Annotated in this window: 50 protein-coding genes (2 of these 50 cut by a window edge); 13 read left to right on the forward strand and 37 right to left on the reverse strand. The window is 71.2% G+C overall.

Annotation, left to right across the window (positions count from 1 at the left end):
* From KBX46_RS17315 to KBX46_RS17375, 13 genes are all read right to left on the reverse strand, one after another.
* Positions 1-1,073, reverse strand: partial view of an NAD(P)/FAD-dependent oxidoreductase gene (locus KBX46_RS17315; RefSeq protein WP_088946248.1) — the 5' portion only. It extends 259 nt beyond the left edge of the window; 1,073 of the gene's 1,332 nt are visible here — the first part of the coding sequence; it begins with the start codon at positions 1,071-1,073; its stop codon lies off the left edge, out of view.
* 102 nt (positions 1,074-1,175) lie between these two features.
* A complete protein-coding gene (locus tag KBX46_RS17320; RefSeq protein WP_374223639.1) occupies positions 1,176-1,736 on the reverse strand; it encodes a hypothetical protein in 561 nt (186 codons plus the stop codon).
* Between the two features lie 55 nt (positions 1,737-1,791).
* Entirely contained in the window at positions 1,792-3,234 is a 1,443-nt protein-coding gene (locus KBX46_RS17325; protein WP_210793235.1) for a DUF58 domain-containing protein, read from the reverse strand.
* Complete coding sequence (locus KBX46_RS17330; RefSeq protein WP_088946245.1) at positions 3,234-4,241, reverse strand: MoxR family ATPase; 1,008 nt, start codon at positions 4,239-4,241, stop codon at positions 3,234-3,236. Before KBX46_RS17330 ends, KBX46_RS17325 begins: the two co-directional genes overlap by 1 nt.
* Positions 4,241-4,825 carry a hypothetical protein gene (locus KBX46_RS17335; protein WP_210793236.1) on the reverse strand — a complete coding sequence of 195 codons (585 nt, stop codon included), beginning with the start codon at positions 4,823-4,825 and terminating at the stop codon, positions 4,241-4,243. Before KBX46_RS17335 ends, KBX46_RS17330 begins: the two co-directional genes overlap by 1 nt.
* Positions 4,826-4,882: 57 nt before the next feature.
* On the reverse strand, positions 4,883-5,668 hold the full coding sequence (locus tag KBX46_RS17340) for a DUF4129 domain-containing protein (RefSeq protein WP_088946243.1): 786 nt from the start codon (positions 5,666-5,668) through the stop codon (positions 4,883-4,885).
* Between the two features lie 19 nt (positions 5,669-5,687).
* A complete protein-coding gene (locus KBX46_RS17345; RefSeq protein ID WP_305798153.1) occupies positions 5,688-6,428 on the reverse strand; it encodes a uracil-DNA glycosylase in 741 nt (246 codons plus the stop codon).
* Positions 6,421-7,107 carry a dienelactone hydrolase family protein gene (locus KBX46_RS17350; protein ID WP_099850582.1) on the reverse strand — a complete coding sequence of 229 codons (687 nt, stop codon included), beginning with the start codon at positions 7,105-7,107 and terminating at the stop codon, positions 6,421-6,423. The genes KBX46_RS17345 and KBX46_RS17350 overlap by 8 nt, the downstream gene beginning before the upstream one ends.
* Before the next feature lie 199 nt (positions 7,108-7,306).
* Entirely contained in the window at positions 7,307-8,005 is a 699-nt protein-coding gene (locus KBX46_RS17355) for a hypothetical protein (RefSeq protein WP_308159560.1), read from the reverse strand.
* 130 nt (positions 8,006-8,135) lie between these two features.
* Positions 8,136-9,155 carry a hypothetical protein gene (locus KBX46_RS17360; RefSeq protein WP_210793237.1) on the reverse strand — a complete coding sequence of 340 codons (1,020 nt, stop codon included), beginning with the start codon at positions 9,153-9,155 and terminating at the stop codon, positions 8,136-8,138.
* Positions 9,152-9,484, reverse strand: a complete 333-nt coding sequence (locus KBX46_RS17365; protein ID WP_074316865.1) for a PadR family transcriptional regulator — start codon at positions 9,482-9,484, stop codon at positions 9,152-9,154. The genes KBX46_RS17360 and KBX46_RS17365 overlap by 4 nt, the downstream gene beginning before the upstream one ends.
* Before the next feature lie 160 nt (positions 9,485-9,644).
* Positions 9,645-10,577 (reverse strand): Ppx/GppA phosphatase family protein, encoded by a 933-nt coding sequence (locus KBX46_RS17370; RefSeq protein WP_210793288.1) that lies wholly within the window; start codon positions 10,575-10,577, stop codon positions 9,645-9,647.
* 22 nt (positions 10,578-10,599) lie between these two features.
* Entirely contained in the window at positions 10,600-11,640 is a 1,041-nt protein-coding gene (locus KBX46_RS17375) for a helix-turn-helix transcriptional regulator (protein WP_210793238.1), read from the reverse strand.
* A 119-nt stretch (positions 11,641-11,759) separates the two neighbouring features.
* On the opposite strand from KBX46_RS17375, the gene KBX46_RS17380 reads away from it, so the two are divergent.
* On the forward strand, positions 11,760-12,629 hold the full coding sequence (locus KBX46_RS17380) for a PHB depolymerase family esterase (protein WP_247667673.1): 870 nt from the start codon (positions 11,760-11,762) through the stop codon (positions 12,627-12,629).
* A gap of 1 nt (position 12,630) precedes the next feature.
* Here the strand turns inward: KBX46_RS17380 and KBX46_RS17385 are convergent, their stop codons facing one another.
* Genes KBX46_RS17385 through eno form a run of 4 tightly spaced genes read right to left on the reverse strand, consistent with a single transcriptional unit; the run spans position 12,631 to position 15,704 of the window.
* Positions 12,631-13,167, reverse strand: a complete 537-nt coding sequence (locus KBX46_RS17385) for an amino-acid N-acetyltransferase (protein ID WP_088946236.1) — start codon at positions 13,165-13,167, stop codon at positions 12,631-12,633.
* A complete protein-coding gene (locus KBX46_RS17390) occupies positions 13,164-13,721 on the reverse strand; it encodes a DUF501 domain-containing protein (protein ID WP_088946235.1) in 558 nt (185 codons plus the stop codon). The genes KBX46_RS17385 and KBX46_RS17390 overlap by 4 nt, the downstream gene beginning before the upstream one ends.
* A 28-nt stretch (positions 13,722-13,749) precedes the next feature.
* Positions 13,750-14,388, reverse strand: coding sequence for a septum formation initiator family protein (locus tag KBX46_RS17395; protein WP_210793239.1), 639 nt, complete (start codon positions 14,386-14,388; stop codon positions 13,750-13,752).
* A 32-nt stretch (positions 14,389-14,420) separates the two neighbouring features.
* Positions 14,421-15,704, reverse strand: coding sequence for a phosphopyruvate hydratase (gene eno / locus KBX46_RS17400; protein ID WP_210793240.1), 1,284 nt, complete (start codon positions 15,702-15,704; stop codon positions 14,421-14,423).
* A 213-nt stretch (positions 15,705-15,917) separates the two neighbouring features.
* On the opposite strand from eno, the gene KBX46_RS17405 reads away from it, so the two are divergent.
* A complete protein-coding gene (locus KBX46_RS17405; protein WP_210793241.1) occupies positions 15,918-16,610 on the forward strand; it encodes a hypothetical protein in 693 nt (230 codons plus the stop codon).
* A gap of 135 nt (positions 16,611-16,745) precedes the next feature.
* On the opposite strand, the gene KBX46_RS17410 is transcribed toward KBX46_RS17405, so the two are convergent.
* The 4 genes from KBX46_RS17410 to mfd all read right to left on the reverse strand — a co-directional run bounded on the left by KBX46_RS17410 (position 16,746) and on the right by mfd (position 24,077).
* Positions 16,746-18,365: a DUF885 domain-containing protein gene (locus tag KBX46_RS17410; protein WP_210793242.1), complete on the reverse strand. Its 1,620-nt coding sequence runs from the start codon at positions 18,363-18,365 to the stop codon at positions 16,746-16,748.
* 147 nt (positions 18,366-18,512) lie between these two features.
* Entirely contained in the window at positions 18,513-19,490 is a 978-nt protein-coding gene (locus tag KBX46_RS17415) for a nucleoside triphosphate pyrophosphohydrolase (protein ID WP_210793243.1), read from the reverse strand.
* Positions 19,491-19,492: 2 nt separating this feature from the next.
* Positions 19,493-20,341: a hypothetical protein gene (locus KBX46_RS17420; RefSeq protein ID WP_210793244.1), complete on the reverse strand. Its 849-nt coding sequence runs from the start codon at positions 20,339-20,341 to the stop codon at positions 19,493-19,495.
* A 76-nt stretch (positions 20,342-20,417) separates the two neighbouring features.
* Positions 20,418-24,077 (reverse strand): transcription-repair coupling factor, encoded by a 3,660-nt coding sequence (mfd, locus tag KBX46_RS17425; RefSeq protein WP_210793245.1) that lies wholly within the window; start codon positions 24,075-24,077, stop codon positions 20,418-20,420.
* Positions 24,078-24,430: 353 nt separating this feature from the next.
* On the opposite strand from mfd, the gene KBX46_RS17430 reads away from it, so the two are divergent.
* A complete protein-coding gene (locus KBX46_RS17430; RefSeq protein ID WP_210793246.1) occupies positions 24,431-25,345 on the forward strand; it encodes a cyclase family protein in 915 nt (304 codons plus the stop codon).
* Between the two features lie 54 nt (positions 25,346-25,399).
* Here the strand turns inward: KBX46_RS17430 and KBX46_RS17435 are convergent, their stop codons facing one another.
* Entirely contained in the window at positions 25,400-26,440 is a 1,041-nt protein-coding gene (locus KBX46_RS17435) for a S66 peptidase family protein (protein ID WP_210793247.1), read from the reverse strand.
* Between the two features lie 71 nt (positions 26,441-26,511).
* Here KBX46_RS17435 and KBX46_RS17440 point away from each other — a divergent pair, with 71 nt between their 5' ends.
* Together KBX46_RS17440 and ppc are read left to right on the forward strand one after the other, a co-directional pair.
* Entirely contained in the window at positions 26,512-27,564 is a 1,053-nt protein-coding gene (locus KBX46_RS17440; RefSeq protein ID WP_210793248.1) for a hypothetical protein, read from the forward strand.
* Between the two features lie 129 nt (positions 27,565-27,693).
* Positions 27,694-30,480 (forward strand): phosphoenolpyruvate carboxylase, encoded by a 2,787-nt coding sequence (ppc, locus tag KBX46_RS17445; RefSeq protein WP_088946225.1) that lies wholly within the window; start codon positions 27,694-27,696, stop codon positions 30,478-30,480.
* 138 nt (positions 30,481-30,618) lie between these two features.
* Here ppc and KBX46_RS17450 read toward each other — a convergent pair whose 3' ends face one another.
* Positions 30,619-31,446 (reverse strand): hypothetical protein, encoded by an 828-nt coding sequence (locus tag KBX46_RS17450; RefSeq protein WP_210793249.1) that lies wholly within the window; start codon positions 31,444-31,446, stop codon positions 30,619-30,621.
* Positions 31,447-31,500: 54 nt separating this feature from the next.
* On the opposite strand from KBX46_RS17450, the gene KBX46_RS17455 reads away from it, so the two are divergent.
* The gene (locus tag KBX46_RS17455; RefSeq protein ID WP_210793250.1) at positions 31,501-32,661 is read left to right on the forward strand and encodes a DNA recombination protein RmuC; all 1,161 of its coding nucleotides are present in this window, start codon (positions 31,501-31,503) and stop codon (positions 32,659-32,661) included.
* A 132-nt stretch (positions 32,662-32,793) separates the two neighbouring features.
* Here the strand turns inward: KBX46_RS17455 and KBX46_RS17460 are convergent, their stop codons facing one another.
* Positions 32,794-33,237, reverse strand: coding sequence for a hypothetical protein (locus tag KBX46_RS17460; protein ID WP_210793251.1), 444 nt, complete (start codon positions 33,235-33,237; stop codon positions 32,794-32,796).
* Between the two features lie 40 nt (positions 33,238-33,277).
* On the reverse strand, positions 33,278-34,264 hold the full coding sequence (locus tag KBX46_RS17465; RefSeq protein ID WP_088946220.1) for a 4-hydroxy-3-methylbut-2-enyl diphosphate reductase: 987 nt from the start codon (positions 34,262-34,264) through the stop codon (positions 33,278-33,280).
* A 143-nt stretch (positions 34,265-34,407) separates the two neighbouring features.
* Here KBX46_RS17465 and xseA point away from each other — a divergent pair, with 143 nt between their 5' ends.
* The gene (gene xseA / locus KBX46_RS17470; protein WP_210793252.1) at positions 34,408-35,622 is read left to right on the forward strand and encodes an exodeoxyribonuclease VII large subunit; all 1,215 of its coding nucleotides are present in this window, start codon (positions 34,408-34,410) and stop codon (positions 35,620-35,622) included.
* Between the two features lie 152 nt (positions 35,623-35,774).
* On the opposite strand, the gene KBX46_RS17475 is transcribed toward xseA, so the two are convergent.
* Together KBX46_RS17475 and KBX46_RS17480 are read right to left on the reverse strand one after the other, a co-directional pair.
* Positions 35,775-36,110 (reverse strand): hypothetical protein, encoded by a 336-nt coding sequence (locus KBX46_RS17475; RefSeq protein ID WP_210793253.1) that lies wholly within the window; start codon positions 36,108-36,110, stop codon positions 35,775-35,777.
* Between the two features lie 17 nt (positions 36,111-36,127).
* A complete protein-coding gene (locus KBX46_RS17480; RefSeq protein ID WP_210793254.1) occupies positions 36,128-43,531 on the reverse strand; it encodes a DNRLRE domain-containing protein in 7,404 nt (2,467 codons plus the stop codon).
* Positions 43,532-44,165: 634 nt separating this feature from the next.
* On the opposite strand from KBX46_RS17480, the gene KBX46_RS17485 reads away from it, so the two are divergent.
* Positions 44,166-44,387, forward strand: a complete 222-nt coding sequence (locus KBX46_RS17485) for an exodeoxyribonuclease VII small subunit (RefSeq protein ID WP_141907898.1) — start codon at positions 44,166-44,168, stop codon at positions 44,385-44,387.
* A 40-nt stretch (positions 44,388-44,427) separates the two neighbouring features.
* Here KBX46_RS17485 and KBX46_RS17490 read toward each other — a convergent pair whose 3' ends face one another.
* The gene (locus tag KBX46_RS17490; RefSeq protein ID WP_099850542.1) at positions 44,428-45,279 is read right to left on the reverse strand and encodes a hypothetical protein; all 852 of its coding nucleotides are present in this window, start codon (positions 45,277-45,279) and stop codon (positions 44,428-44,430) included.
* A gap of 208 nt (positions 45,280-45,487) precedes the next feature.
* The gene (locus tag KBX46_RS17495; protein WP_210793255.1) at positions 45,488-46,135 is read right to left on the reverse strand and encodes a DUF4245 domain-containing protein; all 648 of its coding nucleotides are present in this window, start codon (positions 46,133-46,135) and stop codon (positions 45,488-45,490) included.
* Between the two features lie 159 nt (positions 46,136-46,294).
* Here KBX46_RS17495 and glpX point away from each other — a divergent pair, with 159 nt between their 5' ends.
* On the forward strand, positions 46,295-47,326 hold the full coding sequence (gene glpX / locus KBX46_RS17500) for a class II fructose-bisphosphatase (RefSeq protein WP_088946216.1): 1,032 nt from the start codon (positions 46,295-46,297) through the stop codon (positions 47,324-47,326).
* Positions 47,327-47,328: 2 nt separating this feature from the next.
* The gene (locus KBX46_RS17505) at positions 47,329-48,294 is read left to right on the forward strand and encodes a DMT family transporter (protein WP_370453069.1); all 966 of its coding nucleotides are present in this window, start codon (positions 47,329-47,331) and stop codon (positions 48,292-48,294) included.
* A 62-nt stretch (positions 48,295-48,356) separates the two neighbouring features.
* On the opposite strand, the gene KBX46_RS17510 is transcribed toward KBX46_RS17505, so the two are convergent.
* The 6 genes from KBX46_RS17510 to KBX46_RS17535 form a co-directional block, all read right to left on the reverse strand.
* Complete coding sequence (locus KBX46_RS17510) at positions 48,357-49,325, reverse strand: NAD(P)/FAD-dependent oxidoreductase (RefSeq protein WP_210793290.1); 969 nt, start codon at positions 49,323-49,325, stop codon at positions 48,357-48,359.
* Between the two features lie 105 nt (positions 49,326-49,430).
* Positions 49,431-50,084, reverse strand: a complete 654-nt coding sequence (locus KBX46_RS17515; RefSeq protein ID WP_099850536.1) for a rhomboid family intramembrane serine protease — start codon at positions 50,082-50,084, stop codon at positions 49,431-49,433.
* Positions 50,085-50,198: 114 nt separating this feature from the next.
* Positions 50,199-50,879 (reverse strand): lytic transglycosylase domain-containing protein, encoded by a 681-nt coding sequence (locus tag KBX46_RS17520; RefSeq protein ID WP_088946212.1) that lies wholly within the window; start codon positions 50,877-50,879, stop codon positions 50,199-50,201.
* Positions 50,880-51,153: 274 nt separating this feature from the next.
* Positions 51,154-52,569, reverse strand: a complete 1,416-nt coding sequence (locus KBX46_RS17525) for a PhoH family protein (protein WP_088946211.1) — start codon at positions 52,567-52,569, stop codon at positions 51,154-51,156.
* Between the two features lie 412 nt (positions 52,570-52,981).
* Positions 52,982-53,317: a hypothetical protein gene (locus tag KBX46_RS17530; RefSeq protein WP_088946210.1), complete on the reverse strand. Its 336-nt coding sequence runs from the start codon at positions 53,315-53,317 to the stop codon at positions 52,982-52,984.
* Between the two features lie 31 nt (positions 53,318-53,348).
* The gene (locus tag KBX46_RS17535; protein WP_088951461.1) at positions 53,349-53,693 is read right to left on the reverse strand and encodes a hypothetical protein; all 345 of its coding nucleotides are present in this window, start codon (positions 53,691-53,693) and stop codon (positions 53,349-53,351) included.
* 264 nt (positions 53,694-53,957) lie between these two features.
* Between KBX46_RS17535 and KBX46_RS17540 the strand changes: the two genes are divergently transcribed.
* The 3 genes from KBX46_RS17540 to otsB all read left to right on the forward strand — a co-directional run bounded on the left by KBX46_RS17540 (position 53,958) and on the right by otsB (position 55,809).
* Positions 53,958-54,401 (forward strand): XRE family transcriptional regulator, encoded by a 444-nt coding sequence (locus KBX46_RS17540; RefSeq protein ID WP_210793256.1) that lies wholly within the window; start codon positions 53,958-53,960, stop codon positions 54,399-54,401.
* A gap of 162 nt (positions 54,402-54,563) precedes the next feature.
* A complete protein-coding gene (locus KBX46_RS17545) occupies positions 54,564-54,917 on the forward strand; it encodes a hypothetical protein (protein WP_088946208.1) in 354 nt (117 codons plus the stop codon).
* 67 nt (positions 54,918-54,984) lie between these two features.
* Positions 54,985-55,809, forward strand: a complete 825-nt coding sequence (gene otsB / locus KBX46_RS17550) for a trehalose-phosphatase (protein WP_210793257.1) — start codon at positions 54,985-54,987, stop codon at positions 55,807-55,809.
* A gap of 35 nt (positions 55,810-55,844) precedes the next feature.
* Here otsB and KBX46_RS17555 read toward each other — a convergent pair whose 3' ends face one another.
* The gene (locus KBX46_RS17555; RefSeq protein ID WP_088946206.1) at positions 55,845-56,615 is read right to left on the reverse strand and encodes an isoprenyl transferase; all 771 of its coding nucleotides are present in this window, start codon (positions 56,613-56,615) and stop codon (positions 55,845-55,847) included.
* Between the two features lie 31 nt (positions 56,616-56,646).
* Positions 56,647-57,671: the 3' portion of an NAD(P)/FAD-dependent oxidoreductase gene (locus tag KBX46_RS17560; protein WP_210793258.1), read on the reverse strand. The gene runs 118 nt beyond the window's last position; 1,025 of the gene's 1,143 nt are visible here — the last part of the coding sequence; its start codon lies off the right edge, out of view — the gene reads right to left on this strand; it ends in the stop codon at positions 56,647-56,649.

Raw genomic sequence — 57,671 nt, forward strand, 5'->3', positions numbered from 1 at the left:
ACGTGCTTGTGCTTGTAGTTGACCGGCTCGCGGCCCCGGATCACGGCCGTGATGTTGTCGGCCATCCGAGCGGCTTGGCGCACCGCGTGCTGGGCGCTCGGCGAGCAGAAGTTGCCCGGCTCCTTGGTGAGGTCCGGCACGGCGGCGCAGTCACCGGCGCTCCACGCGCCCTCGACCACCTGGTCGCCGTCGACCACCTGAAGAGTGGGCAGGCAGGTGATCCGCCGACGGTCGTCGCGCGGGAAGTCGGTCGAGTCCAGCATCGGCGACGGCTTCACGCCGGCCGTCCACACGATCGTGTCGGACCGGAAGCTGTCACCGTCGGAGAGCTTGACCACCCCGTCGACGCAGGACTCGAGCCGGGTGTCCAGCCGGATGTCCATGTTCCGCTTCATCAACTGCTGGACGGTGTAGGCGCCCATGTCCCGGTCGACCTCGGGCAGCACCCGCTGGGTGGCCTCGACCAGCACCCAGCGAACCTCGTCCTGCTTGAGCTCCGGGTAGTAACGCAGGGCGTCGCGAGCCATGTCCTCCATCTCGGCGAGCGCCTCGATGCCGGCGTACCCACCGCCCACGAAGGTGAAGGTCAGCGCCGCACGACGGACGTCCGGATCCGGCGTGGCCGCAGCCACGTCGAGCCGGTCCAGTACGTGGTTGCGCAGGTAGATCGCCTCGCCGATGGTCTTGAATCCGATGCCCTGCTCGTGCAGGCCGGGGATCGGCAGAGTGCGGGAGACCGAACCCGGCGCCACGATCACGTGGTCGTAGGTGATCTCCCGGGCCGGGCCGCTGATCGGCTGCACGGTAGCCACCTTGCGGCCGTGCTCGATCCGCGTGACAGTGCCGGCCACCATCTTGCAGCGACGCAACTCCCGCCGCAGGGGCACCACGGAGTGCCGCGGGGAGATGTTGCCCGCCGCCGCCTCCGGCAGGAACGGCTGGTAGGTCATGTGCGGCTGGGGATCCACCACCATGACCTCAGCCTCACGGGAGCTGAGCTTCTTCGACAGGCGCAGCGCCGCGTACAGACCGACGTGCCCGGCACCCACCACAAGGATCCGCTTCGGATTCACGTTGTCTATCTTTCCCCGGCCGGCTCAGGTAATCCCGCTCGCGGCCCCCATCTGTGACGGAGCACAACCCATGTGACCTGGGTAACCCTCAGGTCGCAACGGTCACCGCCGTCGCAACAGCCAGCCCAGCAACGCTGCCGTACCCACCGCCAGCAGCAGGCCAAGCACCGTGACCCACTGGTATCCGGCCTCCCCACCGGTGTCCCCGGCCTGCAACAACAGCACCCCCAGCACGGCGGTGCCCAGCAGGACGGCCGCCGTCCGCAACAACCAACGGGTGATCATCTCCGGGTCCACCACCGCGTCGTAGGGCAACAGCGCGGCCAGCGCGCAGAGGGTGTGCGCCAGATAGAGCAGGGCCGCGAGGGCGAGAAGACGCCAGAGGGCGACCGGGCGGCCGTACCCGTCGGTGGCGACCAACCAGCCGCCAATCGTGACCAACGCCGTGAACGTCGCCCAGACCCGGCGCGGGCCGAAAGCCGGCAACAGGGCGGCAACAGTCAGGAACAGGATCGGCCGACCGGACAACACCTCAGCGGGGAAGGCGAGGACGAACCCGGCAAGCACGGTGACGAAGATCGCGGCCCGAACCAGCAGTGGAGCGGCGCTGATCCGGCTGACCGCATTCTGAAAGGACCGGACCCGCCCGGCGACACCGTCGATCATCTGCGCCTCCGCTCGCTCGCGACCGCGGGGCTCGCAAGCTCACTCCTCGCGCTCACCGGCCACCCACCCTTGGGGCCGTCGCCAGCCGGGCCACGTCCCGCAGCACCTGGTCCAGGCTGCCGGCGCCGGCCCAGCGCACCACGGGGACGCCGTGCTCCCGGAGCTGCCCGATCATGATCTCCCGGTCCAGACGCCACAGCCGGTACGCCACCTCGGCCCAGCCCCGGTCCTTCGGTGACGACAGGTCGGTCGGCAACGTGTCGACAGCCACCACGAACCGGCCGGCCCGGGTCAGCCGGGCGAGCATCTGCGCCGACCGTTCGTCCAGCAGCGGAGTGAGCACCACCACCAACGCGTCCGAGGAGAGCAGTTGCGGGCCGAACACCTGGTCGTACGGCTCATGGGAGGACGACGTCGCGCGTACGTCGAGCAACCACTCCAGGACGGTCAGGTACTGCCGTCGCCCGGCCGCCGGTCGCAGCCGACGGGCTGACGGGCCGTACTCCAGCAGGGAGACCCGGTCGCCACGGTGCAGGTAGTGCTCGGCGATCGCGGCGGTGGCCCGGACGGTGGTGTCCAGCACCGAGGCGGCGCCGTCCACGCCACCGGAACGGCCGGCCTCGGCGAGCACGTCGAGCAGCACCACCACCTCCGCGTCACGGTCGGAGAGGGTGGCCGCCACGTGCAACTGCCGGGCCCGCAACGACACCCGCCAGTCGATACGGCGCAGCCGGTCCCCGGGACCGAATCTGCGTACGCCCGCCAGCTCGCCACCCTCACCGGGCCGCCGTGAGTGGTGCGCCCCGACCAGGCCGGCGGCGCGGGGCATCGCCTCCACCGCCTCGAACGGTTCGGTACGCGGGTACACCCGCACGCGGACCGGCTCGATGATCACCGCGCGGGAGACCAGCAGCCCGCCCGCCGTCGCGACCCGGGCACCGGCCGGGCCGACCGGATGCCGGCCCCACCGCAGCGCACGGCCGACCAGTTCCAGGTCCACCGCCGACCCGGTGGGCACCGACGTCACGAACGGCCGATCGGCGGCGGAACGACTCACGCCGCTGGCCGGACCCTGGCTGCTGGTCGGCGTCGTCGCTGCGGGTGGCACGTCGGCGGCGGCTCCGTCCCGGGCGAAACCGGCCCGGAAGATCCGCAGCCACGGCGACACGCGGGTACGCAGCACGACCAGGTCGTAGTCGACGGTGTCCGGGTTGCCGACGCTCACCGCCGCCGTCACGTCGCCACCCTCGACCAGCGGCCCGTCGTCGCCCGGGGTGATCCACACCTGCGGCAGCGCCGTGGGGCGTCGGCGCAGCGCGTACGCGGTGCCCAGCGCGAACGGGGCAGCCAGCACGATCAGGTCGACCCGCCCCAGCAGCACCCCCGCCACCAGCAGCAGGCCGGCGAGCAGGACCGCCCGGCCGAGCGCCGGGGTGGGTGCCCAGCCGGCAGCCGGTTCCGGCTCGGTGGATCTCGGCACGGTCGGTCCGGTCATCAGTTCCGGGGCCCGCCGGCGGCGTAGCTGGGCAGGGCGCCGCTGGCCGGGGCGGGGGTCGCTTCCAGCACCTCGCCGACCACGAACGCCGGGTCGACCCGGCGCAACCACATCTCCGGGCGCAGGGTGATCCGGTGGGCCAGGGCAGGTGCCGCGACATCCTTGACGTCCTCCGGCACCACGTAGTCGCGTCCGCCGAACACCGCGCGCACCCGGGCCAGCAGCAGCAGCGCCAACGATCCGCGAGGCGAGGCGCCGACCAGCACCGACGGGTGCTCCCGGGTCGCCGCGGTGAGGGACACGATGTAGTGGCCGATGGAGTCCTCCACCACCACGTCCTCCAGGGCGGCCTGCATGGCCCGCAGCGTTGCCGCGTCGACGACCGCCTTGATGTCCGCCTCCTCGCGGCGACGGCTCATCCGACGGCGCAGCACCTCCCACTCCTCTTCGTGCTGCGGGTACCCGAAGGAGACCCGCAGCAGGAACCGGTCGAGCTGGGCCTCGGGCAGCGGGTACGTGCCCTCGTACTCGATCGGGTTCGCAGTGGCCAGCACGTGGAACGGTTCGTCCAGCTTGTAGGTCACACCCTCCACCGAGACCTGCTTCTCCTGCATCGCCTCCAGCAGCGCCGACTGCGTCTTCGGCGGCGTCCGGTTGATCTCGTCGGCGAGGAGCAGGTTGGTGAAGACCGGGCCGGCCCGGAAGGTGAAGTCCCCGTTGCGCTGGTCGTACAGGAACGAGCCGGTGACGTCGGCGGGCAGCAGGTCGGGGGTGAACTGCAACCGGCGGAAGTCCAACCCGAGCGCCTGGGCGAACGAGCGCGCGGTCAGCGTCTTACCCAGCCCCGGCAGGTCTTCCAGGAGCACGTGCCCGCCCGCGAGGATGCCGGCGAGGACCAGCTCCAACGCGTCCCGCTTACCGACCACGACGGTGCCGACCGCGTCCAGGACCGCCCGAGCCAGATGGCCGACCTCGGCGGGGGCAATGGTCCGGTCCACGTCGTTCATCAGATCTTCTCCAGTTCGGCGACGATCACCGCGAGGTCGCGCGGCGACGGGGTGCGGCGAGGCGGGGTCTCCAGGAACATCCAGAGCCGGTCGCCCAGCAGGGCGCGGGCGCGGGCCGGATCCGACTCGCGGGTGACGCCGTGCTTCAGGCGCATCCGCTCGTCGGCCAGTTCACCGATGCGGGGCAGGACCACCCCGCTGAAACGTTCGGGTCGGGTGTTGGACCAGTCCAACGGCCATTCCCAGCGATTGATCGCGCTGCGCAGCGCGTCCCGGGCACCCCAGTTGTAACTGCCGTCCTCCTCACCCGACACGTTCCGGGAACCGGCTGGCGGCGGGGGTGGCGGCGCGAGCAGGGCGGTGACCCGGCGGACGGCCAGCACGGCCAGCACCCCGGCGATCAGCACGGGCAGCGAGACCTGGAGGCCGACAGCGCGCAGGCCGACGAGCAGCACCGCGACCACCGCGGCGGCCCACGCGAGCGAGCGCAGCACCGGGCGGATCCGGGAACGGCGCGCCTGGGGGCCCGCCGGCGCCGCCTCCTCCTCGAACGCGAGCAGGTCGTCGATGCTGGTGCTACTCATGCGCTGCACCTCTGGTTCGCGACTGCGGGGCTCGCAGACCCGGCTCACTCCTCGCGCTCACGGGGTCACCACCGCGGTGAGTTCGCCGCGCAGTCGGCGCAGCGCGGCGCGCGCCTGGTCGCGGGTGCGTTCGTCGACCGGGCGGGTCGCGTACCGGGCCTCCCGGTAGACGTGTGCGAACTCGTTCAGCACATCGGTGCTGACGATCGCCGGCACGCCGGCCGCCGGGTCACCGTGCAGCAGCCGGCTGACCAGGTCGGTGGGGGTGTCCCCGGCGAGCCGTGGCACACCGGCCGCAGCGGCGGTCTCCTCCAGGCGTACCCAGCAGGCGATCACCGCCACCCGGGGGTCGGTGTCCCGGTCGTCGAGTTCCACCAGGCCGGCGTCGAGGGCCGCGACCACCTCCCGGGCGGTGCCCTCGGCGCTACGCCGGGCCCGCTGCGTGGGCAGATTCCGGGTGGTGCGGCGCAGCGCACCCCGGATCAGGATCCAGGTCAGGTAACCGAGGGCGGCGAAGATGGCCAGCCCGAGCAGGACCATCGCCACGGTGGCGATCCACTGCGGTATGTGCGCCTGGGTGGCCTCACCGGCGTCGCGCGGCTCGACCGGAATCGACGGCGGCGGCTCGGCGGTCGGGTACTCGGGCACCCAGGGGACGTTCTCCGCGGCTGGCGGGATCCGACTGGCCCCGATCGACGAGTTGGCGGACGCCAGCGCCGCACCGACGAGCAACGCGGCGACCGCGCCGACCGGCCACCACCGGCGAAGCAACCCGAGGGCCGGGCGCAACACCCCCTGCTCGGCGGCAGGGGACGGCGTGGGCGGGCGTGTTCCGTCTGTCATCGCCACCGCCCCACGCGTCTCAGTCCACCCCGGCCAGCTGTTTAGCCTGGCCGAAGACATCGTCCAGCATCTCTGGTGTCAGCCGCCCGGTGAAGGTGTTCTGCTGGCTGACGTGGTAGCAGCCCAACAGGTCCGGCGCGTCCGTGCCGGACCAGTGTGCCCCATGACCGAACGCCGGTCGCGGGCTGGGCGGGCGCAGCCCGTACACCTGACGGAGCACCGGCCACCACGCGGCCCAGGCGAACGCGCCGAGCGCGACCACGACGCGCAGCGTGGGCCGGATGAGCGTGATCTCCCGGTGCAGCCAGGGTGCGCAGGTGTCCCGCTCCTGCGGCGTCGGCTTGTTGTCCGGCGGCGCACATCGGACGGCCGAGAAGATCCGGATGTCCCGCAGGGCGAGCCCGTCGTCGGCGGCGACGCTGGTCGGCTGGTTGGCCAGCCCGGCCCGGTGCAGCGCGGCGAACAGCACGTCGCCGGACCGGTCACCGGTGAAGATCCGGCCGGTGCGGTTGCCGCCGTGCGCGGCGGGTGCCAGCCCGAGGATGGCGATCCGCGCATCGGCGGTGCCGAAACCCGGCACCGGCCGGCCCCAGTATTCCTGGTCGCGGAAGGCGGCCCGGCGGGTGCGGGCCACCTCCTCCCGCCACCGGACCAGCCGTGGGCAGGCAAAACAGTCGCTGACACCCGCGTCGAGGTCCGCCAGGTCGGTCGCCCGGGCTGCGCGGGCGACCACCTCCTCGGGGGTACGCGACTCAGCCAAGCTTGGCCCGGAAGAGTTCCAGGGTGCGAGCCCAGGCGCTGGACGCGGCGCGCTGGTCGAACGCCTCCGGCCGGTCGTCGTTGAAGAAGGCGTGCGAGGTGCCCGGGTAGTCGTAGAGGTGGCAGTCACCGCCGGCCTCCTCGATGGCCCGACGGGCGGTCTGTACGCCCTCGGCGGCCGAGGTGCCGTCCTCTTCGGAGCAGTGGATGACCGCGGCCTTGCCGGCATAGTCGGCCCAGTCGGGGCGCATCGACTCCCACGGCAGCACGGGATAGAAGCCGGCGGTCGCGACGATCCGCTCGGAGATGGTGGCTGACCAGAGGGCGAGGCTGCCACCGGCGCAGAAGCCCACGGCACCGACCTTACCGGTCACCTCCGGACGCCCCGCGAGATAGTCGGCCGCACCGGCGATGTCCTTCGCCGCCTCGTCCATCCGCATCGCCATCAGCAGCCGCTGCGCCTCGTCCGGCTCGCTGGTCGTCTCACCGTGGTAGAAGTCGGGCGCGAGGGCGACGAAACCAGCCTCGGCGAACCGGTCCGCCACCGACCGGATGTGCGGGACGAGGCCCCACCACTCCTGGATGACGATGACGGCGGGGCTGGCCATGCCGCTGGCGGGTATCGCGAGATACCCCTCGCTCATGCCCCCGTTGCTGCGGTAGCTCACCATTTCGCCCATGGGCCGTCCTCCTAGCGGTCAGTCATCGTTGGCTGGTCGCCCAGTGGTCCTACGTGCCGGTAGCCTGCCACGCCACGCGGCCGTCCGGAAGACGCCGGAACAGTGGCATTCACCTCCTGTTCGCCGGCCGGTGACTGCGGGTACGCCGACGGCGGCGGGGTCTGCTCCCGCCGCCGTCGATGCTGGCCTGGCGCGCCGGTCAGGCCTTCTTGGTCAGACAGAGCACGTAGCCCGACTTTCCCGGCTCGACGCTGGAGAAGATGTAGCCCTCTTCGTCGTTCTGGAAGAACGAGTCGCAGGCGGTGCCGGCCTTGGCCTGCGCCTCGCTCTGGTCGTTCACCCGACCAACCACGGTGTACGCCGCGTCGGTCGAGGTGCACTCGACGACCTTGGCGCCGTCGACCTTCTCCTGCCCGGTCCCCGTGATCTCCGGCAGCTCGGCGATGCAGTCGCCGGCCTTGGCGTCGGCGGTCTCGTCCTTGTTGAAGTAGCCGCCGATCGCCGACGCGAGGCCGAACTTCAGGCCGGCGACGACGACGATCGCGAGGATCGCGCCGACGATGCCCAGAGCCTTCTTCGTACCGGACTTCTTCGCCTCCGGCTCGGCCGTCGCCGTGGAGGTCGCGGGCGGCACGGCCGCGTCCGACGTGGCCGCCTGTGGGTCGGCCGCCTCCGGCTTGGCCGCCTGCGGGTCCGCCGCCTCCGGCTTGGCCACCTGCGGGTCCGCCGCCTCCGGCTTGGCGGTCTGTGGGTCGGCCGTTCCCGGCTTCGCCGCCAGCGGCTCGGCCGCATCCGACGTGGCCGCCTGCGGCTGGGCCGGCGTCGGCTGCGGCGCCTCGACGGCCGGCTGGGGTGCTGCGGCGTCGGGCGCGGAGGGCGGTGCGACCTGGTCTGGCACGGGGGGTCCTTCCGAGGGGTTGATGAGCAGACGACACCGTAACGATCATTGATTTCCGGTGCCGTCCCGCTCGCCTCGTCCGTTCAGTTATTTCCCAGCTTCAGCAGCATGATCCAGTTCACACCGCGACTCAGCTCGTCGGAGTCGGAGTCGGTGCGTCGCTCGGCGTCACGGTGCTGCCGGCCGTGGGCTGGCCGGTGGGCGTCCCGGTCGCCGTCGGCGTTCCGGTCGGACCGGGTGTGCTGCTCGGGTCCGGCGTGGTGGTGGGCGGCGTGGGAGCGAGGGGCGCACCCGGGGCCCGGGGGCCGAACGGCGCCTGCTCCGGGCAGTACGGGTACGGCCGCAGCAGCGGGTTGCCGTACTCGTCGATGCGGCCACCGCAGTCCGGGTAGCCCAGCCGGATCGGATTGCCGTTCTGGTCGAAGAGCCGGGCGTTCTCCACCAGCCGGCCCTCGCTGTCGTAGACGAAGACGTCCCGGATCTGGCCGTACTGGCTGTCGACCGAGGTCTGGTCGTAGTAGTAGTCACGGCCGAGCCGGTCCTCGGTGTTGACCAGTGCGGCCAACGCGAAGACCACCAGCACCGCGCTGCCCACCTGCACCGCCGAACGTGGCCAGCGGGTCAGCCGGGCGGACTGGCGGCCAATCCAGATGGAGGCGAGCACGAAGCCGACCAGCATGATCAGGCCGGCGAGCAGCTCTCCACCGAACCGGGGCAACAGGTTGTAATAGTTGCCGCCGGTGGAGATGACCGTGACCAGCATCGCCGCCAGGTAGCCACGCAGCACCCACCAGCCCGGGCGCAACAACCGGAGGAAGTCGCTCGCCGTGTCGTACCCCAGGGGTGGGCCCAGTCGGGTGTCGACAGTGCGCAGGCGGCTGCGGACCCCGACCAGCGCGGCGGCGACCCGCTGGTCGAGATTCCGCCCACCTCCCCCGGCGGCGGCGCCGGCCGCGGCGCGCAGCTCGGCAGCGTACGTCTCGGGCTCGCCCAGCCGCTCGACGAGAGTGCCCTCGGCCTCGGCCGCGACCTCGGTGAGGTGGTCGGCGAGATCCTCGGTCAGCTCGTCGCGTTGGGTGCTTGGCAGGTCGGCCAGAGCGGCCCGGACCCGCGCCACGTAGTCGGTGATCTCCTGCTCCGTGACGGTCATGCCGCCATCCCCCGATCGTCGAGCAGACTGTCCATGGTGGTGGCGAACGAGCGCCAGAGCTTGCCGGAGCGGGTCAACTGGTCACGCCCCGCGGCGTTGAGTGAGTAGTACTTGCGGTGCGGCCCGGATTCGCTCGGCACGACGTACGTGGTGAGCAGGCCGGCGGCGAAGAGGCGGCGCAGCGTCCCGTAGACCGAGGCGTCGCCGACCTCCTCCAGGCCGGCCTCGCGCAACCGGCGCAGAATGTCGTAACCGTAGCCGTCCTCCTCTCGGAGCACGGCCAGGACGGCCAGATCAAGCACGCCCTTCAGCAACTGTGTGGTGTCCACGCATTGCACACTAGTGCGCAATGCGCAGTAGCGTCAACGATTCCGCCCCGACACGCAGGCGAGGGGGCGCGGCCCTACCGAAACCTTGATCGACTGGACTTCCTGGAAATCGGGGTATCCGCCCTGCTGGGACACCGCGACTTTCAGGGAACCGAGTCGATCAAATGGCCAGGCTCCAGGCGATGCCGTCGAGGATGTCGTGCTCGGAGGCGACCACCGACGGCATCCCGGCCCGCTCCATGATCACGCGAAGCACCAGCGCGCCGGCGCCGATCACGTCGGCCCGGCCCGGGTGCATCACCGGGTTCGCCAACCGCTGCTCACGGGTCTGACTCAGCAGGTCCGCGGTCACCTGGGCGACCGCCTCGTACGACACCCGGGCGTGGTGGATGCGCTCCGGGTCGTACTCCCGCAGGCCCTGCGCGAGGGCGACCACTGTGGTGACCGACCCGGCGAGACCGACCAGGGTTGCCGCCTCGCGTCCGGGCACCACGGCGAGCGCCCGGTCGACGGCGGCCGCGATGTCGGCCTGCGCGGCGGCGACCTGCTCGGACGTCGGCGGGTCACCGGGCAGGTGCCGCTCGGTCATCCGGACGCAGCCGATGTCCACCGAGATGGCCGCGCGCACGCCGGCGGCCCGGTCACCGACCACGAACTCGGTGGAGCCTCCGCCGATGTCGACGACCAGGAACGGCGCCTTCGCGTCGGCCGGGAGCCCGCGCACCGCGCCGGTGAACGACAGTCGGGCCTCCTCGTCGCCGGTGACCACCTCGGGCGCGACGCCGAGGGTGCGCTGCACCATCTCGGTGAAGTCGGCGGCGTTGGCGGCGTCGCGGGAGGCGGAGGTGGCACACATGCGGACCCGCTCGGCGCCAAACTTCTCGATGTCGGCGGCGTACGACGCGAGCGCCACCCGGGTCCGTTCGATCGCCTCCGGTGCCAGCCGACCGGTGCGGTCCACACCCTGGCCGAGCCGGACGATCTCCATCCGGCGGGTCAGGTCGACCAGCGGCGCCTGCGGCCCGGCCGACTCCCCGGGCAGGTCGGCGACCAGCAGTCGGATCGAGTTGGTCCCGCAGTCGATGGCCGCCACTCGCGTCGTCACGGCAGCAACCTTACGGCAGGGCGGGCGGCCACCCGGCTGCCTGGGCGGCCGACGGACCCGCCTCGGACGAGTCGCCCGGCAGCCCTCGCAGCAGGTTCGCGCCGAGCGCCGTCAGGTGGTGTCGCACGGACCCGCCCTCCCGCTCGCTGGCCACCAGGCCGGTGGCCCGCAGCGCGGTGGCGTGCTCCGAGGCCGAGGAGAGGCTGATCCCGACGGCCCGGGACAGCACCGTGGTGGTCATCCCGCCGTCGGCCGCGAGTTGGCGCAGGACCAGCGCCCGGGTGGCGCCGAGCAACCGGCCGAGGGGATCGCCCTCGGCGGTGGCCGCGCGCGGAGGCATCAGCGCCGGGTAGACGAGCAGGATCGGGCGATCCGGCTCGACCAGCACCCGGGGCCGGGGGCCGGCCAGCGGGGAGGGCAGCAGGATGAGCCCGTGGCCGGTGCCGGGCAGTTCGCCGTCCCACCACGTCCGCACCTCCAGCACCGGCTCCCGCCACCGGATGGCCGGGTGCAGGCCCGCGAAGAGGCTGGCAAGGCCGTGCTGCGCCAGCCGTTGACTGGCGCAGGTCACCTGCTGGCGGTACGCGGACACCAGATCGGGCCAGTGCGGCGCGAGGACGGCGTCGAACCAGGTGCGGACGGCCCCGCCGAACAGGTCGAGCATCTCCGGGTCGGCTGCGGCGAACCGCCGCCGCAGCGGGGTGGCGGCCACGTCCGCGTACGCCGCGCCGACCTCGGCGCGTACCCGTCGTGCCGGGGTCGCCTGAATCGCCTCCAGACCGGCGGCGACCGACTCCACACCGGCGAAGGGGGTGACGAAGTCCGGCAGGCGCCCCCGTGCCGGCAGCAGGTGCCGCAGAACCGCGGTGGCGGCCTGGGCGGCTCCTGTGCTCTCCAGCGCTGCCGCCCGCTCGGCCAGCATCGGCGCCATCGCCGCCACTGTCGGATCCCGCAGCCACTGGCCGGCCAGCAGCGCGGTGCCAACCGGGTGCAGCCGGGCACCGAACCGCACCCGGCAGAGATCCGCCGGCCCGAGATGGAGGCGAAGCATGGGAAACAGCCTGCCGTCCTTCGCCCAGGACCGAAAGGGTTGATCCACAATCCGACGCCCTCCAGGGTGGACGGCGGGGTCGACGGGGGGTGGCCGGCGTGCGGCGGACGGTGGCAGTGTTGACGGGGCTCTGCCTCATGGTCGTGGCCGCGGCTTGTGGTGAGCGGGGGCAACCCTCGTCGGCCCCGACCGCCGCTCCCTCCGCGTCGAACGAACGCCCGGCGGCGGGCGACCACGAGCTCACCCTGACGCACAACGGAGTCGAGCGCACCTACCTGCTGCACGCACCGCCCGGCTACGACCCGGGCAGGCCGTCCGCGCTGGTCATCGCGCTGCACTTCTATCCCGGGACCGGCTCTGCGATGAGGGAGCTGGCGGGCCTGGAGGCCAAGGCTGACAAGGACAACGTGCTGGTCGCGTACCCCGACGGCGTGGGCGGAGGCTTCAACGCGCTGGTCTGCTGCGGCAGCCAGGACGACGTCGGGTTCCTCAGCGCTCTCACCGGTCACCTGGTGCAGACCTGGCACGCGGACCCCAACCAGGTCTTCCTCACCGGCATCTCCAACGGCGGCGACATGAGCTTCCGGGCGGCGGTGGAGAGCACCGGCACGTACGCCGCGATCGGGGTGGTCAGCGGCGGTTACAGCGGGAAGCTGACCACGGCCGACAGCTACGTGCCGAAGAGCCCCGTCTCCGTGATCACCTTCATCGGCGGCCAGGACCGGTACGCGTCGACCTTCCAGACCGGCATGCAGACCTGGCAGCAGCGGCTCTCCTGCCGGCCGAGCCCGAAGGCGGCCGGGGTGCCGGGTGTGACGCACACGGTGGCGAGCTGCGCGGACGGCAGCGAGGTCAGCGTCTGGACCCTGCCCGAGATGGGCCACAGTTGGCCGGGGGCGACAGCCGGTCAGCTCGCCGCGTCCTCCGCCGGGCTGTCGGCCACCGACCTGATGTGGGAGTTCTTCGCGACGCACCCCCGTAAGGCCTGACCTACAGGCGCAGCAGCATCCGGGTGTTGCCCAGCGTGTTCGGCTTGACCCGCTCCAGGTCCAGGAACTGCGCGACACCCTCGTCGTACGAGCGCAGCAACTGCTCGTACACCTGGCGGGGCACCGGTGCGCCGTCGATCTCCTGGAAGCCGAACGCGCCGAAGAACCGCGTCTCGAAGGTGAGCGCGAAGATCCGGGCCACGCCCAGCTCCCGGGCCGCGTCGATCAGCTCCCCCACCAGCCGGTGCCCGATCCGCTGGCCCCGGCAGGACGGGTCCACAGCGACCGTGCGGATCTCGGCCAGGTCCTCCCACATCACGTGCAGCGCGCCGCAGCCCACCACGACGCCGTCGTCGGCGCGGACCGCCACCCGGAACTCCTGCACGTCCTCATAGAGGGTGACGGTGGCCTTGCTCAGCAGCCGACGGTCGTCGGTGTAGGTGTCCACCAGCCGCCGGATGCCCCGTACGTCCCCGGTGCGGGCCCGCCGCACCACGATCTGACTCTCGGACGCCGAGGACTCGGCCGGCGCGTTCATTCGCCCGCCGGGACGTCCACGCACGGACCGGCCGACCACCACGGCTCGACCAGCGCCAACGTCTCGTCGCCGAACGGGTTCACGCCCGGGCCGGCGCCCAGGGCGTGCCCCAGGTGCACGTGCAGGCACTTCACCCGGCCCGGCATCCCGCCGGCCGAGATTCCGGCGATCTCCGGCACCTCACCGACCGCCTCCCGGCGGGCGAGGTAGTCCTCGTGCGCGGCACGGTAGTGCGCGGCCAGCTCTGGGTCCGTCGTCAGCCGGTCCGCCATCTCCTTCATCAGCCCCGCCGACTCCAGCCGGCTGCACGCCGCGGTGGCCCGGGGGCAGGTCAGGTAGAAGAGCGTCGGAAACGGGGTGCCGTCGGCGAGGCGGGGGGTCGTCTCCACCACGTCCGGGAGGCCGCACGGGCATCGGTGGGCGACCGCCCGGGTGCCCCGGGGCGTCCGGCCGAGCTGCGCGGCCACCGCGGCCAGGTCGGCCTCCGTGGCCGGCTCCCGCTGCGGCAGAGGTACGGAATCCGCCGCCGGCTCCGACGGTGGTACGACAGTCACGGTCTCTCCTGGTGCGTCGATCGGTGGATCACTTGCCCGGCTGCTGGCTGTCGGCTGCCTGCACGCTCGACCAGAGCGTGTCGTACCAGGTCGACGGCCCCGCCGGGGCGCCCGAACCGGCCGACTTCCCGGCGTCCCGGGCGGCGCCCTCCGGGTCGTGCAGCACCACCATCATCTTCTCGCCCGGCTCGCCCATGAAGAACCGCTCCCGAGCCTGCGTCTTGATGTACGCCGGGTCGTTCCAGTTGGCAGCCTCGGCCTCGAGTTTGGCGATCTCCGCCGCCTGCACCGCCTGGGCCGCCTCAATCCGCTCAATGTCGGCCTGCTGGTCCAGGTAGACCCGGACCGGGTACGTGTAGGCCAGCGCGAGCGCGATCAGGACCGCGAACAGCACTGTGGCCCGGCCGGTGAAGCGACGGGGGTGGGGCGCGGCGAGCCGCTTCACGCCTGCGCCGGCGGCGGTACGCCGAGCGGCGGCCGGACGATTCGCCGAGCGAACGCCCTCGGCGCCCCGGGCAGCACCCGGCGCCCGACCAGCGGCGCGGGGGTCGGCGCGTACGCCGGCCTCCCGGACCGATCCCCGCGTGGCGCGGCCACCACCCGGCCGACCGGACTGACCCGGTCGGCGGGCGGGACGCTGACCACCCGGTGTGCGGCGCTGCTGCATCGTCACACCCCTCCCCCGAGGCTTCGCGCGTCTCAGGCCGAACGGTAGCGCGGGAACGCGCCGGCGCCGGCGTAGCGCGCCGCGTCGGCCAGCTCCTCCTCGATCCGGAGCAGCTGGTTGTACTTCGCGACGCGGTCCGAGCGGGCCGGCGCGCCGGTCTTGATCTGGCCGCAGCCGGTGGCAACCGCCAGGTCGGCGATGGTGGTGTCCTCGGTCTCGCCGGAACGGTGGCTCATCATGCACTTGAAGCCGGCCCGGTGGGCCAGGTCCACCGCGTCCAGCGTCTCGGTCAGCGAGCCGATCTGGTTGACCTTGACCAGGACCGCGTTCGCCGACTTCTCCGCGATGCCGCGCGCGATGCGCTGCGGGTTGGTCACGAACAGGTCGTCGCCGACGATCTGCACCCGGTCGCCGAGCGAGGCGGTCAGCGTCTGCCAGCCGCTCCAGTCGTCCTCGGCCAGCGGGTCCTCGATCGACACGATCGGGTAGTCACCGGCCAGCTTGGTGTAGTAGTTGCTCATCTCCTCGGCGGACTTCGCGGAACCCTCGAAGGTGTAGGTGCCGTTGTCGAAGAACTCCGTGGCTGCCACGTCGAGCGCGAACACGATGTCGGTGCCCAGCCGGTAACCGGCCTTCTCGACCGCCTCGGCGATCAGGTCCAGGGCCGCCGCGTTGGTCGGCAGGTTCGGGGCGAAGCCGCCCTCGTCGCCGAGCCCGGTGGACAGGCCCTTCTTCTTCAGCACCGACTTGAGGGCGTGGTAGACCTCCGCGCCGGAGCGCAGCGCCTCACGGAAGGTGGGGGCGCCGATCGGGGCGACCATGAATTCCTGGATGTCGACGTTCGAGTCGGCGTGCGCGCCACCGTTGAGGATGTTCATCATCGGCACCGGCAGGAGGTGCGCGTTCGGGCCGCCCAGGTAACGGAAGAGGCTCAGCTCGGCGCTGCCGGCAGCGGCCTTCGCCACCGCGAGGGAAACCCCGAGGATGGCGTTCGCGCCCAGCTCCGACTTGCTGTCGGTGCCGTCGATGTCGAGCATCTTCTGGTCGATGAGCCGCTGCTCGCTGGCCTCGTACCCGATGATCTGGTCGACGATCTTGTCCTCGACGTTGGAGACCGCCTTCTCCACGCCCTTGCCCTGGTAGCGGTCGGCGTCACCGTCGCGCAGCTCGATCGCCTCGAAGGCGCCGGTGGAGGCGCCGGAGGGCACGGCCGCGCGGGCCACCGTGCCGTCGTCCAGGCCGACCTCGACCTCGACCGTCGGGTTGCCCCGCGAGTCGAGAATCTCCCGGGCGACGATTCCCTCGATGGTTGCCACTGAGTCGCTCCTCGTTGTTGTGATCCGGTCCGTGGGTGGGCCGCGACGGTGCGGCTGAGGCAGGTGTTGAACGCAGCGTATCGGGCGGCGCGAACGGGCACGGCGTCGCCCGCGCACCCGAGTCGGCCCGCACTGACGGACATTCCCGGATTTCCGGGCGTCAACCGGCAACGGGTTTGCGCTGCGCGGACCGGATCCACCAGGCTGGTCGCCATGCCCGCCGCCTCGACCACCCTCCGCATGCTCGCCGTGTCGGTCATCGCGTCGCTCACGGTCACCGGCTGTCAGACATTCGAGGACGCCGGAGTCGCCATGAGTCGCTCGGAACTCGTCAACGACCTCGCCGCCCGCCTCGACCGCGCGCTGGAGTTGACCTACTCGGCCGACTACCAGTTGCCCGGCGGCCAGAGCGCCGCGATCGTGCAGGCGCAGGACCCGGCCCGCTCCGCGTACACCTACCCCGGAGGGCGACTCACCGTCACCCCCGAGGCCGTCACCCGGTGTACGACGACCGGCACCCGCCCGCAGTGCACGCTCGTCGCCCCGCCCACCCCGGGTGGCAAACCCACAGTGACCCTCTTCGGTGAGGCCAACCAGCAGGGTCTGGTCACGCCGCCGGTGGTGATCGGGCTGCTGACCTCCGCCGCGCTCGACCCGCAGGCGGTCATCAAGCAGAGCGACACCACCGTCGCCGGGCACCACGCCGCCTGCGTCGAGGTGCAGGGCTCGTCCGGCGACTTCACCGCCTGCGTGACCACCGAGGGCGTGCTGGGCAGCTTCACCGGACCGGTCGACGGCAAGCCGATGGAACTGGCGCTGAGCCGCTACTCCGAGACCGTGGACAAGGACGCGTTCGACCCACCGGCCGGCGCCGGCGTCGTGGACCGCCGCCCAGGCGGATCGTGACCGCGGTGCGCAGCTCTCAAGATCCGCACAAGTTCGGGGAAGTTGCTGCCTGCGGAGCGCTGGAGGCAGCAACATCCGAGAAGTTGCGCCGATCTTGAGGCGGGACGCGGTGACCGGTGCGGGGGCCGGTGTTGCTCAGACCCCGAGCAGGGTGCGCAGGTGGCGCGGGGGCGGGCAGTCGTGGGCGAGCATCGCGTCGTGCCAGTCGCGCACCGACACGCCGTCCGGGCGGGCGGCGGCGATCTCGGCCATCTCGCTGTACCCGACGAAGTAGGTGGAGAGCTGGGTGGAGGTGAGCAACGACCGGCGCCACTTGCCGGCCGCCTCGCCCTCCTCCTGGAAGCCGCGCCCGGTCATCAACGCCATCGCCTCGGCCTCGGGCAGGTCGTCGGCGTGCACCAACTGGTCGAGCAGGGCGTTGATGGTCATCCGGAGCTGCATCTTGAGCTGCTGCAACCGCACCGGCAGACCGCCGTAGCCGAGGCCGGTCATCAGCTCCTCGGTGTAGACCGCCCAGCCCTCGATGAACGGGCCGGACTCGGCCAGCGCCCGGACCCGGGTGCCACCGACGTAGCGGCGGGCGTGGGCGAGCTGGAGGAAGTGCCCCGGCATCGCCTCGTGCACGGTCAGGTTGCGGATCATGTGGTCGTTGTACTCGCGGTAGAACGACTCCACCCGCTGCGCCGGCCAGTCCGAGGGGGTGGGCGCGATGCAGTAGAAGGTGGGCACCGCCGCCGTCTCCAACGGGCCGGGCGCGTCGCAGTAGGCCACCGCGACACCCCGGGCGAACTCCGGCATCTCCTGGATCACGCACCGGTCGTCGACCAGGGTGACCAGGTCGTGCGCGCGGACGAAGTCGGTCGCCTCGTCCAGGGTCACCCCCGCCAGGTCGACGATCGTCGCGTCGTCCGGGTGTTCGGCGGCGAGCACGTCCAGCGCGCGGCGGACGGCCGCGTCGCCGGCCGGGCCGCCGACCAGCTCGACGGCCGCCTCGCGGATCTCCGCGGTGACCCGGTCCAGGTTGGCCCAGGCGCGGCGCTGGATCTCGGCGGCGCCCAGCTCGGTGTCGAGGGTGTGCCAGAGCCGGGCCTCCCAGCGGCGGCGGCCCAGCCGCGGGTCCCGCCCCGGGCCGGCGTCGGCGGCCAGGCCGGCGCGCAGCCACGCGACGAACTCCTCCAGCGCGGCGATCGCCGCGGTGGCCGCCGGCTCGACCCGGTCGAGGGCGCTCGGGGCCTGGGCGAGCAGCGGCGGCAGCTCGTCGCGGATCAGCGCGGCCGTGCCGGCGAACTGGCCTACCGCCGTCTCCGCGTGGATCCGCGGCATGTCCCGCAGCGTCGCGCGGGCGGTGGCGAGGGCGTCCGGTACGGCGGCGAGCCGGCCGGCCAGCTGGGTCAGCCGCACCTCCGCCGGGGCGTACGGGCGGGCCAGCAGCGGGTGCAGGAGCGCGCCGGGGTTGTGGCGCAGCGGATCCCACTCGTGCGACCGGATCTCGGTCAGCTCGAACAGCTCCCGGTCCACGAATGAGCTGAGCAGCGCGTGGTCGACCTGCTCTTCCACGTCGAGCGAGTCCGGGTCCAGTTCGGACAGGGCGTTGGCCGCGTCGGAGAGCATCGCCCGGTCGGCGGCCAGCGCGTCGACGGACAGGTCCGGCAGCCGGTCGTCGAACCGGTGGTCCCCGGCAGCGGTGGCAACCCCCGGCCGTGACTCCAGCAGTGCCTCGACAACCCGCTCAGCTAGTACCCCAAACGCCTCCACCCGGCCCACCCTACCGACCGGCCCACCCACTGCCACCTGTTACGTCGATCATGAAGTTATTGCCTTCGACCTCGGCGTGTCGTGGCAACAACTTCATGATCAACGGGGGTCTGAGGGCTCGGGGGTGGGGGGCTCGGGGGTGGGGGTTTAGGCGGGTGGGCTTTCGGCGGTTCGGATGGCCTCCGCGTAGGCCAGAGTGGCGCGGCGCAGGGCCGCCTCCGGGTCGATGCCCGCCTCGCGGGCCGCCGCTACCGTGGCCAGGAGGCTCGCGCCCAACCTTGCTTCGGCATCCACCTGGGTGGCGGCCAACGGCGGTGGGACCTCGATGCCCCTACGGGCGGCGCGCTTCAGGATCTGCGCGGCCAGGGCCAGGGCGGGCTGGCTCAGGGCCACGCCGTCCAGCACCGAGTCGCGTGCCTTCTCAGCGCGCTTGATCCGCTCCCAGTTCTCGGTGATGTCCTCCAGAGTGCCCGCCTCGGCACCCGCGAAGACGTGCGGATTGCGCCGGATCATCTTGTCGACCAGGCCACCGGCCACGTCGTCGATGGTCCACCGCTCGTCCTCGGGCAACTCCTCGGCGAGCCGCGCGTGCAGCACCACCTGCAACAGGACGTCACCCAACTCCTCGCGGAGCGCGTCGGTGTCGTCGGCGCTGATCGCGTCGTACGCCTCGTAGCTCTCCTCCAGCAGATAACCGGCGAGGCTGCGGTGCGTCTGCGCGCGTTTCCACGGGTCGCCGCCCGGGGAGGCCAGCCGGTCCATCACGGCCACCGCGTCGAGCAGTCGGGCGCCCGGCGGATCCCACGAGCCGTACATCAGCTCCATCTCGGCCAACCCCGGCTGCCGGGCCAACCGCAGACCCAACTCACGGGCCAGCGCCTCGTCGCCCGCCGGACCGGCCAACCACACCACAGTGCCGTGCGTCGCCACCGCATCCAGCAACGGCTGCGTCGCCGGCCCGTCCACCACTGTGACCTCGGCGCCCGCCTGGCGCACGGCCGTGACCAGCTCGGTCTCCGCGCCGGTCAACACCGGGTGCTGGCGTACGACATCCCAGGCCGCGGAGGTCAGCAGGCCGGCGGGCAACCGGGGTGAGGTGACCAGGAGGACGATCCGTGCCGACATGCTCAGCTGGCCGTGCCCTCGTCGCTCGGGGGCGTGGCCGCGTCGCTCGGGGCCGTTGCGTCGTCGCTCGGGTTGGCGCCCGACGGAAGCGGATCCGGGGTGGAGATGTCGGTGACGGCGCCCGACTTTTCCAGGTAGGGAAGGCTGTACCTGCCGAAGCCCCCGTTCGGCACCTGGAGCAGGGCCGGAATCTCCAGCGCGGAGTAGCGCGGGTTGAGCGAGACGTCCTCCCGCTCCACCTCTGCCTCGAACGCCGCGCTGAGGGCCACCACCGCGGCCACCTGCGGGGCGATGGCCGGATCGGCGAACGCCGAACGCTGCTGCTCGACCGTCCAGCCGGCCGGGGCCACCTCGCCCTCCACCATCTTGGCGTAGACGACCGACCGCAGCTCGTCGGTCAGCTCGGCCGGCGGCAGACCCGCCTGGAGGGCGAGGAAGAGGTTGTACCAGTCAGCGGCGAGCTTCGCGTACTCGGAGCCAGGAGCTCCGAAACTCTTGCCCAACTCGTCGGCTTTGAGCTGGTCCTGGACCGGGATCTTCTTCTCCGCGACGATCCGCTTGGCCAGGTCGATGCCGACGAGCAGGTTGAGCATGTCCTGTGGGGTCGCGTCGATCCGGAGCATCTCCGGCGAGGGAGACGCGGACGGCCCGTTCTGCTGCTGGAACGCCGCCCGGGCGGTCGTCTCGTACTTCGCCTGGGCCTCGGCGTGGATCTCGTCGACCCGTTGCACCGAATAGGTGGTGTCACCGACGTACGCGGCGACCCCCGGTGCGGACTTACCGCAGGCAGCGAGGGAGAGGACACCCAGGGCCGCGACGCTGGCGGCGGCGATCACACGGCGAGCACGCATGCCCGTCACTCTCTCATGCCCTCTCCCGTGCTGTGACGGCCCCCACCTCACCGAGCTTCCAGTTCACCGCGGCGCGTCACCCGGCCGCACCTGACCCGGCCGCGACGGCGAGCGGAGCGGGGGCACCGAGCACATCGGAGAGCAACTGCGCGCACCACTGCAACAGCGCCTGGTCACGCAGCGGCTCCCCGCCGATCCGACGGGTGCTCGGCCGAGGCACGCTGACCTGGTCGGTGGCCTGCTTGTAGACGGCGTCCGGGTGGTAGCGCTTGAGCCGCATCTGCTTCGAATCCGGCAACGGCAACGGGCCGAACCGCACGTGCTTGCCCTGCATCGACACGTCGGTGAGGCCGTACCGGCGGGCCAGCAGGCGGAACCGGGCCACCTCCACCAGGTTCTGCACCGGCGCCGGCGGCTCGCCGTACCGGTCGGTCATCTCGGCGACCACCTCGGTCAGCCGCTCCTCGTCCCGCGCCTCGGCGAGCTTGCGGTACATCTCCAGGCGCAGCCGCTCCACGCTCACGTAGTCGTGCGGCAGGTGCGCGTCGATCGGCAGGTCGATCTTGACGTCGGGCTCGTCCTCCGACCGCTCACCCTTGAACGCGGAGACCGCCTCGCCGACCATCCGCACGTACAGGTCGAAGCCGACACCCTCGATGTGCCCGGACTGCTCACCGCCGAGCAGGTTGCCGGCACCCCGGATCTCCAGGTCCTTCATCGCCACGTACATGCCGGCGCCCAACTCGGTGTGCTGCGCGATGGTCGCCAGCCGCTCGTGGGCGTGCTCGGTGAGCGGCTTCTCCGGTGGGTAGAGGAAGTAGGCGTACGCCCGCTCCCGGCCCCGGCCGACCCGGCCACGAATCTGGTGCAGCTGGGCCAGGCCGAGCAGGTCGGCCCGCTCCACGATCAGCGTGTTGGCGTTGGGGATGTCGATGCCCGACTCCACGATCGTGGTGCAGACCAGGACGTCGAACTCCTTCTCCCAGAAGCCGACCATGACCTTCTCCAGAGCGTCCTCACCCATCTGGCCGTGCGCCACCGCGACCCGCGCCTCGGGCACCAGCTCCCGCAGTCGTCGCGCCGCCCGGTCGATCGACTCGACCCGGTTGTGCAGGTAGAAGACCTGCCCGTCGCGGAGCAGCTCGCGGTGGATGGACGCCGCCACCTGCCGGTCGTCCTGCGCGCCGACGAAGGTGAGCACCGGGTGCCGCTCCTCCGGTGGGGTGGCGATGGTGGACATCTCCCGGATGCCGGTGATCGCCATCTCCAGGGTGCGCGGGATCGGGGTGGCCGACATGCTCAGCACGTCGACCGACGCGCGCAGCGTCTTCAGGTGCTCCTTGTGCTCGACACCGAAGCGCTGCTCCTCGTCGACGACCACCAGGCCCAACTGCTTGAACCGGGTCGCGGTCTGGAGCAGCCGGTGGGTGCCGATGACGATGTCGACGGTGCCGTCGGCGACCATCTCCAGCGTCCGCTCGGTCTCCTTCGGGGTCTGGAACCTCGACAGCTGCCGGATCTCCACCGGGAACTGGCTCATCCGCTCGGCGAACGTGTTGTAGTGCTGCTGCACCAGCAGCGTGGTCGGCACCAGCACCGCCACCTGCTTGCCGTCCTGCACGGCCTTGAACGCCGCCCGGACCGCGATCTCGGTCTTGCCGTAGCCGACGTCGCCGCAGATCAACCGGTCCATCGGGACGGTCTGCTCCATGTCCCGCTTGACCTCGTCGATCGCGGCGAGCTGGTCCGGCGTCTCCTGCCAGGGGAAGGCGTCCTCCAACTCCCGCTGCCAGGGGGTGTCCGGGCCGAACGAGTGGCCCTTGGACGCCTTGCGGGCTGCGTAGAGCTGGATGAGCTGCGCGGCGATCTCCCGCACCGCCTTACGGGCCCGGGCCTTGGACTTCTGCCAGTCCGAGCCGCCCATCTTGTGCAACGTCGGCTGCTCGCCGCCCACGTAACGGGAGAGCTGGTCGAGCTGGTCCGTGGGGACGAACAGGCGGTCGCCGGGCTGACCACGCTTGCTGGCCGCGTACTCGATCACCAGGTATTCGCGGCTGGCCCCGTTGACGGTGCGCTGCACCAGCTCGACGTAGCGGCCGATGCCGTGCTGCTCGTGCACGACGTGGTCGCCGGCCTTCAGCTCCAGCGGGTCGATGGTGTTGCGCCGCCGGCTCGGCATCTTGCGCATGTCCCGCGTCGAGGTGCCCCGACCGCCGGTCACGTCGTTGCCGGTCAACAGCACGAAACGGGACGCCTCGTCGACGAACCCGCTGCTCAGCGCACCGCAGGTGACCACCAGCTCACCGGCGACCGGCGCGGTCGGCACCTCCTCGGTCAACCGGGCGCCCAGCCCGGCGTCGCGCAGCACCTCCACCGCCCGTTGGGCGGGGCCGTGGCCCTCGAAGACCAGCGCGATCGACCAGCCCTCGCCGGCCCAGCGCTTGAGGTCGTCGACCACCCGGCTGGTCTCGCCGTGGTAGAGCGGGGCCGGCTGGGCGGCGAGGGTCACAGCGATGGCGTCGTCCGGGGTGACCGCGGCCTGCTCCGGCGCGTCCTCCCAGGGCTGCCGCGTCTCGGTCGCCGTCTCCCCCTCGACAAGCCCGAACGGGGACAGCGTCCACCACGGCTGGCCGAGTTTGCCGGCTGTGGCGCGCACCTCGCCGAGAGTGCGGAAGGCGGCGGCGCCGACGTCCACCGGGGCCTGGCCGCCGACCGCAGCGGCGGCCCAGCTGGCCTGGAGAAACTCCTCCGAGGTACGCACCAGGTCGTGCGCCCGGGTGCGGATGCGCTCCGGGTCGCAGAGCAGCACGTGGGTGCCGGACGGCATCGCGTCCAGCAGCAGCTCCAGCGAGTCGGGACCGACCAGCACCGGCGCCAGCGACTCCATCCCCTCCACCGGGATGCCTTCGGCCAGCTTGTCGAGGATCTCCGCCAACTCGGGGTGCTGCTCGGCCAGCGCGGCGGCCCGGTCACGGACCTCCGGGGTCAGCAGCAACTCCCGGCAGGGCGGTGCCCACAGCAGCGGAACCTGCTCGATGGTCCGCTGGTCGGCGACGGCGAAGGTGCGGATCTCCTCCACCTCGTCGCCCCAGAACTCGACCCGGGACGGGTGCTCGTCGGTGGGCGGGAAGACGTCCAGGATGCCGCCACGCACGGCGAACTCGCCGCGCTTGGTGACCAGGTCGACCCGGGCGTACGCCATGTCGATCAGCCGGCGGGCGACCTCCTCCAGGTCGGCCTCCTCACCGGCGGCGAGCTGCACCGGCTCCAGATCGCCGAGCCCCTTGAGCTGCGGTTGGAGCAGAGAACGGACCGGAGCCACGACCACCCGCAGAGGCCCGGTGCTCCCGTGCGCGTCGGCAGCCTCCGGGTGCACCAACCGGCGCAGCACGGCCAGCCGTCGGCCCACCGTGTCCGAGCGTGGCGACAGTCGCTCATGCGGCAGCGTCTCCCAGGAGGGGAAGACCACCACCTGCTCCGCTGGCAGCAACCCACCCAGCGCGGCGGCCAGGTCGTCGGCCTCCCGGCTGGTGGCGGTCACCGCGAGCACGGGTCGCCCGGCCCCACCCCCGGTGCCGTCGGGGTCGGCCGCGACCGCGGCGACCGCGAACGGGCGCAACGCCGCAGGGGCGGTGATGTCGAGGCCGTCGACCTGGGCGGCACCGGAGCGCGCCAGGTCACGCGCCCGGGTCAGCCCGGGGTCGGCCAGGGCGGCGGAGAACAGACCGGTGAGCAAGGGAATCCTTCCCGGGGATCGACGCACACGACGGCGGCCCCTCGTCCAGCCGGACGGGGGGTGCACGACGACAAGCCTATCCCCGTCCACCGACACACACCCCCTTCCGCTCAGGTCCACGCCGCGCGGCGCGCGGCACCCCGCCCGCGCACCCTTAGACCCAGGTCCACGCCTCCCGTCGTCCCAAGATCCACGCAACTTCGGGGAAGTTGCTGCTTCCGGGGCGCGGGAGGCAGCACTTTCCCTGATGTTGTGCGGATCTTGGGGGGGGAACCCGAACCCCGCAGCCCGAGGCGGTCGGAAACGGGAGATAGATCTTGACCGGCGGGCTTCTGACATGGTCGGGTTTCGGGGTGGATGAGCAGTGGCGGGCACAGTTCGACGCGGAGGTGAGCTTCGCCAACGGCGGCGGGCTGCGCACCGAGGGGTTCCGGCTGGACATCCCCGGTCAGGAGATCAGCGACGACGACCTGGCGGCGTTGTTCGTCCGGCACCTTGGGTTGCTGATGGTCGCCGAGGTGCGGATCAGCGCGAAGACGCTCATCGAAGAGCCGCACAAGGGCGGCCGGGGCGTTGCCGTTGACCGGCCGGCGCCCGCCCGCAGGCTGGTCGAGCTGAGCCACGTGATCAGCGACGGGATGATCACCCTGCCGGGCTGGCCGGGGCCGCGGATCACCGACTGGCTGACGTTCGCGGCATCCCGCGAGCGGTACGCGCCGGGCACCGAGTTCCACGTGGCGCGGATCGACCTGATCGCCAACACCGGCACGTACGTGGACACTCCCGCCCATCGCTGGGCGGGCGGCGACGACCTGACCGGGGTGTCGCTGGACAGCCTCGCCGACCTGCCCGGGGTGGTGGTCCGGGTGCCGGCCGGCGTTCGGGCCGTGGACCGGTTGATGCTGGCCCCGTACGAGGTGGCCGGGCGCGCGGTCCTGCTGCACACCGGGTGGGATGCGCACTTCGGCACCGAGCGGTACGGCGCGCCGGAGGCGCCGTACCTGACCGGGGACGCAGCCCAGGCGCTGGTTGACGCGGGCGCGACCCTGGTCGGCATCGACTCGATCAACATCGACGACATGAGCCCGGCGGCCGGAGGTCAGCGCCCCGCGCACAGCGCGCTGCTCGCCGCCGGCATCCCGATCGTGGAGCACCTGACCGGCCTGGACGCGCTGCCCCCGACGGGGTTCCGGTTCACCGCGGCCCCACCGAGGGTGGCCGGCATGGGCACCTTCCCGGTCCGGGCCTTCGCCGTCGTCAACCCCTGACGCCACCCGCGGCGCTGACGCCACCCGCGGCGGCGGCAACGCGCGGCCGGCCGGTCAGTAGCGCACCGAGATCCTGCGCGCCACGGCGTCCACCCGGATCTCCCCGCCGTACGGGATGATCAACTGCGGGTCGGTGTGACCGAGGTCGACGTCGAAGACCACCACCGCGTCCGGGTTGTACGGCGCGAGCGCGCGGGTGATCGCCTCCCGCTGGGCGTCGCCCCACGCCTGCCGTTCCGGCACCGACAGGGGCTTGTTGAAGTCCCAGGCCTTGGGGCGACCGACGACGATGGCCGGGAAGGCGGCGAGCAGGCCCCGCTCTCCCATGTTCCGCACGATCCGGAACACCTCCTGTGCGCCGGGCATTTCCTGGGAGGTTTCGACGAGAAGCACTGACCCGTCCAGCTCGGCGGCGGTGGGCACTCGGTCGGTGGCCAGCAACCAGTGCAGGATCTCCAGGTTGCCGCCCCAGGTGCGCCCCCGCACCTCCCGCTGCGGGCCCTGCCAGCGCCAACCCGCGCCGGGCAGCATCTCCGGCTCGTGGGCCAGCGTCTCCGGCTCGGTCCACGGGTTCGGCCGGTCCCCCCAGTCATGGGCGGGCGTCAACTCGTACCAGTCGGTGGTGAACAGGGCCGCGCGCAGCGAGGCGAAGGTCAGCGGGTGCGGCGAGCCGGGCCGGCCGAGATGCACCAGCACCGACCCACCGTGGTAGGCGACGATGCCCAGCCGGTAGAGGTGGTTGAGCACGTTGGTGTTGTCGGAGTAGCCGAAGTAGGGCTTGGGGTTGGCCCGCAGCACGTCATTGTCGAGGTGCGGGGTGACCGTGATCAGGTCGTCGCCGCCGACAGTGGCGAGCACCGCGGTGATGCTCGGGTCGGCGAAGGCTGCGGTCAGGTCGCGGGCCCGGTCGCGCGGGTCGGCCCCCAGGATCCGGGTGGTCGGATACTCCACCGGCTCCAGGCCGAACTCCTCGCGCAGCCGGCGCAGCCCCAACTCGTACACGTGGGGGAAGACGGCTGGCAGGCCGGCGGAGGGTGAGACGACCGCGACCCGGTCGCCAGGCCGGGGTTTGGGCGGGTATTTCAGCGACACCATGATCGAACGCTAACGGTCCGGCCAACCGATTTCCGCCCTGCCGATCACAAAACCGGCCATAGGCTCACAACGTGGACACCGCATCGCAGGGCCGAGACCGGGACTGGGCGCCGCGCAGCATCGGGTTGCTTCTCGGCACGCTGGTGCTCGCCACCGCGTTCATCGCGGCCTACGTCGGCGCACTGCACCAGCCCACACCCCGCGACCTACCGGTCGGCGTCGCCCTCGGCGACCAGCGCGCCCAGGCGACGCTCGACGCCGTGCGCGGTCAGACCAACATCATCAAATCCGTCGGGTACGACGACGCGAGCGCCGCCGAGCACGGGCTGCTCAGCCGCGCGGTGTACGCCGTGCTCAGCACCGGCCCCGACAACGGCCTGCTCCTCACCATCGCGAGCGCCTCCGGCCCCTCCGCCACCAGCGCGATCAAGGAGGTGCTCACCACCGCCACCACCCGCAGCGGCACCCCGCTACAGGTCGTCGACGAAGTGCCGGTCACCTCGGCCGACCCGCGTGGGGTGGTGCCCTTCTACCTGAACGTCGGCTACGTGCTCGGCGGTTACCTGGCCTCGACCGTGCTCGGGATATCCGCCGGCACCACCCCACGTACGGTACGGCGGGCCGGGCTGCGCATCGCCGCCCTGGCCGTCTACAGCGTGCTGCTCGGCATCGCCGGCGCGGTCGTGGTCGGACCGGTGCTGGACATCTGGCACCACGACGTACCGACGATCGCGGCGATCGGCGCGCTGGCCGTCTTCGCCGCCGCGATGTTCGCCAGCGCCATCCAGGGCTGGCTCGGCGTCGCGGGCACCGCGCTGGTCATCCTGCTTCTGGTGGTGCTCGGCAACCCCGGCTCCGGCGGCATCTACGCGCCCGAGTTCCTGCCCGGCGTGCTGCGCGGCATGCACCGGTGGAACATCCCCGGCCTCGCCAACGACCTGAGCAAGGCGGCGGTCTACTTCGACTGGCGATCGGCCGGCTGGCCGGCCTTCGCCCTCGCGCTCTGGGCGGTGCTCGGCGGACTGGGTCTGCTCGGCGCGAGCCTCGTCCGCGGTCGCCGGGCCGTCACCTCCGACTCCGGCCCGACCCGCCCCGGCCCCACTCCCGCCGGCGACGGTGGTTGAGATCACGTCCGAAAACACCGTTCCAGGGGCACTGGATCGCCCGGGGGTCCTCCAGACATCCGGTGCACGCGGATACCATCCAGTGAGTCGGACAGCGCTGTCCTTCGTACCCACGTAAGGGAGCGCACCGTGACCGATCAGCATGACCACGACGGCCCGGATGCCGCGCTGCGTGCCGACATCCGCCGGCTCGGCACCCTGCTCGGGCAGACCCTGGCCCGCCAGGAGGGTCGCCCACTGCTCGACCTCGTCGAGGAGATCCGCGCCCAGGTCCGCACCGACGCACCGGCGGCCGCCCAGCGCCTCGGCGGGCTCGACGTGACCACCGGCACCAAGCTTGCGCGGGCCTTCTCCACCTACTTCCACCTGGCCAACATCACCGAGCAGGTGCACCGCGCACGGGATCTGCGCCGCCGCCGAGCGGTGCAGGGCGGGTGGCTGGACCAGGCGGCCAAGATGATCGCCGAGCGCGGGGTGCCCGCCGAGGAGATCGCCAACGCGGCCCGCCGGTTGGCGGTCCGTCCGGTCTTCACCGCGCACCCCACCGAGGCGGCCCGCCGCTCGATCCTGTCCAAGCTGCGGGCGATCGCCGACGAGTTGGACACCGAGACCGCCAACGCGATCCTCTACGGCGCCAGCGACGAGGGCCCCGCCAACCGTCGCCTGGCCGAGCTGCTGGACCTGATGTGGCAGACCGACGAGCTGCGACTCGACCGGCCGGACCCGACCGACGAGGCCCGCAACGCCATCTACTACCTGCGCGACCTGTACGCCGAGGCCGCCCCGCAGGTGCTCGACGACCTGGCCGACACGCTGCGCACCCTCGGTGTGGAGACCTCACCGACGGCCCGGCCGCTGAGCTTCGGCACCTGGATCGGCGGTGACCGCGACGGCAACCCGTTCGTCACCCCGGCGGTCACCCGTGAGGTGCTGACCATCCAGCACGAGCACGGCATCGCGGCCACCGAGAAGGCCATGGACCACCTGATCAACGAGGTCTCCGTCTCCCGCCGGCTGCGCGGGGTTTCCCTGGACCTCTCCGCCAGCCTCGCCGCCGACCTGGACGCACTGCCCGAGGTGGCGACGAGGTTCCGGCGGGTCAACGCGGAGGAGCCGTACCGGCTCAAGGCACGCTGCGTGAAGGCGAAGCTCGCCAACACCCGGCAGAGGCTGCGCCAGGGCACCGGGCACGTGCCGGGTCGGGACTACCGGGGCTCCGCCGAGCTGATCGCCGACCTGGATCTGCTGCGCGCGTCGCTGGCCCGCAATTCCGGGCAGCTCACCGCCGTCGGCCGGCTGGCCTCCACCATCCGTACGGTGTCCGCGTTCGGCCTGCACCTGGCCACGATGGACGTCCGGGAGCACGCCGAGGCGCACCACGCGGTGCTCGCCCAGCTCTACGAGGCCGTCGGCGAGGTCTCCGACTACCCGGCGCTGACCCGCCTGGAGCGCACCAAGCTTCTCGCCGACGAGCTGACCGGTCGCCGGCCGCTGTCCACCCTCGACACGGCGCTGTCCGAGCCGGCCCGTAAGACGTTCGACGTGTTCAGCACCATCCGGGAGGCACAGGACCGGTTCGGCTCCGAAGTGATCGAGTCGTACATCATCTCGATGACCCTGGGTGTCGACGACGTGCTGGCCGCCGTGGTGCTGGCCCGGGAGGCCGGCCTGGTGGACGTGCACAGTGGGCGGGCCCGGGTCGGGTTCGTGCCGCTGCTGGAGACCCCGGCCGAGCTGAACGCCGGTGGTGAACTCCTCGACGAGCTGCTGTCGCTGCCCGCCTACCGGGCGTTGGTGAGTGCCCGAGGCGACGTGCAGGAGGTCATGCTCGGCTACTCCGACTCCAACAAGGAAGCCGGGATCACCACCAGCCAGTGGTCGATCCACCGGGCGCAGCGCGCGCTGCGTGACGTGGCGGCCCGGCACGGGGTGCACCTGCGGCTGTTCCACGGGCGGGGTGGCACGGTCGGTCGTGGCGGCGGGCCGACGCACGAGGCGATCCTGGCCCAGCCGTACGGGACGATGGACGGCGCGATCAAGGTGACCGAGCAGGGTGAGGTGATCTCCGACAAGTACACCCTGCCGTCACTGGCCCGGGAAAACCTGGAGCTCACCCTCGCGGCGGTGCTCCAGGCGACCCTGCTGCACACCGCACCGCGGCAGCCGGCCGAGATGTTGGAACGCTGGGACGCCACCATGGACGTGGTCTCCGAGTCCGCGTTCCGCTCCTACCGGTCGCTCGTCGAGGACCCGGACCTGCCGGCGTACTTCTGGGCGTCCACCCCCACCGAGCTGCTCGGCGCACTCAACATCGGCTCCCGGCCGGCGAAGCGCCCGAACACCGGCGCGGGCCTGTCCGGTCTGCGGGCCATCCCGTGGGTGTTCGGCTGGACGCAGACCCGGCAGATCGTGCCGGGTTGGTTCGGCGTCGGCTCCGGCCTGGCCGCCGCGCGTGAGGCCGGACTGGCTGACGTGCTGGCCGAGATGCACCGTAACTGGCACTTCTTCCGCACGTTCCTGTCGAACGTCGAGATGATGGTGACCAAGACCGACCTGAGCATCGCCCGTCGCTATGTCGAGACGCTGGTGCCGAAGAAGCTGCACCCGATCTTCGAGCAGATCGAGCAGGAGTACGAGCTGACCAAGCGGGAGCTGTTGGCGGTCACCGCCTCACCGGCCCTGCTGGAAAACTCGCCGGTGCTCCAGCGCACCCTGGCCGTCCGCGACACCTACCTGGAGCCGCTGCACCACCTCCAGGTGGCGCTGCTGCGGCAGTACCGGGAGTCCGGGGCTGCCGGGCGGGCGGTGGCCACCGCTCCGGGTGGCCGACGTGCGCCGAGCGACGGCACCGCCCTGGAGCGTGCGCTGCTCACGACGGTGAACGGCATCGCCGCCGGAATGCGCAACACCGGCTGATCGACCGAAGGAAATCAGGCCACCAACCCAGCCGCGTCGATCATGCAGTTGTGGTGCCCCGCAAAAGCCGCCAGAAAGGGCGAAGCAGGCACCACAACTCCATGATCGACCGGGTTGGGGGTGGGGATCGGGGGCAGGTCAGAAGTCGCCGCCGCCACCAAAGTCGCCGCCACCAAAGTCGCCGCCACCGAAATCGCCGCCCGCGTAGTCGCCGCCGCCCTGGGCGCCGCCGCCGAAGTCCTGGTCGCCGCCGCCGCCCTGGTCGCCGCCGTCCCCGCCCTGGTCGACGCCGTCCCCGCCCTGGTCGACGCCGTCACCGAAGCCCTCCTGGTAGCCGGCGTCGTAGCCGTAGCCGGGGTCAGCGAAGGCGGGCGAGAACAGCGCGTCGGCGATCAGGATGCCGCCGAGCACACCGGCGCCGGCACCCAGCGCCGTCTTCCACCAGGGCGTCGAATACCACCCCGCCGGCACCGGCCGACCCTGATAACGCCCACCCGGGTAGTAGTAGGGCGTTTCCCGGCCGGGCTGGGGGCCGGCCCGGAACGTCTGCCCCTGCACGTCGACCTCGCGCTCCTTGGTGAGCTGGCCCACACCACGGGCGGCGGCCAGCGCCGGCACCTCGGGGCCCGGGTCGATGCCCAACGCGGTACGCGCCGCCCGGATGTACGCGAGCCCTTCCAGGGCGGTCTCCCGAGCCAGCGTGAACTGGTGTGGCGTACGCGCCTGCTCCAGCTGTGAGCCGGCCGCGTTGTAGCGCTCACCGGCGTCGGCCAGCGCCTGGCGGACCGCCGGCTCTTCGCCCTGCAGGTTCATCAACTGGCCGCCGAGACGCTCGTACCACCGTTGCGCCTCCGCGCGGGCGTCGCCGAGCTCGGTACGCCTGCGGGCGCCGGCCTGGGCGCGGATGAGCGCTGCGGCGCCCAGTGCGCCGACCAGCACGACAGCGAGGCAGAGCACAAGTTCCATGTCATCGAACGTACCCCCGGGTGTCACGTCATATCCGTCTGGCAAGCTCCGGTGATGGACGTCTCGACGCTGCTTGTGGTGATCGTGTGCCTCGGCGCCGGCGGGGCGGTGGGCTGGCTCGCGGCCCGGTCCCGCTCGGCGGCCGACATCGCCCGCCTCGATGCCACCCTGGCCGCCACCCGAGAGGGTGAGGGCCGGCTGGAGCAGTCCATGCGGGCCTTGAGCTACGAGGCGACCGCGCAGTCCCAGGAGGCGGTGGCCCGCGCGGTCGCGCCGCTGCACGACTCCCTGCGCCGCTACGAGCAGCGGGTGGCCGAGCTGGAGCACGACCGGGTCGACGCGTACGCCGAGCTGCGCGAGCAGGTGCGCTCGATGAGCGCCGTCTCCGGTGAGCTGCGCACCGAGACCAAACAGCTGGTGGCGGCGCTGCGGGCACCACAGGTGCGGGGCCGCTGGGGCGAGCACCAGTTGCGCCGGATCGTCGAGGCGGCCGGGATGCTGGAGCACTGCGACTTCTCCGAGCAGGTCACCGCCGACAACGACGGGCAGGTTGTCCGCCCCGACCTGGTGGTCCGGCTGCACGGCGGCCGGTCGGTGGTGGTGGACGCCAAGGCGCCGTTCGACGCGTACCTGACGGCCATGGAGTCCCGCGACGAACGCGGCCGGGATACCCACCTCGACGCGCACGCCCGCCACCTGCGCGGGCATGTCGACGCGCTGGCCGCCAAGTCGTACTGGTCGGCGTTCGACAACTCGCCCGACTTCGTGGTGCTGTTCGTCCCCGCCGACCCGTTCCTCGACGTCGCCCTCCAACGTGACCCGTCGCTGCTGGAGCACGCCTTCACCCGCAACGTGGTGCTGGCCACACCGGCCACACTGGTCGCCCTGCTCCGCACTGTGGCCTACTCGTGGCGGCAGGAGGCGCTGGCCCGCAACGCCCTCGCGGTGCACACCCTCGCCCGGGAGCTGTACGGGCGGCTCTCCACTCTGGGCGATCACGTCGGCAAGCTCGGGTCATCGCTGGCCGGCGCCGTGACGGCGTACAACCGTGCGGTCGGCTCGTTGGAGGCGCGGGTGCTGGTCAGCGCCCGAAAGCTCGCCGAGCTGGGAGTGTCGGACGAGGAGTTGGCGACGCCCGCGCAGGTCGAGTTGGCGCCCCGGCAGCCGCAGGCGCCTGAGCTGGCCGACCCGGCCGACGAGGTCTCGGCCCGCTAGTCAGCCATGTGAGAGTGCGTCCGCCTCGCTGGGCACGTTCACCGCACCGGCCGTCGCCGTGAACTGATCCGTCCGCAACACCGAAGGAGCCCGTCCCCGAGTTCGGGGCGGGCTCCTTCGCGTTCGGAGGTGTCAGGTCGGGCGGGCGGCCGTCACGACGAACGGAGTGCCCTGCTGGCAGGTGGTCATCATGCCGGGCTCGGCCCGACCGGTGACCTCGACCCGCGCACCGGGCGTCAGCACGTCACGCGGACCGCCGACGAGCAGGTAGCCGTCGAGCAGCACGCAGTTGGGCTCCACGCCGCCCTGCACGGTGCCGGTCAGGGTGGTGGCACCCACACCCGGGGGCGTGCTGGGGCCGCCGGGCTTCGGTGGCTTCGGAGTCTTCGGGCCCGAGGGCGGGGTGGGGTCGGCGGTCGGCGGCAGGGCGGTCGGGTCGGGCGTGGGTTGGCTGGTCACCGGCTGCGCTCCCGTCGGGGTCGGGCTGGGTGTGCCGCCTCCGGTGTCCTGACTGCCGCAGGCACTCAGCGCCACGCAGACGGCCAGCACGGGAACGGCGAGCCGAAATGTCCTCATGGCTGATCTGACGTACGCCGGTCCGAGTTCGTTCCCGTGTTCAGCCGCGCGCCGCCGCGGCCTTCATGTCCCGCTTCAGCTCCTGCGGCAGCGAGAAGATCAGCCGCTCGTTGGCGGTGGTGATCTCCTCGACGTCGGCGAAGCCGCGTGCGGCGAGGTGGGTCAGCACGTCCTGGACCAGGTCGTCCGGCACGCTCGCGCCGGAGGTCAGACCGACCGTGGTGGCCCCCTCCAGCCAGGCGTCGTCGATCTCGTGGGCGAAGTCGACCAGGTGACCGGCACGGGCACCCGCGTCCACGGCGACCTCGACCAGGCGGACCGAGTTCGAGGAGTTCGTCGAGCCGACGACGATCACCACGTCGCACTCGGGGGCGATCTCCTTGACGACGTGCTGCCGGTTGGAGGTGGCGTAGCAGATGTCGTCGCTGGGCGGCGACTGGAGCAGCGGCAACCGCTGCTTGAGCCGGGCGACCGTCTCCAGCGTCTCGTCGACCGACAGCGTGGTCTGGGACAGCCAGACCACCTTCTCCGGATCGCGGACGGTGACCTTGTCGGCGCCGTCCGGGCCGTCGACCAGCTGGATGTGCGCGGGGGCCTCACCGGCGGTGCCGATGACCTCTTCGTGCCCCTCGTGCCCGATGAGCAGGATGTCGTAGTCCTCGGCGGCGAACCGCTTCGCCTCGTGGTGCACCTTGGTGACCAGCGGACAGGTCGCGTCGATCGCCTTCAGCGAGCGCTGCTTCGCCTGCTCGTAGACCTCGGGAGCCACGCCGTGCGCGGAGAAGATGACGGTGGACCCCTCCGGCACCTCCTCGTTCTCCTCCACGAAGATCGCACCCTGGGCCTCCAGGGTCTGCACGACGTGCTTGTTGTGCACGATCTGCTTGCGCACGTAGATCGGGGCGCCGTAGAGCTTCAGCGCCTCCTCGACGGTCTGCACCGCACGGTCGACGCCAGCGCAGTAGCCGCGCGGCTTCGCCAGGAGCACGCGCTTGCCGGTCCGGGGAGTCGCCTCAGCCTCAGTCACCCGTCCATCGTACGTGCCGACTCCCCCACGGCCACCGGCCCACGACCCCCGGACTGACCCGGTGATCAAGAGGTTTGCGTCAGAAACGCGCCCGATGCTGACGCAAACTTCTTGATCACCGCGGGGGTCCGTAGGGTGGGCGGGTGACCGAGGGGGCGCGGAGCAGCGCGGAGGAGCCTTGGCCCGTGCGGGTGGTCAGCCAGAAGGTGGGGGCATGGATCGCCAAGCTGGGCTGGGTGTGGGTGGACGGGCAGGTGGCGCAGATCAGCCGCCGCCCCGGGGCCAGCACCGTCTTTCTCACCCTGCGTGACCCGTCGGCCGACCTGAGCCTGACCGTCACCACCAACCGCGACGTACTGGACGCCGGCGCGCCGGAGCTACGCGAGGGCGCCCGCGTGGTGCTGCACGCCAAGCCGGAGTTCTACGCCGCCCGGGGCACGCTGAGCCTGCGCGCCGACGAGATCCGCCAGGTGGGGCTCGGTGAGCTGCTGGCCCGGCTGGAGAAGCTCAAGAAGCTGCTCGCCGCCGAGGGGCTGTTCGACCGGTCCCGCAAGCGCCGGCTGCCGTTTCTGCCCGGCCGGATCGGGCTGATCACCGGTCGCGCGTCGGCGGCCGAGCGGGACGTGCTGACCAACGCACGGCGGCGCTGGCCGGCAGTGGAGTTCCGCACCGTCAACGTGGCCGTGCAGGGACCCGCCGCGGTGCCCGACATCGTCGCGGCGCTCAAGGTGCTCGACGCCGACGAGAGCATCGACGTGATCGTCATCGCCCGGGGCGGTGGCGGCATCGAGGACCTGCTCCCGTTCTCCGACGAGGCACTCTGCCGGGCCGTCTTCGCCTGCCGCACCCCGGTGGTCAGCGCCATCGGCCACGAGACCGACGCGCCACTGATCGACTACGTCGCCGACCTGCGGGCCTCCACCCCCACCGACGCGGCCAAGCGGATCGTCCCCGACCTCACCGAGGAGGTACGCCTCATCGGCCAGGCCCGCTCCCGGCTGCAACGGGCGGTCCGCAACCTCGTCGACCGGGAGACCCACCGCCTCGACCTGCTGCGCTCCCGGCCGGTGCTGGCCCGGCCCCAGGTGATGGTCGACCAGCGCGCCACCGAGCTGACCGCGATGCGGCAACGGGCCGGACGCTGCCTGGACCACCGGCTCGCCGCCGCCGACGACGAGCTGCGGCACACCCTCGCCCGGCTGCGCGCCCTCTCCCCCGCCGCCACCCTCGACCGGGGGTACGCCATCGTGCAGCGCGCCGACGGGCACGTGGTGCGGGCGGCGGCCGAGGTGGGCAAGGGCGACCCGCTGCGGGTACGGCTGGCCGAGGGCGAACTGGCCGCGACGGTGGACGGCTGAGGGACGCACATGCGGGTCGGTTAAGCCGAACCGCTGCGGGCAGGGTGGGCGCGCGTCGGACAGGCGCCGTCAGCCTTGTGCCAGGACACGGGCTGACGGCGCCTGCTGCCACCAATACCGTTACGTCACCACGGTCGGGGTCATCCTCACTCTCATGGGACGACAGCGTCTCCGACAGCTGGATATCCGCCGATGACCGCGGTAATCAATTCCACCGCCCGGTACATGACGTTCCGTTGCTTCCGGGTGTCAACACCCAGACTCTCCGAATTCTGTATGTGAGACAGCATGTAATAGGGGATCAGGAAGATCGGGCCGATGATCCGACGGTCCATGACGGCTGGATCGGTCGGGTCCAGCGAGGCGAGCACCTTCAGGAAACGGTCGGCCTTCGCCTGGTCGAAGCCACCGCTCCTGAGGTCGTGAAGGAAACCACCGTCAGGACTCCACTCGAACTTCAGCTGCCGAGATGTTTCCTCAATGTCCATCTCTATCACTCCTCGGGTCACCTCAAGGGCCAGAAGTCAGTGATCGCCCCGGCGGGAACATGACGCTTGATCAGCACCTCGGCATCCTCAAGGGCATTCTTTGAAGGGTCAACCCCCATTTCACGCATGCCGTTCGGCATGTCGAGCTTGCTGGCAGCATCCACGACTTGTCCGGGGACCTTCCTCAAATCGATCTTCGCCACGCCGATGCTATCGGCCCCATACTTGTTGAACGCGATATCCGGGTTGCGCGAGGTGGAGATCCAAGGAGAGTCGTTGGGGGAGGCCAACACGTGCTGCCACGGAGCCACGTTCTCGTTGTTTCCCTTGGAGAAGAGCCCCTTCGTCCAATCCTCATTGGGACGAAGCGCCCTGAATACGGAGTTCTCGTCCGGCGTCGGGAGGGCCTTCGCTCCCTTTTGCGCCGACTCTTCCGCGCCGAGCGCCTTGGCGGCCTTCCCACCCCTTCCCCCAGGCACCACGCTGAGGGCGGCCCAGAAACAGGCGCTACCTGACCCGTTGTCGCAACGCTTCGCGTCGCTGATCCCGGTGATCTCGCCGAACTTGCTGTTGGCGAGCCGGTTGCCGGCCTCCTCCTTGTCCTTCTTGTCGCCGCCGATGTTGGTGGCGGAGCCGTCCTGGAGGTCACCGCCGATCTGGTCGGCCGCCTTCAGCGCGTCCCCGGCCTTGTCGACCGCCTCCGAGCCGGCGATCTTGCCGCCGATCTCCTTGATGGCGTCGCCGAGATCGTCGAGCAGCGGGACGTGCCCGTCGTACTCCATGAAGCTGATCGGGTTGCCACCGGCCAGCGCGTACCGGTTCTGGGTCAGCGGGTCCAGCGCCAGGCCCAGGTCGGACAGCGAGTTGCTGAACATGTCCTCCTGGAGGAACCGGCCCACGTCCGGGCCGAACCGCCGGGCGCCCATGTCATAGCTGGCCGACCCGCCGGGCAGGGCCGACGGCGTGCTGGCCGACGACTTGGTGCCCGAGTCCTTGCGCTTGCCGGTGTACTGGTACGGGTTGACCGGCGACTGGTCGTTGGTGTCGCCGCTGCTCAGCGCCTCCGGGTCACTCTCCGGCGCGTCCGAGCCCCCGTACGCGTCGTAGCCGTAGGAGGCCTTCACCTTGCCGGCGTCGTCGATGAGTTGGGACACCGAACCCTTGGCGTCCTTGCCGTAGCTGTACCAGTCCTCCGAGCCGCTGACGTTGCTGCGGTCGGTCATCGACATCCGGCGGCCGTACGCGTCGTAGGAGAAGGTCTTGGTCCGCGGGTCGCTGCCCCCGGCCTGCTTCTCCTCCGTCACCTGGGTGCTCAGGCCCTGGTAGGTGAAGTCGGTGGTGCGGTCCTTGCCGGTGCCGGCGTGGTCCTCGACCTCCTTGCTGGTGCGGTCCAGGGCGTCGTAGGTGTAGTCGGTACGGTCGGTTGCCGTGCCGCCACCGCTGTACTGACGGACACCCGCGATGCGGTTGAGGTAGTCGTAGGCGTAGTCGGTGATCAGGTTCGCGGAGCCGCCCTGCCCGTCGCTGCGCGAGCAGTCGGCCTGGCTGCCGGCCGCCAGGGTCAGGCAGTCGGTGTTGCCGTCCTGGTCGTACCAGTACTTGCCGGTGGCCCCGCCGGTCGAGACCTCCTTGAGCTGGTCGGCGTCGTACTTCTTGGTGGTGGTCGTGCCGGTGTCGGCCACCTCGGTGGTCACGTTGCCGGCCCGGACCGCCGTGTTGCCGAGGAGGTTCGCCGGCTGGTCGAAGGTGTACGTGGCGACCTTGCCCTCGCGCTTCTGGTGCTTGACCAGCCGCCCGCGGGCGTCGTACTCGTAGGTGGCCAGGCAGGTGGCAGGGCCGACGCAGGTGGTCGCGCCGTCGCCCTCGGCCCGCTTGAGGACGAACCGGTCGCTGGTGCGGTGTCCGTCGACGTAGCGGTTGGCGCCGTCGTAGTAGGCGACGTCGTGCGACTCGGTCACCGTGCCGGTCGAGCTGGTCGTCTTCAGGGTGCGCAGCTTGCCGTTGTCGAAGAACGTCCAGTCCGTGGTCTGCTTCTTGGACCAGGCCGTCGAGTCCGCCGTGCAGCCGTCGCCGCCGCGGAAGAACTCCCGCTTCTTCTCCAGCCCGTCGCCCCAGAACGTGTTGACGATGCGCTGGTCACCCTTGCAGGCACTATCCGTGCCCAGGTCGAGCTGTGTGGCGAGCCAGTCGTTCTCGGCGTAGGTGAGCTTGTACGTGCGTGGCGCCTTGGTCTCGCCGCCGGCGTCCGTCTCCTCGCCGTTCTCGGCCCGCTCGGCGATGTTGCCGGCCAGGTCGTACTTGTAGGTGGCGAATCGCCAGTTGGTCTGGCCCTCCTTGCGGTGCCGGACCTTGGTGATCTCGTCGAAGGCGTCGTACGTCGACTGCGTCCGGACCGCCTTCTCCCCCGGGTCGGCGAGGCCGGCGGCATCCAGCGCCGCGACGAGGTTGTTCTGCGCGTCGTAGGTGTAGGTGCTCGCCTGCGCCTTGCGGTCGACGCGCCGTCGCTGCTGCCCGTCGTTGAAGTACTCCCACGTCATCCGGCGGTCGTCGTCGAGCTGCCCGGGCGAACCCTTCAGCTCGACCTGCCGCTCGAGCTGCCAGCCCTGCGGGGTGTAGTCGAAGTGGACCGTGGGATTCCGCGGATCCTTCGAGGTACGAATCCAACCCGGGTCGAAGTAGGTCATCCGGGTGCGGGCGTTGTCGGTCACCGACGCCGGGTCGGACTGGGTGACCGGCAGGCTGCTCCAGGACAAGTTGCCGTTGGCGTCGTACGACTGGTGCTGGTACTGCCGCTCGGTGCCGTCCTTGGCGTCGAACGGCAGCGCCACGCGGGTCTTCAGGTTGCGGGCGTCATAGCTGAACGAGGTCACGTACTGGGTCCACGGGCCGCTCGCACCGCCGGCATCCATGCCGCGAGGCGAGATCACCTGCGACTGGTTGCCGTTCTTGTCGTACTCGATCCGGGTGGTCGCCCAGCGACTGGTCGCGGCGTCGATCAGCTCTTTGACCAGGAATGGCTGATCGCGTTGGGTGTATTCGGTGGTGGTCCGGCGGACCCGGCCGGTGGCGATGCCCTGCTGCTGCTCCTCGACGTTGCCGTTGGCGTCGTACTTCGTGGTGGTGGTATTGCCCAGCGGGTCGTGGCTGTCGGTCTGCCGGTGCGCCGCGTCGTAGTCGTAGCTCTCGGTGAAACCCACCCCGGTCAACGGCCCGGTACCCGGGCAGGTGACCGTGGCACGGTTCGCCCGCGGCGAGGTCACCGAGCGCAGGTCGCCCGCCAGGTCGTAGCAGAGGTGGGTGTAGCGGACGTCGGTCGTGCCCGTGCCGTACCGGGCCTCCCGGGTCTGCCGGTCCAGCGCGTCGTAGCTGTAGAGCGTGGTGTAGTCGTCGGCCACCGCGGTGCTCAGCACGCCCTTGGGGGACGTCGTCCGGATCATCCGGCCGGCGTCGTCGTAGGCGAACGTGGTGCGTTCCCGCGCCGGGTCGACGCTGGTGTCGGAGTTCGACACAGTGGTCGGCCGGTCCATCGCGTCGTACACGGCGACCGAGTCAGGGCCGGCGGTGCCCAACTCGGTGGCGGTGCCGAAGTGCGGGTCGATGCGCCGCGTCGTGTTGTCGTTGGCGTCGAACTCGACGCTGGACCAGATCAGCTGGCCGCGGTCGGTGGCGGTGGACTTGGGTGCGCTCTGCCGGCCCATCCGGTGGAACGCGTCGTAGTCGAAGAACGCCTTGTACGCCCGCTCGTCGGAGCCGCTGTCCCCGGCGTGGTTCGGGTCCTGGACCCAGCGCAGCAGGCCATCGACGTCGTAGCCGAACCGGGTGGTGTTGCCCAGCGGGTCACGCATCTCGGTGGGTTGGCCGGACGGGTCGTAGGACGGGTAGGTGGTGGGACCGTTGCCGTTGGCGTCGCGGATCGCGGCGACGGTGCCGGGGGCGGCGCTGCCGGCCTGGTTGTAGTCGTAGTCGGTCACCGCTCCGGTCGGATCGGTGATCTTGTCGATGTTCCCGGCGGCGTCGTACGTGTGCCGGGTCTGGTAGTCACCGGCGACCGTGGTGGTGGCGACGCCCTTGGGTGAGGTGACGGTGTCGAGCAGCGAGAGGTGCTTGCCGGTGTCCGCCGCGTCCACGGCCTGGTTGAGATACGTCAGCTCGTTGCGTTTGCCCAGCTGGTCGGTCTGGGCGGTCGGGTACCCGTTGGGGTTGTACTCGTAGGTGGTGAACTTGCCGGTCGGCTCGGTGACCTTGCTGACCTTGTAGTCCGCCGACCATTCGACCGCGGTGGCCTGGTTGAGGGGGTTGACGATCCGGGTCACCTTGCCCGTGGGGTCATAGGTGTATTTCGTGGTGCGGGACCCCGGGGCGATGATGGTGGTGACCGCGTTGTCCACGTCGTAGGTGTACGAGGTGGTCTTGGTGGCCCGGTTGGTGCGGGACTTCAGTTTCCAGCGCAGCTTCGCGCCCTCACTGGGGCCGTAGTACGCGTAGGTGGTCTCGGCGCCTCGGGGGTCGCGGACGCTGTAGAGCCGGCTGGACTGGTTACCGATCTTCGACTCCGGGTTGATCCGATCGTCGGCCAGGGGAATGGCCGGTCCGGTGCCGTTGGAGACGGTGTAGGTGAACACGAACGACCGGTCCGGCAGGATCGCCCCGGCGGGGGTGGTGCCGCCCAACTGGGTCAGTCGGAGCAGGTTGCCGTCGTCGTAGTAGTCGAAGTCCAGCGCCGAGCCGGAGTGGTCGGTGATCCGCTGGACGTTGCCCCGGACGCGTGCCTTCTTGATCTCGTCCTTCGACCAGTAGTCGATGGTGAAGGCCCGCCCACCCGGGTCGGTGACCTTGGTGATGCGCTTCTTCGGGCCGCCCGGATCCTCACCCGGCGGGGTGTCCTCAAGAGTGAAGGTGAGGGTGTTGCCGTTGCGGTCGGTGACCGCGGTGGGGTAGCCGTCCGCGTCGAACCAGTAGGTCACCTTGTCCGGCCGGGTCAACGCCCAGCGTCGGTCCGCCGCGTTCGTCGGCGCCTCACGCAGGTAGAGGTTCACCCCCGGCGGCTCCTGCCAGCGGGTGCCGCCGGCGCCGTCGTCGGTGCCGGCGAAGTGGTGCCGCGTGCCGTCGCCGTCGATGAAGTCGACCTCCCGCGGCTTCGGTCGCGGGTGCAGGTCGAGTTGGCTGCCGATGCGGACCAGGCCACTCATCGACAGCGAGAAGTTGTTCCCGGCCGGGCTGCGGGACTGGTCCTCCAGCGTGTTGTAGGTCAGGTCGACCATGCTGGACAGGCCCCGCCCGGGGGCGAAGAACGGCGAGTAACGGACCAGCATGTTGCCGCTGGCCACGTTCGTCAGCGAGGTCATGCCGGCGCCGAGGTCCTCGGCGTCGTACTGCCAGAACCGTTCCAGGCCCAGCAGGTCGTTCTTGGTGACCGTCACTTCGCGCACCAGCGGCTGGTCGCCCTTGGCCGAATGCCAGGTCTTCGCCGCCGTGTTGTAGAGGTCGAAACGCAACTCGTACTGGCCCATCCGCAGACCCGGGGGTAGCTTCGGCGGCTGCACGCTCACCGCCACCGGCGCGCTGCCGGCTGGGGCGATGGTCGGGAATGTGCCGTCGGCCTTGCCCTGCAACAGCACCGCGCCGTTCTTCGCCACCCAGCGGTACCAGAGCTCGGTGTTGGCGGCGCTCCAGGTGGCGGTGGACTTGTTCGCCACGTTCACCTGCGTGCAGAACGCCTCGGCCGGGCAGGTCCCGCCGGTCGCGGGTGCCATCTGCGTCGGGGCCTGCGCCACGGAGACGCCGAGGCTGCCACCACCGATGCCGTTGCCGTCGACGGTGCCGGTGTACGGGTCCTGCACCGGCGCGGACGCCGCCGGGTTCTCCCGCATCAACGCCGGCAGGTCCGCGTCCGCGGAGTAGGGCTGGGCCACCGTGACATCGGTGTTGAACTGGCTGTTCGTGTCGTTCTTCAGTGTCACGGTAATCGGGGCCGAGGCGGCGGACACCCGCCCGGCGTCATCGAACTCCCGGTGCTGAAGCTGGTGTGGGCCGTCCTCCCAGGACGCCAGCGGATTGGTCGTGTCCCAGGTCACCGCGCATCCCCGGGTGAAACTCTCCAGGTCCCATGTGCCGCAGCTGGCCCCGGTTGTGGCCACCGGAACGCCATCGACCAGCAGGTCGAACCCGTTGATGCCCGGGCCGTCGTTCAGGGCGGGCTGCCCGAAGACCTTGATCTCCCTGGCACCTGAGATCACCGCACCGTCGCTGATGCCGTACCACCGCATCTGGGAGTTGATCGGAGCCAGCACGGTGAACCCGACGAGCGGCGAGCGGGTGGCGTTGCCGGTGGCGTCCACGGCCTCGGCGGTCACCTGGTGCGGGCCGTCCGCGAAGGTCGTCTTCAGGGTGAAGGGCGGGCTGGTGTCCTCACCCAGCAGCTGAACGTCCTCGTAGAAGCGAACCCTGGCCACCTCGGTCTCGTCGCCGACGGTGGCGCGCAGGATGACCGATCCGCTCTCCACCCGGGCGCCCGGCTTCGGGTCCGTGACGAACACCTGCGGTCCACGCGGTGCGGTGGTGTCGCTGAAGGTCACGGTCAGGGCCGGCGCCTGGGCCCCGGCGTCGTCGGACAGGTAGCTCACATAGGAGTCCGTCGCGCCAGGCGTCTCGGTCGGCGCGGCCAGCGCCACGCCGTGGTTCGGCGCGGCACCGGAGACCCATTGCCGGACCAGCGCGGCCACGTCCACGGCCTCGCTGCCGGCGGTGCTGCGGCTGCGGGCGGGAAGGGTCGCGGCCGCGGCCTCGATGTCGCCGCCGCCGGTGCTCCAGCGCACGCCGGCCTGCGCCTCGTTCCAGTTGGCCCCGGAACCGTCGCAGGCCCCGGTCGCGCCGCCTTCGCGCCACTCCCGGTTGATCCGGCGTACGCCCACCTGCCCGGCGTAGCCGCTGCCCTGGTACGACAGCGACAGCGTGGCGGCGGTGACGGTGGCGCCGGCCGGGATGTCGCGCAGGTCGAAGCGGACCAGCGACCGGTATGCGTGCCCGTCGGCGGCGGTGCCCACCCGCATCGTGGTGGCCGCACCGTTGTTGAAGAAGTCGTCACAGCCCTGCGGGGAGGTGGTGTCCCGGTGGACCTGAGTGGCGCCGCCCATGCCCAGTCCGGCTGGCACGGTGAGTCGTGCCGTGCCCTTTGCCGGCAACGAGGCGGTCAGCTCGTTGGAGGTGACGGGCGAGGTTCCGGTGGTCCGTACCCGGTAGTGGAAGGTCCGCTCCGGCGCGCCCGTGGTGTCCGCCCAGCGCGTGGCCGACGGGTCGCCCAGCCGGGCGAGCAGGGTCGATGACGAGGGCGTGAAGCCGGCGGTGGTGGACCGGTGCACCTCGTATCCCGCCCCGGTGTCGGGTCGGTTCCAGCGCAGTTCCGCGCCGGTGGATCGGAGCAACGAAGCGGTGAGGGTAACCGTGGTGGCCGCTCGCGCGGCGGGGGCGCCGGGGTGCGACGGCAGTACCGGCGCCCCGTACAGCATCAGCCCCAACAGAGCAAAAGTGAGCAGGATAAATCGGGCAGATCTCAGTGGCATTGCTGGCACTCCCCCGTGTTGGTGCCGCGACCGACCTGGTGTCGGTTCGGAACGTCACCCCGCAGGCACAAGCCGTATGCGGAAGGCCACCGTCACAGAGGGCTGATCAACCGGTCAATGTCACACTCTGGCGGTATGTTAACTTCCGACATCTCCAGCAAGGGATATCAGATAGTCGCTCATCGATGCTTTTCCGTCGTTTGAGCGGGCCGTCCCATGCTGGCCCTGCGGCATGTCGATCGACACCACGGGGCGCTCGCCACTCCCGGACCATCGTCGGCGAAGCCAGCATGAGCTGGAGGAACCACCCGAGGATGACGTCGGTCGCTCGGTGCCCGGAGCCGGCCGGCGACATCTAGTACGTCCCCGGGCGTGTCGCAACACGAAATACGACGGCGGGCCGCGCCGGATGGAAAATTCACGTATCCGCGGCGGGCCCGCGGGCAGGCGGACCCGCTGCCGGTCGGTCTGCCGCCGATGTGGTGGGATGGGTTCGATGAGCGACGACACGAAGGCCGGGCCGGACGAGCGGCTCAGTTACGAGCAGGCCCGCGCCGAGTTGGCCTCGGTGGTCGAGCGGCTGGAAGCCGGCGGCACGTCCCTGGAGGAGTCGCTGGCGCTCTGGGAGCGCGGCGAGGCGCTGGCGGTGATCTGCCAACGGTGGCTGGATGGGGCGCGGGCACGGATCGACGCTGCCCGGCAGGAGCCCGCTTCCTGACCGCGGGCGGGGCGGCCGGAGCCGCCCCCACCCACGTACGTCAGTTGAACAGGCTGTACAGCTCGGCCGGCGCCTCGACGACCTGGTCCGCCGGCGGCTTCTGCGCGGCGGTGGCGGTGCCGTAGTCGGAGTACGTCATCTTGATCTCCTGGGCGGCGGTCTGCCCGGCGGCCGGCAACTGCAACACCAGCTCGCTGAGCCGGCCCTGCGGGTCCACCTTCGCGGTGAACGGGACCGTCTTCGCCTGGGTGCCCAGCGCGGCGATCGTGGCGGCGTTCAGCGAGCCCGCCTCGGCGGCCTTGGTGACGTCGATGGTGCCGGCGTACGCGCCGGTGCCGGTGCTGCGTACCTCGGTGATGCCCTGGGTCAGCACCGCGCTGCCGGCCGGGTCGACCTTGTCGAAGTCGAAGCCGAGGTTGCGGTTGCCCTTGATCCGGGCCTGGTCCAGGTGCTGGTACTTACCGAGGTTGAGCTGCTTGATGGCTGGCAGGCTGTTGGCGGTGGGGCCGGTCAGCTCCAGCTTGACCCAGCTGTCCGGCTTGTAGTGGATCACGTCGAGCTTCATCGCCAGGTCGGACGAGGGCCCACCGATGGCGATCTTCATGGCCGCGCTCTGGCTCGGCTGGTGCACCTGCCCCTCCACCGTCGAGCCGACGGCGGTGAGGGCGAACCGGAAGTTGCCGTTGCTGATCTCCTTGGTGGAGTCGAGCAGTGCCTGTTTGGCATCGCCCGGCACGGGCGTACCGCTGGCCGCGCTCGGCGCGACGGAGGAGCTCGCCGTCGGGGACGCGGTCGATCCGGCGGTGCCGGTCGTCCCGTCGCCGCAGGCAGCGAGGGCGGGCGTGAACAGAGCGGCGGCTACCAGGCCGGCGCCGAGTCGTCGAACAGTCATGCGTGTCTCCCAAGAGGGTCACCCGACGACCTGGACGGCGCCGGAAACCGGGCGACGCAGCAGCACCGTCGGCTGCGCCGCGCGACCCGGGCCGAGCAGCGCGCCCGGATCACTCCCTCTCTGTTCCCTGTTGTCGGGTCGGACAATCACCCTTCTGTCCGGTTGCCCTTTCCGGCCACCACCAGGGCCGTCGATCGACCGAGTCCGCTCAGCGCAGCGAGCCGGCCAGTTCGCGCAGTTCGTTGTCCCGGGCATCGCCGATCACGATCACCGTCCGGGTCGGTTCCAGCAGCACCAGCGCCTGCTGGTTTCCCCGGGCCGTGTAGAGCTGCCAGGTGCGCCCGCCCAGCTCGGTGGGGCCCTGGGGCTGACCCTGACTGGTCAGCTCCGCGGGGAGCAACCGCTCCGCCGGCACGTTGCTCTGCAGGAGTTGGACGCCCCGCCCCTCCGGCGTGAGGTAGCCGAGCCGCAGGTTCGCGCCGCCCTCGACGGTCTGGTAGCGGGCGCTGACCGTCGACCAGTCGGAGCCGAGGCCCTCCGGTTGGCTGACCGGAAACACGTTCGCCGACCGGGCCTGCTCGATCGCGGGTGCCGGATCGACGGTGGTGGGCTCGTCGCCGCCGAGAAATCCCCGGTAGAACGCCAGCAGGAGGGCGATCGGGACGAGCAGCACCAGCAACGAGATCGCCATGTCCTTCGGCGAGCGTTCGGACTTGCCGGACTTCAGCGGAGGCGGTGGCGTCGGATCGGTCGCGGCGGGTTCACCACCGGGGCCGGTGGGGACGTCGACCGGCGGCTGACCGTCGGGCGGCGTGCGGTCGGCGGGGACGCGGTCGGCTGGCTGTGCGGGTTCCACCCCACCATCTTCGCAGCCGCCCGACCGGCGGTATCCGGGCCATCACCGCCCCGCGCCGACCCCGGGTCGGCCATCGTGTGAGGATCAGCGACAAAGCCGGCAGTGGGGGCCTCCCCGACGTCGGTCGTCCCCGCACCGTCGCGAGGAGGAGTAGCCGTCATGACGAACACCAGGACGCGGATCCCACAGGATCTCGACCGAAACCTTGCCCTCGACCTGGTCCGGGTCACCGAGGCCGCGGCGATGGCCGCCGGCCGTTGGGTGGGCCGGGGTGACAAGGAGGGCGGCGACGGAGCCGCTGTCGACGCGATGCGCAAGCTGATCAACTCGATCCAGATGCGCGGCGTGGTGGTGATCGGCGAGGGCGAGAAGGACAACGCCCCGATGCTCTTCAACGGCGAACACGTCGGCGACGGCACCGGCCCGGAGGTGGACGTCGCCGTCGACCCGGTCGACGGCACCACGCTGATGAGCAAGGGCATGCCGAACGCCGTGGCGGTGCTGGCCGTCTCCGAGCGCGGCGCGATGTTCGACCCCAGCGCCGTGTTCTACATGGAGAAGCTCGCCGTCGGTCCGGTGTACGCCGACGTGATCGACATCAACGCCGGTGTGGCGGAGAACCTGCGCCGGATCGCCAAGGTCAAGGGCACCGACGTCTCCGAGGTGACCGTCTGCGTGCTGGACCGGAGCCGCCACGACGACCTGGTCGCGCAGATCCGCCGGACCGGGGCGGGCATCCGGTTCATCTCCGACGGTGACATCGCGGGCTCCATCGCGGCTGCCCGGGGCGAGTCGGATGTCGACGTGCTGATGGGCATCGGCGGCACCCCGGAGGGCATCATCTCCGCCTGCGCGTTGAAGTGCATGGGCGGTGCGATGCAGGCCAAGCTCTGGCCGCGCGACGAGCAGGAGCGGGAGAAGGCGATCGCCGCCGGGCACGACCTGGACCGGGTGCTGAGCACCGATGATCTGGTAACTGGCGACAACTGCTTCTTCGTGGCGACCGGGGTCACCTCCGGGGATCTGCTGCGCGGGGTGCGCTACCGGGCCGGCGGCGCGTACACGCAGTCGATCGTGATGCGCTCGAAGAGCGGCACCATCCGGGTGATCGACTCGTACCACCGGTTGGAGAAGTTGGCGCTCTACTCCGCGATCGACTTCGACGGTCGTCCGCTGGCCGAACAGGAGTGACCATCACCGACACAGCGACCCCACCGGTCCTGTCCGCCGCCCGCCGGATCACCGGTGTCGCGCTGGCATCGATCTCCGGGGTCGCGGTGGCGGTGCAGTCCCGCATCAACGGCGAGCTGGGGGAACGCCTGGCCGACGGCTTCGCGGCCGCTGTGGTCTCCTTCGGCGGCGGCCTGGTGGTGCTCCTGGTGCTGGTGCCGCTCACCCCCGGTGGACGGCGTGGCCTGGTCGCGTTGCGGGGCGCGCTCGCGAGGGGCGCGCTGCGGCCGTGGCAGTGCCTCGGCGGCATGTGCGGGGCGTTCCTGGTGGCCTCCCAGGGCCTGACCATCGGCTCGCTGGGCGTGGCCGTCTTCACCGTGGCGGTGGTGGCCGGCCAGAGCGGCAGCAGCCTCGCCGTGGACCGGGCGGGGATCGGACCGACGGGCCGGCAGCCGGTCACCCGACAACGGCTCGCCGGTGCGGTGCTCACCGTGCTGGCGGTCGGCCTCGCGGTCGGTGACCGACTCAAGGACCCGGGCATGTTGGCGCTGGCCCTGCTGCCCCTGGTCGCCGGGGTGGGCACCGCCTGGCAGCAGGCGGTGAACGGCCGGGTCCGGGCGGCGGCCGACAGCGCGTTGACCGCCACGCTGGTCAACTTCTTCGTCGGCACGGTCACCCTGCTCGTGGCGTTCGCGATCGACCTCGCGGTGCGCGGCTGGCCGACCGGTCACCTCCCCACCGAGCCGTGGCTCTACCTGGGCGGGCCGATCGGCATCGTGTTCATCGCCATCGCGGCGGCCATCGTGCGCTTCACCGGGGTCCTGCTGCTCGGTCTGGCCACCATCGCCGGCCAGATCGTGGGGGCGGTCCTGCTGGACCTGGTCTCGCCCACAGCCGCCTCGCACCCCGGCCTGAACACCCTGCTCGGGGCCGCGCTGACCATGGTGGCCGTGCTGATCGCCGCGCTGGCGCCACCCGCCAGGCGCTGACCGCGAAGCGCCAGGCGCCGTCTCGATCCGGACACGAGCCGGTCTGTCCTCGATACCAAGGGTCAGCCGGCGTCGGAGGAGTGCCCCGGGAAGAGGTGCGCGCCCGGGTCGATGGCCACGGCCGCATTGTTGACCGCCGTGGCGGCCTCGCCGAAGCCGGTCGCGATCAGCCGGACCTTGCCCGGGTATTCGGTGATGTCACCCGCCGCGAAGACCCTCGGCAGGTTCGTCGCCATCGCGCTGTCCACCAGGATGTGCCGGCGGTCGAGCTGCAGCCCCCATTCGGCGAGGGGCCCCAGATCGGCGGTGAAGCCGAGGGCTGCCACCACGACGTCCACCGGCAGCGTCTCGGCCGCACCACCGCGTACGGTCACCTCGGCGCCGGTCACCGTGCCGTCGCCGATCAGTCGGCTGACCTCGGCGTTGACCACCACCCGCACCGGCAGCGACAGCACCCGGGCCACCGTCGAGGCATGCGCTCGGAACTTCTCCCGTCGGTGCACCAGGGTCACCGAACGGGCCAACGGCTGTAGCGCCAGCGCCCAGTCGAAGGCGGAGTCGCCGCCACCGACGATCAGCACGTCCCGGCCGGCCAACTCGGCGGGCTCGGTGACGAAGTAGACGATCCCCGAGCCGGGGGCGCCGTCGGCGCACGGCAGCGGCCGAGGACTGAAGCTGCCGAGCCCGCCGGTGACCACGACCGCGCCGCAGCCGAGCTGCTCGCCGCCGGCCAGGCCGAGCACCGGACGCCCATCGGTGTACGAGAGTTTCTCGGCGCGCGTGCCGAGCAGGTACTGCGGATTGAACGGGGCTGCCTGGGCGACCAGATTGGCCACCAGGTCGCGACCCTTGACGGCGGGAAAGCCGGCCACGTCGAGGATCAACTTTTCCGGGTACATCGCGGTTACCTGGCCGCCCGGTTCCGGCAGCGCGTCGATCACCGCCACCGACAACCCCCGGAACCCCGCGTAGTACGCGGCGAAGAGACCGGCCGGGCCGGCCCCGATCACGGCGACATCGACCTCACGCATGGCGTACCGTCGCTTTCCGCTCACGGATCAACGCTTGCTGATCTCGACCGTAGGCGGGCGATGACGGTCCGGCAAGCACGTCCCAGAGGCGCGCCGGGGAATCGGTCAGGGCAGGCGGAGTGTGTCACCCGAGTAGTCCGGCCCGTCCACGGCCGGCCGCCGCCGGCGGAACAGGATCGCCGCGACCACCCCGCCGAGCAGCCCGAACAGGTGACCCTGCCAGGAGATGCGCTCGTCGGTGGGGAGGATGCCGACCAGTTGCCAGCCGTAGAGCAGGCCGACCAGGAGGAAGACGGCGAAGTTCCACCAGCTGCGCTCGACGATGCCCCGGGTGAGCAGGATGCCCAGGTAGCCGAAGATGACGCCGCTGGCGCCGACCACCACCGAGTTGGGTGAGCCGGTGAACCAGACGCCGAGGCCGCTGACCAGGATGATGACCAGGGTCGACCAGAGGAACCGGCGGGCTCCGGCGGCCAGGACGAACGTGCCCAGCAGGATCAGCGGGATGCTGTTGCTGTAGAGGTGGTCGAAGCCGTGGTGCAGGAATGGGGAGAAAAAGACCCCGTCCAGCCCGTCGATGCGTTGCGGGATGATGCCGGCGGTGGCGTCCAGACCGAACGCGAGACCCTGGTCGACGGCCTCGATGAGGAAGAGGAACGGGACCACCGCACACATGGCGACGAAGGCTCGGCCGAGCGCGGCGTAGAACGCCTCGGTGCCGAACCGGAAGGGGTCGCCGCTTGACGGGTGCAGAGTCACCGTACAACTGCTATCAGCAAAATCGGCCTACCGCCACTCGCGTCCCGTCCGAGCAGCCCGGCGTACGCGCGACGGCGGGGCAGGTGGTCGCCCACCTGTCCCGCCGTTGAACCGTCAGTAGGTGTGGTTGTTCTGGAAGTAGGTCCAGGCACCGCAGGGCGTCTTGTACCTGCCCTTGATGTAGCCCAGCCCCCACTTGATCTGGGTGGCCGGGTTGGTCTGCCAGTCGGACGCGACGGAGCTCATCTTGTTGCCCGGGTATGCCTGAGGGATGCCGTACGCGCCGGTCGAGGAGTTGCGGGCCTTGTGGTTCCAGCCGCTCTCCTTGGTCCAGAGCTTCTCCAGGCAAGGGAACTCGGAGATGCCGAAGCCGGCGTCGATCGTCATGGCGCAGCCGGTCTTGCGGTTGCCGCTGTACTCCTCGCAGGACGCGGGGATCGGCCCGGTGTACGGCTTGGCGGGCGCGTTGGCGGCGGCCTCGCGCTCGCGCTTACGGGACGCCGCGGCGGCCTCGGCCTTGCGGGCCCGCTCGGCGGCTTCCTTGGCGGCCTGCGCCGCACGCAGCTTGGCCTGGTATTCGGCGGCCCGCTGCTGGGCGAACTTCACCTGGTGGGCCGACTGCCGCTCGCGCTGGTACGCGAAATCGGCCCGGTCGACCTCGACGCTGACCTGCTCGGTCAGGCCCTGTTGCTGGGTTTCACGGTCTTCGCCCAGATAGAAGCCGCCAGCTACGCCCACGGAGAGCAGCGCCACGGCGGCCGTTCGGGCACCCAACCGGCTCCACAGCCGACTCACGAAGTGGTCCCTTCGTCGGGGGCAAGGACGCGGCGCGGCCGGCCACAGGTGGGCCGTCAGCCGTGCCACGAGCGCCCCGACCGGTTGCCGGTCGCGCCGACGCACCGACCGCCGCCGATGCCGCCCATCCCAGGACGAACGATCATCAACGATGCTCATGGTGCGTGGACGCTCGTGGGACACGATTGCGCACAGTGAGGCTGATGGGAAACCAACCGACCTGTTTGTGATCTGTGCCACACCTAGAATGCGGACAAACCCCTACATAACGACATCAGATCGGGATGTCCTCCAGAAGATCCGTCACCATCGCGGCGATCGGCGACCGCTCCGAACGGCTGAGCGTCACGTGCGCGAAGAGCGGATGGCCCTTGAGCGCTTCGATGACGGCCGTCACCCCGTCGTGCCGGCCGACCCGCAGATTGTCCCGCTGGGCCACGTCATGGGTGAGCACCACCCGGGAGCCCTGCCCGATCCGGGACAGCACGGTCAACAGCACCCCGCGCTCCAGTGACTGGGCCTCGTCCACGATCACGTAGGCATCGTGCAGGCTGCGCCCGCGGATGTGGGTCAGCGGCAGCACCTCGAGGATGCCCCGCGAGGTGACCTCCTCCAGCACGTTCTCGTGGACCACCGCGCCGAGCGTGTCGAAGACCGCCTGGGCCCACGGCGACATCTTCTCCGACTCGGAGCCCGGCAGGTAGCCCAACTCCTGGCCGCCGACGGCGTACAGCGGGCGGAACACGATCACCTTCTTGTGCCGGCGGCGCTCCATCACCGCCTCCAGCCCGGCGCAGAGCGCCAACGCCGACTTGCCGGTGCCCGCCCGACCGCCCATCGACACGATGCCGATCGACTCGTCGAGCAGCAGGTCGAGGGCGATGCGCTGCTCGGCCGAGCGGCCGTGCAACCCGAAGGCCTCGCGGTCGCCCCGGACCAATCGGACCGACTTGTCCGGCAGCACCCGACCGAGCGCCGAACCACGCCCCGAGTGCAGCACCAGGCCGGTGTGGCAGGGCAACCCGGCCGCCTCGTCGAGGTCGAGCGTCTCGCCCGCGTACAGCGAACCGATCTGCTCATCGGTCAGATCCATCTCGGACATGCCGGTCCAGGTCGGGTCGCTGGCCTGACCGTGGCGGTACTCGTCGGCGCGCAGGCCCACCGAGGCCGCCTTGACCCGCAGCGGCATGTCCTTGCTGACCAGGGTCACCTCCCGGCCCTCGCCGGCGAGGTTGAGCGCGACGGAGAGGATCCGGGCGTCGTTGCTCTCGGTGCGGAAACCGGGCGGCAACACCCCGTCGTCGGTGTGGTTGAGCTCCACCCGCAGGGTGCCGCCGACGTCGTTGGCCGGCACCGGCCGGTCGAGTCGACCATGTCGAACCCGCAGCTCGTCGAGCATCCGCAGCGACTGCCGGGCGAACCAGCCCAGCTCCGGATGGTGCCGCTTGCCCTCCAGCTCGGTGATGACCACCAGGGGCAGCACCACCTCGTGCTCCGCGAACCGGTGGAACGCCGCCGGATCGGAGAGCAGCACGGACGTGTCCAGGACAAAGGCCTGGCCGGCTGGTCGCGGCTCCTTCGGGTCGGCCGGCGCGGCAGCCGCCGTACGGCGGCTCCTGGTGGCGCGGCGGGTCGTGGCAGTCGCGGCCGGGGTCTGGTCGGCACCGGCGGTGGTACGGCGAGTCGTCACAGGCCTGCTCCGACGGATGGGCACCCGCCACCCGTGTTCCGCCTCCTCCGGTGCCCGGGGACACGGGGTCGGATGCGGAACCCCATGCGCGAGGTCGCAGATCCGGGCGGACCGGCTGGCTCGGGAGAACCCCGTGCCATGCCTAGACGCTAGCCCCGCCGGACCCTTCCGGCTAGAGGTCGGACGTGGATCTCCCAAGTCGGGTGTGCGCACACCGGTTGGCCTGGTCCCTCAGCAGCGCGGATGCCGGCGGTGGACGCGGCGGAACCGGCCGGGATGCATGCCCCCTGCGCGCATCCCGGCCGGTGGGGCCACCGTCACCGGTCTGACGGGGCCCGACGGTGCGTGTCCGCCGCGGACGACGCACCGCGTTCGTGGCGTCGGTCGGCGGGTGTACGCCCGCCGACCGACCTCAACCGGTACGTCGGACGAGCGTGCCGGTCGGGTGCCGCCCGGTGATCGGGGCGGCCGGCGCGGTGAACGACGAGCCGGTGTACGTGGTGCCCGGGCGGGCGACGGTGCTGGCCGAGCGGGTCACGCTCGCCGGGGCGACCGACAGGGCCGAGGCGATCGCGGCCTGAGCGTCACGGCGACGCCTGTTCCAGGCGCCCCGATCACCGTCGAAGTAGCCCTGCCGGTAACCGAAGCGGTAGCCGATGCGGTAGCTGAGCTGCCCGTGCAGCCGGCCGGCCGCATAGCTGGTGGCACCGAGCACCAGGACGAGGAAGACCGCGAGAAAGGGGCTCATCGGGCAGCTCCGGCCCGGCCAGGACGGCAGGTCATCGCTCCTCCGGCTCGATGGTGGTGGGATCCGCGACGAGCAGCCGGTCCAGGTCGTCGGTGCTGACCTCCTCGACCAGCTCGACGCTGATCCGGCAGCCGTCCAGCACGACCTCGGCCACCGAGGACCTGCGGATCTCACCGCCGGCGTCGTAGACGCGGACGCTCAGCTCAGGGCAGCCGAGATGGGTACGCCAGGCGTTCCACTCGATGCGATCGCCGACGCTCAGCGACAGGTAGCGGCAGCCTCGGGCCAGGTAGAGGCGCCAGGGGGCGGTCAGCCCCGCGGCCACTCCCTCAGCGATCAGCCCGAAGGCCTGGGCGCGGGTGGCGAGCTCGGTCACCACACCCCCTTGGCACCGGAGGCGTGACGCATGTGAGCACCAATCGTCTCATGCACGAGACACACCGTAGATTGTCCCATGGGCGTGACAGTATCAGCTTTTCGTCCGCTTACGTTCGCCACTACGGGCATCTATTCTGCCCGCGTGGCACCCCTCAACAGTGAAGCTGAATCGTTTACCGGAAACCCGAAGATCCCGTCACGTCTGCGTGACAGCAGCGAGGCGGCGCGCGCGCCCGTCGCCGGCTGGCCGTACCGTCACGGGGTGACCGAGACGGCCAATGCGCGGAAGATCGCCTTCGCCACCTTCGTCCGACGCGCCCTGGACGAGGCACGGGCGACCCGGGCCTGGAGTGGCACCGAGGTGTCCCGGCGCACCGGCGTCTCCCGACAGACCATCAACCGGTGGGTCCGGGGCGACTGGGCCAGCGACCCGGAAGCCGAACGGGTGGTCGCCTTCTGCGAGGGCCTCGGGCTGAATCCGGCCGCCGCCTTCGCCGCGCTCGGTTGGGACCGCACCACGGCCGGCCCCCGCGCCGGTCAACCCGCCCCTCCGATGGACCCCGATGTCGAGGCGCTACTGCGCCGCCTGGTCGACCCGAACGTGTCGGACGCGGAGAAGTTCCACATCCGGGAAACCATCAGATATCTCGCATACCGCCCAACGTTGCCGGTCGATGTCCGAAAAAGGGGCAATCAAGCAGGGTAGTTCCTCAGATAGCGAAAGAACGCCTGGTCGGGTTCATTCGTTTACCTCCGGGGCAGGAACGGGCACGCTAGCGTCCCTATTCGTACTGCTTGGGCTCGTCATCGGCGGGGGGACGGGACAAGGCCGAACCTAGCCCTGCGGGACAGAAGGAGGGGTCTGTCCATGACCCTGAAATGGTTGGCAGTCGTGGTCGCAACGGTGTCGTTGACACTGTGGGCGACCGGCAACGTGGTGACCCTCGCGGTCGAAGGTGGGCAGCTTCCGCTGCTCGTCAATCTCTTTGCGCTCGTCACCGCCGGCACCGCGGTCATCCTGGCCGTCGTCGCCGAGCTGCACGAGCGCCTCGACAACCGGATCAGCGCCCTCACCGAGTTTCTGGTGGCACGGCTCAACGAGATCGAGAACCACACCGGCGATCGCAATACCGGGTTCGTGGAGGGCTACCTGTTGAGCCATGGCCAGGAAGCGGCGGTGGTGCCGTTCGGCCGGCGCGGACGAGGAGCCGCCGAGCGCTGATCTCGTACCGCCGAACGGGTCCGCTCGGCCAGGAATGAGCCCCCATCGCCGGGGTACGCTGACGCGCGTGCCGCCGTTGAATCTGGGCAATCAGCAGCCGAGAACCCCGTTGAACGCCGACCAGGCCTGGCGGATCACCGCCAGCCGGGCGGCCGGGACCGTGCTCTTCTTCGACTTCGACGGCACGCTCGCGCCCGTCGACGACGATCCGACCGCGGTGCGCCCGGCGCCCAAGGTGCTGGCCGCGATCGAGGCGTTGGCCCCGATCGTGCAGCGGGTCGCGATCGTGTCCGCCCGGCCCGTCGAGTTCCTCCGGGACCAGCTCGGCGGGCTCACCGGCGTGGACCTTTACGGCCTCTACGGGCTGGAGCACAGCCACTGCGGCGGGGAAACCGTCACCGAGCCGGCCGCGCTGCCCTGGGTGCCGACCATGCAGGAGCTGGCCGACCAGGCCCGGGCGGAGCTGCCGCCCGGCACGCTGGTCGAGTACAAGCGGCTCTCCGTGGCGTTGCACTGGCGTACCGCCCCGCAGCTCGGCTCCACGGTGCAGCAGTGGGGGCAGGCGCAGGCCGACCGGCTGGGGCTGCGGGTGCAGGCCGGGCGGATGGTGCTGGAGCTCAAGCCCCCGGTCGACCGGGACAAGGGCATGGTGATCGGCGAGGCGATCAAGGGTGCGACCGGCGCCTGGTACTTCGGCGACGACGTCTCGGACATCAAGGCCTTCGCGGCGCTGCGCACCCGCGCCGCGGCCGACCCGCACTTCGTCGGCGTCTGCGTGGCTGTGGCCAACCCGGAGACCGGTCAGGAGGTGGCGAACGCCGCCGACCTGACGATCGAGTCCCCGGCTGCGCTGGGTGACTTCCTCACCCGGGCACTGACCCACCTGCCCTGACCGGTCGGGGCGGCGACAGCTCTGTCGCCGCCCGTTCAGACGCCGTAGCGGCGTTGTCTGGTGGCGTACGAGCGCAGGGCCCGCAGGAAGTCGATGTGCCGGAAATCCGGCCAGTTGAGCTCGCAGAAGTAGAACTCCGAGTGCGCGGACTGCCAGAGCATGAAGCCGGACAGCCGCTGCTCGCCGCTCGTGCGGATGACCAGGTCGGGGTCGGGCTGGCCACGGGTGTAGAGGTGCTCGGCGATGTGCTCGACGTCCAGCACCTCGGCCAGTTCCTCCAGCGTGCCGCCGGTGGCCGCGTGCTCCAGCAGCAGCGAGCGGACCGCGTCGGTGATTTCCCGGCGACCGCCATACCCCACCGCGATGTTGACCTCCGCACCGCCGGTGCGCTCACGGGTGCGCTCCTCGGCGCCCTTGAGCGCCGCCGCGGTCTGCGCCGGCAGCAGATCGAGAGCCCCGACGATGCGCAGCCGCCAGGGGTTGCCCTCCTCCGCCAACTCCACCGCCAGGTCCTCAATGATCTTGAGGAGTGGGTCCAGCTCACTCGCCGGACGGCGCAGGTTGTCGGTGGCCAGCAGATAGAGGGTGACGTGGCCGACGCCGGCCTGGTCACACCAGCCGAGCACATGCTTGATCTTCGCCGCGCCGACCCGGTGCCCGTCGTTCGGGTCGACGAAGCCCATTTCCTTCGCCCAACGGCGGTTGCCGTCGCACATCACCCCGACGTGTCGGGGCACCGGCTTACCCGCGAGCTTCGCCGTGAGCCGGCGCTCGTAGACGGAGTAGATAAGGTTCCGCAGCGTCATCACCTAGCAGCGTAGCGACCCTTCGACCAGATCACTGCCTCGGAGCCCCATCCCCGCCGGGCAGACTGATCCCGATCATTGCCAGCGTGCGGGCCGTGAGGCGTCCGTCACCCAGCCCCAGTTCGACCACGTCGTAGAACACCCGGTCGTCCCGGCGGGCAGCCCGGACCGCCGCATCCACCACCCGACGCCGCCGGGCCAACCACGCCGCGACCGAGCTGTGTCGCAGGTGGGTGCCGAGGCGGCGGCGCAACCCGTGGGCGTAGCGCTGGGCAGCCGTCTCCGGCGCCTGGGCCGCTGCCTCCCCGGCCAGCGCACCGGAGAGCAGCGCGTAGAAGATGCCCTCCCCGGTGAACGGATTGATCAGCGACATCGCGTCCCCGGCCAGCAGCGTGCGCCCCTGACCCGGTGACGGCCGGTGGGTGGAGAGTGGCAGGTGATGGGCGCGCAACGCGGTCACCGTCGCCAGGTCGGTGCCGGGCAGCAGCGCGGCCAGCCGGTCCAGCAGGTACGCCCGGCTCAACGGCTCACCGCGCAGCACCTCCCCGTACCCGACGTTGGCCCGCCCGTCACCGATCGGAAACGACCAGGCGTACGCCGGCCAGCGGGCTTTCGAGGTGACGATGAGCTGTTCGGACGGGCCGGGCAGCGCCGGAGCGTACCCCCGGATGGCCAGCGCCAGGTGCCGGTCGGGATTCTGCGGGTGGCCGAGCGCCCGACGGACCACCGACCCGGCGCCGTCCGCGCCCACCACCACCCGGCCGGACAACTCGCCGTCGAGCACCACCCGGTCGGCGCGCGCTTCGACCTGGCGCACGGTGTGCCGGCGCAACTGGGCGCCGGCCGCCACTGCGGCCGCCACCAGACGCGCGTCGAAGACCTTCCGAGGCACTGTGTACGCGGGTCGGGGCAGCGCCCGGGCCACGGCGCCGCCGCCCGGCGCGATCATCCGCAGCGCGGGCAGCGGCGCGTAGCCCTCCACCGCCTCGGTCACCCCCAGCTCGGCGAGCACGTCCACCGAATGCGCGGCGATCCCGTCGCCACACGCCTTGTCCC

Source organism: Micromonospora sp. C81, assembly GCF_018070425.1.
In the GTDB taxonomy this organism is placed as follows: Bacteria; Actinomycetota; Actinomycetes; order Mycobacteriales; family Micromonosporaceae; genus Micromonospora; species Micromonospora zamorensis.

Bases quoted from the DNA above. Each gene is read 5' to 3' on its own strand.
- KBX46_RS17325 (WP_210793235.1), bottom strand. From the start codon at position 3,234: ATGACCGGACCGACCGTGCCGAGATCCACCGAGCCGGAACCGGCTGCC.
- KBX46_RS17330 (WP_088946245.1), bottom strand. From the start codon at position 4,241: ATGAACGACGTGGACCGGACCATTGCCCCCGCCGAGGTCGGCCATCTG.
- KBX46_RS17335 (WP_210793236.1), bottom strand. From the start codon at position 4,825: ATGAGTAGCACCAGCATCGACGACCTGCTCGCGTTCGAGGAGGAGGCG.
- KBX46_RS17340 (WP_088946243.1), bottom strand. From the start codon at position 5,668: ATGACAGACGGAACACGCCCGCCCACGCCGTCCCCTGCCGCCGAGCAG.
- KBX46_RS17350 (WP_099850582.1), bottom strand. From the start codon at position 7,107: ATGGGCGAAATGGTGAGCTACCGCAGCAACGGGGGCATGAGCGAGGGG.
- KBX46_RS17360 (WP_210793237.1), bottom strand. From the start codon at position 9,155: ATGACCGTCACGGAGCAGGAGATCACCGACTACGTGGCGCGGGTCCGG.
- KBX46_RS17375 (WP_210793238.1), bottom strand. From the start codon at position 11,640: ATGCTTCGCCTCCATCTCGGGCCGGCGGATCTCTGCCGGGTGCGGTTC.
- KBX46_RS17385 (WP_088946236.1), bottom strand. From the start codon at position 13,167: ATGAACGCGCCGGCCGAGTCCTCGGCGTCCGAGAGTCAGATCGTGGTG.
- KBX46_RS17395 (WP_210793239.1), bottom strand. From the start codon at position 14,388: ATGCAGCAGCGCCGCACACCGGGTGGTCAGCGTCCCGCCCGCCGACCG.
- KBX46_RS17405 (WP_210793241.1), top strand. From the start codon at position 15,918: ATGCCCGCCGCCTCGACCACCCTCCGCATGCTCGCCGTGTCGGTCATC.
- KBX46_RS17415 (WP_210793243.1), bottom strand. From the start codon at position 19,490: ATGTCGGCACGGATCGTCCTCCTGGTCACCTCACCCCGGTTGCCCGCC.
- KBX46_RS17420 (WP_210793244.1), bottom strand. From the start codon at position 20,341: ATGCGTGCTCGCCGTGTGATCGCCGCCGCCAGCGTCGCGGCCCTGGGT.
- KBX46_RS17435 (WP_210793247.1), bottom strand. From the start codon at position 26,440: ATGGTGTCGCTGAAATACCCGCCCAAACCCCGGCCTGGCGACCGGGTC.
- KBX46_RS17450 (WP_210793249.1), bottom strand. From the start codon at position 31,446: ATGGAACTTGTGCTCTGCCTCGCTGTCGTGCTGGTCGGCGCACTGGGC.
- KBX46_RS17455 (WP_210793250.1), top strand. From the start codon at position 31,501: ATGGACGTCTCGACGCTGCTTGTGGTGATCGTGTGCCTCGGCGCCGGC.
- KBX46_RS17460 (WP_210793251.1), bottom strand. From the start codon at position 33,237: ATGAGGACATTTCGGCTCGCCGTTCCCGTGCTGGCCGTCTGCGTGGCG.
- KBX46_RS17475 (WP_210793253.1), bottom strand. From the start codon at position 36,110: ATGGACATTGAGGAAACATCTCGGCAGCTGAAGTTCGAGTGGAGTCCT.
- KBX46_RS17485 (WP_141907898.1), top strand. From the start codon at position 44,166: ATGAGCGACGACACGAAGGCCGGGCCGGACGAGCGGCTCAGTTACGAG.
- KBX46_RS17490 (WP_099850542.1), bottom strand. From the start codon at position 45,279: ATGACTGTTCGACGACTCGGCGCCGGCCTGGTAGCCGCCGCTCTGTTC.
- glpX (WP_088946216.1), top strand. From the start codon at position 46,295: ATGACGAACACCAGGACGCGGATCCCACAGGATCTCGACCGAAACCTT.
- KBX46_RS17510 (WP_210793290.1), bottom strand. From the start codon at position 49,325: ATGCGTGAGGTCGATGTCGCCGTGATCGGGGCCGGCCCGGCCGGTCTC.
- KBX46_RS17530 (WP_088946210.1), bottom strand. From the start codon at position 53,317: ATGAGCCCCTTTCTCGCGGTCTTCCTCGTCCTGGTGCTCGGTGCCACC.
- KBX46_RS17545 (WP_088946208.1), top strand. From the start codon at position 54,564: ATGACCCTGAAATGGTTGGCAGTCGTGGTCGCAACGGTGTCGTTGACA.
- KBX46_RS17555 (WP_088946206.1), bottom strand. From the start codon at position 56,615: ATGACGCTGCGGAACCTTATCTACTCCGTCTACGAGCGCCGGCTCACG.